Origin of the sequence: Promicromonospora sp. NPDC057488 (assembly GCF_042802395.1) — a bacterium.
Lineage (GTDB): Bacteria > Actinomycetota > Actinomycetes > Actinomycetales > Cellulomonadaceae > Promicromonospora.
In genome coordinates this window covers 1-41,931 of sequence record NZ_JBHVEG010000039.1, presented here as the reverse complement: position 1 = coordinate 41,931, position 41,931 = coordinate 1, and the positions used below count along the sequence as shown (strand labels likewise).

46 protein-coding genes and 1 riboswitch are annotated in these 41,931 nt (G+C 72.8%); of the genes, 15 read left to right on the top strand and 31 right to left on the bottom strand.

What is annotated here, in order from left to right:
- On the top strand, positions 1-1,137 hold a 1,137-nt coding region (locus ACFU5G_RS10845; RefSeq protein ID WP_377243580.1), incomplete at its 5' end, for a tannase/feruloyl esterase family alpha/beta hydrolase.
- Here the strand turns inward: ACFU5G_RS10845 and ACFU5G_RS10840 are convergent.
- The gene (locus ACFU5G_RS10840; protein WP_020014068.1) at positions 1,112-1,426 is read right to left on the bottom strand and encodes a multidrug efflux SMR transporter; all 315 of its coding nucleotides are present in this window, start codon (positions 1,424-1,426) and stop codon (positions 1,112-1,114) included. The two genes, ACFU5G_RS10845 and ACFU5G_RS10840, sit on opposite strands and share 26 nt — an antisense overlap.
- A gap of 12 nt (positions 1,427-1,438) precedes the next feature.
- Positions 1,439-1,502: riboswitch (guanidine-III (ykkC-III) riboswitch) on the bottom strand.
- A 25-nt stretch (positions 1,503-1,527) separates the two neighbouring features.
- Between ACFU5G_RS10840 and ACFU5G_RS10835 the strand changes: the two genes are divergently transcribed.
- A complete protein-coding gene (locus ACFU5G_RS10835; protein ID WP_377243578.1) occupies positions 1,528-2,187 on the top strand; it encodes a DUF1345 domain-containing protein in 660 nt (219 codons plus the stop codon).
- 11 nt (positions 2,188-2,198) lie between these two features.
- Here ACFU5G_RS10835 and ACFU5G_RS10830 read toward each other — a convergent pair whose 3' ends face one another.
- Positions 2,199-2,525, bottom strand: coding sequence for a hypothetical protein (locus tag ACFU5G_RS10830; protein WP_377243577.1), 327 nt, complete (start codon positions 2,523-2,525; stop codon positions 2,199-2,201).
- 259 nt (positions 2,526-2,784) lie between these two features.
- Between ACFU5G_RS10830 and ACFU5G_RS10825 the strand changes: the two genes are divergently transcribed.
- Both ACFU5G_RS10825 and ACFU5G_RS10820 read left to right on the top strand, forming a co-directional pair.
- Positions 2,785-3,162 carry an SHOCT domain-containing protein gene (locus ACFU5G_RS10825; RefSeq protein ID WP_377243575.1) on the top strand — a complete coding sequence of 126 codons (378 nt, stop codon included), beginning with the start codon at positions 2,785-2,787 and terminating at the stop codon, positions 3,160-3,162.
- Between the two features lie 10 nt (positions 3,163-3,172).
- Positions 3,173-4,534 (top strand): hypothetical protein, encoded by a 1,362-nt coding sequence (locus tag ACFU5G_RS10820; RefSeq protein WP_377243573.1) that lies wholly within the window; start codon positions 3,173-3,175, stop codon positions 4,532-4,534.
- Here the strand turns inward: ACFU5G_RS10820 and ACFU5G_RS10815 are convergent.
- The 3 genes from ACFU5G_RS10815 to ACFU5G_RS10805 are packed head-to-tail and all read right to left on the bottom strand — an operon-like array spanning position 4,479 to position 6,769.
- Complete coding sequence (locus ACFU5G_RS10815; protein ID WP_377243588.1) at positions 4,479-5,582, bottom strand: NAD(P)-binding domain-containing protein; 1,104 nt, start codon at positions 5,580-5,582, stop codon at positions 4,479-4,481. The genes ACFU5G_RS10820 and ACFU5G_RS10815 overlap by 56 nt on opposite strands.
- A gap of 45 nt (positions 5,583-5,627) precedes the next feature.
- A complete protein-coding gene (locus ACFU5G_RS10810) occupies positions 5,628-6,173 on the bottom strand; it encodes a TetR family transcriptional regulator (protein WP_142037827.1) in 546 nt (181 codons plus the stop codon).
- A 2-nt stretch (positions 6,174-6,175) separates the two neighbouring features.
- Complete coding sequence (locus ACFU5G_RS10805) at positions 6,176-6,769, bottom strand: sugar O-acetyltransferase (RefSeq protein WP_182618192.1); 594 nt, start codon at positions 6,767-6,769, stop codon at positions 6,176-6,178.
- Positions 6,770-6,827: 58 nt separating this feature from the next.
- Here ACFU5G_RS10805 and ACFU5G_RS10800 point away from each other — a divergent pair, with 58 nt between their 5' ends.
- Entirely contained in the window at positions 6,828-8,048 is a 1,221-nt protein-coding gene (locus ACFU5G_RS10800; protein ID WP_377243569.1) for an MFS transporter, read from the top strand.
- Between the two features lie 148 nt (positions 8,049-8,196).
- Here ACFU5G_RS10800 and ACFU5G_RS10795 read toward each other — a convergent pair whose 3' ends face one another.
- From ACFU5G_RS10795 to ACFU5G_RS10780, 4 genes are read right to left on the bottom strand one after another with little or no spacing between them, the layout of a single operon-like run.
- Positions 8,197-9,525: an ABC transporter substrate-binding protein gene (locus tag ACFU5G_RS10795; RefSeq protein WP_377243566.1), complete on the bottom strand. Its 1,329-nt coding sequence runs from the start codon at positions 9,523-9,525 to the stop codon at positions 8,197-8,199.
- Positions 9,526-9,545: 20 nt separating this feature from the next.
- Positions 9,546-10,427, bottom strand: coding sequence for a carbohydrate ABC transporter permease (locus tag ACFU5G_RS10790; RefSeq protein WP_377243563.1), 882 nt, complete (start codon positions 10,425-10,427; stop codon positions 9,546-9,548).
- A gap of 11 nt (positions 10,428-10,438) precedes the next feature.
- Complete coding sequence (locus ACFU5G_RS10785) at positions 10,439-11,365, bottom strand: carbohydrate ABC transporter permease (protein ID WP_377243560.1); 927 nt, start codon at positions 11,363-11,365, stop codon at positions 10,439-10,441.
- Entirely contained in the window at positions 11,362-14,100 is a 2,739-nt protein-coding gene (locus ACFU5G_RS10780; RefSeq protein WP_377243557.1) for a hypothetical protein, read from the bottom strand. The genes ACFU5G_RS10785 and ACFU5G_RS10780 overlap by 4 nt, the downstream gene beginning before the upstream one ends.
- 89 nt (positions 14,101-14,189) lie before the next feature.
- Between ACFU5G_RS10780 and ACFU5G_RS10775 the strand changes: the two genes are divergently transcribed.
- The gene (locus tag ACFU5G_RS10775) at positions 14,190-15,386 is read left to right on the top strand and encodes an ROK family protein (protein WP_377243554.1); all 1,197 of its coding nucleotides are present in this window, start codon (positions 14,190-14,192) and stop codon (positions 15,384-15,386) included.
- On the opposite strand, the gene ACFU5G_RS10770 is transcribed toward ACFU5G_RS10775, so the two are convergent.
- Positions 15,371-15,754: a CBS domain-containing protein gene (locus ACFU5G_RS10770; protein WP_377243585.1), complete on the bottom strand. Its 384-nt coding sequence runs from the start codon at positions 15,752-15,754 to the stop codon at positions 15,371-15,373. The two genes, ACFU5G_RS10775 and ACFU5G_RS10770, sit on opposite strands and share 16 nt — an antisense overlap.
- A 264-nt stretch (positions 15,755-16,018) precedes the next feature.
- Here ACFU5G_RS10770 and ACFU5G_RS10765 point away from each other — a divergent pair, with 264 nt between their 5' ends.
- Positions 16,019-16,981: a zinc-dependent alcohol dehydrogenase family protein gene (locus ACFU5G_RS10765; RefSeq protein ID WP_377243551.1), complete on the top strand. Its 963-nt coding sequence runs from the start codon at positions 16,019-16,021 to the stop codon at positions 16,979-16,981.
- A gap of 2 nt (positions 16,982-16,983) precedes the next feature.
- Here the strand turns inward: ACFU5G_RS10765 and ACFU5G_RS10760 are convergent, their stop codons facing one another.
- On the bottom strand, positions 16,984-17,571 hold the full coding sequence (locus ACFU5G_RS10760; RefSeq protein ID WP_377243548.1) for a TetR/AcrR family transcriptional regulator: 588 nt from the start codon (positions 17,569-17,571) through the stop codon (positions 16,984-16,986).
- Between the two features lie 87 nt (positions 17,572-17,658).
- Between ACFU5G_RS10760 and ACFU5G_RS10755 the strand changes: the two genes are divergently transcribed.
- Together ACFU5G_RS10755 and ACFU5G_RS10750 are read left to right on the top strand one after the other, a co-directional pair.
- Positions 17,659-18,093, top strand: a complete 435-nt coding sequence (locus tag ACFU5G_RS10755) for a VOC family protein (protein WP_377243545.1) — start codon at positions 17,659-17,661, stop codon at positions 18,091-18,093.
- Between the two features lie 49 nt (positions 18,094-18,142).
- Positions 18,143-18,832, top strand: coding sequence for a type II CAAX prenyl endopeptidase Rce1 family protein (locus ACFU5G_RS10750; RefSeq protein ID WP_377243542.1), 690 nt, complete (start codon positions 18,143-18,145; stop codon positions 18,830-18,832).
- Here the strand turns inward: ACFU5G_RS10750 and ACFU5G_RS10745 are convergent.
- Positions 18,829-19,734: an alpha/beta fold hydrolase gene (locus ACFU5G_RS10745; protein WP_377243539.1), complete on the bottom strand. Its 906-nt coding sequence runs from the start codon at positions 19,732-19,734 to the stop codon at positions 18,829-18,831. The two genes, ACFU5G_RS10750 and ACFU5G_RS10745, sit on opposite strands and share 4 nt — an antisense overlap.
- 24 nt (positions 19,735-19,758) lie before the next feature.
- Positions 19,759-21,468, bottom strand: a complete 1,710-nt coding sequence (locus ACFU5G_RS10740; RefSeq protein ID WP_377243582.1) for a DUF222 domain-containing protein — start codon at positions 21,466-21,468, stop codon at positions 19,759-19,761.
- Between the two features lie 323 nt (positions 21,469-21,791).
- Here ACFU5G_RS10740 and ACFU5G_RS10735 point away from each other — a divergent pair, with 323 nt between their 5' ends.
- The gene (locus ACFU5G_RS10735; protein ID WP_377243536.1) at positions 21,792-22,295 is read left to right on the top strand and encodes a hypothetical protein; all 504 of its coding nucleotides are present in this window, start codon (positions 21,792-21,794) and stop codon (positions 22,293-22,295) included.
- 93 nt (positions 22,296-22,388) lie between these two features.
- Here the strand turns inward: ACFU5G_RS10735 and ACFU5G_RS10730 are convergent, their stop codons facing one another.
- The 13 genes from ACFU5G_RS10730 to ACFU5G_RS10670 form a co-directional block, all read right to left on the bottom strand.
- Complete coding sequence (locus ACFU5G_RS10730) at positions 22,389-22,619, bottom strand: helix-turn-helix domain-containing protein (protein ID WP_377243533.1); 231 nt, start codon at positions 22,617-22,619, stop codon at positions 22,389-22,391.
- Positions 22,619-23,035 carry a DUF2975 domain-containing protein gene (locus ACFU5G_RS10725; protein ID WP_377243530.1) on the bottom strand — a complete coding sequence of 139 codons (417 nt, stop codon included), beginning with the start codon at positions 23,033-23,035 and terminating at the stop codon, positions 22,619-22,621. Before ACFU5G_RS10725 ends, ACFU5G_RS10730 begins: the two co-directional genes overlap by 1 nt.
- 157 nt (positions 23,036-23,192) lie before the next feature.
- Entirely contained in the window at positions 23,193-24,011 is an 819-nt protein-coding gene (locus ACFU5G_RS10720) for an HpcH/HpaI aldolase/citrate lyase family protein (protein ID WP_377243527.1), read from the bottom strand.
- A complete protein-coding gene (locus tag ACFU5G_RS10715) occupies positions 24,008-25,216 on the bottom strand; it encodes a CaiB/BaiF CoA transferase family protein (RefSeq protein ID WP_377243524.1) in 1,209 nt (402 codons plus the stop codon). Before ACFU5G_RS10715 ends, ACFU5G_RS10720 begins: the two co-directional genes overlap by 4 nt.
- A complete protein-coding gene (locus ACFU5G_RS10710) occupies positions 25,213-27,183 on the bottom strand; it encodes a formylglycine-generating enzyme family protein (RefSeq protein ID WP_377243521.1) in 1,971 nt (656 codons plus the stop codon). Before ACFU5G_RS10710 ends, ACFU5G_RS10715 begins: the two co-directional genes overlap by 4 nt.
- Positions 27,180-28,100 carry a ribokinase gene (locus ACFU5G_RS10705; protein ID WP_377243518.1) on the bottom strand — a complete coding sequence of 307 codons (921 nt, stop codon included), beginning with the start codon at positions 28,098-28,100 and terminating at the stop codon, positions 27,180-27,182. The genes ACFU5G_RS10710 and ACFU5G_RS10705 overlap by 4 nt, the downstream gene beginning before the upstream one ends.
- Positions 28,097-29,473 carry an ADP-ribosylglycohydrolase family protein gene (locus tag ACFU5G_RS10700; RefSeq protein ID WP_377243515.1) on the bottom strand — a complete coding sequence of 459 codons (1,377 nt, stop codon included), beginning with the start codon at positions 29,471-29,473 and terminating at the stop codon, positions 28,097-28,099. The genes ACFU5G_RS10705 and ACFU5G_RS10700 overlap by 4 nt, the downstream gene beginning before the upstream one ends.
- A complete protein-coding gene (locus tag ACFU5G_RS10695) occupies positions 29,470-30,639 on the bottom strand; it encodes an ADP-ribosylglycohydrolase family protein (protein ID WP_377243513.1) in 1,170 nt (389 codons plus the stop codon). The genes ACFU5G_RS10700 and ACFU5G_RS10695 overlap by 4 nt, the downstream gene beginning before the upstream one ends.
- Positions 30,640-30,692: 53 nt before the next feature.
- Positions 30,693-31,967, bottom strand: coding sequence for an ABC transporter substrate-binding protein (locus ACFU5G_RS10690; protein WP_377243510.1), 1,275 nt, complete (start codon positions 31,965-31,967; stop codon positions 30,693-30,695).
- A gap of 38 nt (positions 31,968-32,005) precedes the next feature.
- Positions 32,006-32,833: a carbohydrate ABC transporter permease gene (locus tag ACFU5G_RS10685; RefSeq protein ID WP_377243507.1), complete on the bottom strand. Its 828-nt coding sequence runs from the start codon at positions 32,831-32,833 to the stop codon at positions 32,006-32,008.
- Between the two features lie 4 nt (positions 32,834-32,837).
- Positions 32,838-33,791, bottom strand: a complete 954-nt coding sequence (locus ACFU5G_RS10680) for a carbohydrate ABC transporter permease (protein ID WP_377243505.1) — start codon at positions 33,789-33,791, stop codon at positions 32,838-32,840.
- The gene (locus ACFU5G_RS10675; RefSeq protein ID WP_377243502.1) at positions 33,788-34,819 is read right to left on the bottom strand and encodes a LacI family DNA-binding transcriptional regulator; all 1,032 of its coding nucleotides are present in this window, start codon (positions 34,817-34,819) and stop codon (positions 33,788-33,790) included. Before ACFU5G_RS10675 ends, ACFU5G_RS10680 begins: the two co-directional genes overlap by 4 nt.
- 202 nt (positions 34,820-35,021) lie before the next feature.
- A complete protein-coding gene (locus tag ACFU5G_RS10670) occupies positions 35,022-35,690 on the bottom strand; it encodes a CGNR zinc finger domain-containing protein (RefSeq protein ID WP_377243499.1) in 669 nt (222 codons plus the stop codon).
- Positions 35,691-35,823: 133 nt separating this feature from the next.
- On the opposite strand from ACFU5G_RS10670, the gene ACFU5G_RS10665 reads away from it, so the two are divergent.
- Genes ACFU5G_RS10665 through ACFU5G_RS10650 form a run of 4 tightly spaced genes read left to right on the top strand, consistent with a single transcriptional unit; the run spans position 35,824 to position 37,366 of the window.
- Positions 35,824-36,252: a hypothetical protein gene (locus ACFU5G_RS10665; protein ID WP_377243496.1), complete on the top strand. Its 429-nt coding sequence runs from the start codon at positions 35,824-35,826 to the stop codon at positions 36,250-36,252.
- 55 nt (positions 36,253-36,307) lie between these two features.
- Positions 36,308-36,751, top strand: a complete 444-nt coding sequence (locus ACFU5G_RS10660) for a VOC family protein (protein WP_377243494.1) — start codon at positions 36,308-36,310, stop codon at positions 36,749-36,751.
- Positions 36,752-36,756: 5 nt separating this feature from the next.
- Positions 36,757-36,960, top strand: coding sequence for a hypothetical protein (locus ACFU5G_RS10655; RefSeq protein WP_377243492.1), 204 nt, complete (start codon positions 36,757-36,759; stop codon positions 36,958-36,960).
- Positions 36,947-37,366: a hypothetical protein gene (locus ACFU5G_RS10650; protein ID WP_377243490.1), complete on the top strand. Its 420-nt coding sequence runs from the start codon at positions 36,947-36,949 to the stop codon at positions 37,364-37,366. Before ACFU5G_RS10655 ends, ACFU5G_RS10650 begins: the two co-directional genes overlap by 14 nt.
- On the opposite strand, the gene ACFU5G_RS10645 is transcribed toward ACFU5G_RS10650, so the two are convergent.
- From ACFU5G_RS10645 to ACFU5G_RS10625, 5 genes are all read right to left on the bottom strand, one after another.
- A complete protein-coding gene (locus tag ACFU5G_RS10645) occupies positions 37,267-37,956 on the bottom strand; it encodes a cytochrome b/b6 domain-containing protein (RefSeq protein WP_377243489.1) in 690 nt (229 codons plus the stop codon). The two genes, ACFU5G_RS10650 and ACFU5G_RS10645, sit on opposite strands and share 100 nt — an antisense overlap.
- Positions 37,949-38,662, bottom strand: a complete 714-nt coding sequence (locus ACFU5G_RS10640; protein ID WP_377243487.1) for a molybdopterin-dependent oxidoreductase — start codon at positions 38,660-38,662, stop codon at positions 37,949-37,951. Before ACFU5G_RS10640 ends, ACFU5G_RS10645 begins: the two co-directional genes overlap by 8 nt.
- A gap of 65 nt (positions 38,663-38,727) precedes the next feature.
- On the bottom strand, positions 38,728-39,945 hold the full coding sequence (locus ACFU5G_RS10635; protein WP_377243485.1) for an MFS transporter: 1,218 nt from the start codon (positions 39,943-39,945) through the stop codon (positions 38,728-38,730).
- A gap of 11 nt (positions 39,946-39,956) precedes the next feature.
- Positions 39,957-40,706, bottom strand: coding sequence for a class I SAM-dependent methyltransferase (locus ACFU5G_RS10630; protein WP_377243483.1), 750 nt, complete (start codon positions 40,704-40,706; stop codon positions 39,957-39,959).
- A 20-nt stretch (positions 40,707-40,726) separates the two neighbouring features.
- Positions 40,727-41,455 carry an NADPH-dependent F420 reductase gene (locus ACFU5G_RS10625; RefSeq protein WP_377243482.1) on the bottom strand — a complete coding sequence of 243 codons (729 nt, stop codon included), beginning with the start codon at positions 41,453-41,455 and terminating at the stop codon, positions 40,727-40,729.
- Here ACFU5G_RS10625 and ACFU5G_RS10620 point away from each other — a divergent pair.
- Positions 41,454-41,931 (top strand): TetR family transcriptional regulator (locus tag ACFU5G_RS10620; protein WP_377243480.1); only part of this gene is annotated, 478 nt, incomplete at its 3' end. The genes ACFU5G_RS10625 and ACFU5G_RS10620 overlap by 2 nt on opposite strands.

The following is a 41,931-nucleotide window of genomic DNA, read 5'->3' as shown; positions in this document are numbered from 1 at the left end:
CCGGCCGACGTCAGCGGCTGGGCGCTGACGTCGGACGGGCGCGTGAACACGCCTCTCCTGGAGAACTTCGCGTCCCGCTCGGTGCACGACCTCGCGGTGGTCGGCAAGTCCGTGACCAAGGAGTTCTACGGGCACAAGGCCACCTACTCCTACTGGAACGGCTGCTCCACGGGCGGCCGCCAGGGCTACGTCGCCGCGCAGGAGTACCCGCAGGACTTCCAGGGCATCCTGGCCGGCGCGCCCGCGGTGAGCTGGGACCGGTTCGCCGTGGCCACGCTGTGGCCGCAGGTCGTGTTCAACGAGGAGGACGTCGCCCCCGCGCCGTGCGAGATCGAGGCGTTCAACACCGCCGCGGTCGACGCCTGCGACACGATCGACGGCGTGCGGGACGGCATCATCGACGACCCGCGGGACTGCACGTGGGACCCGCGCGAGCTGGTCGGCACCCAGGTGGACTGCGACGGCAAGACGTACACGATCTCGGCCGGCCTCGCGGACGCCGTCCGCAAGATCTGGCAGGGTCCGGTCTCCAGCAGCGGACGTCCGCTCTGGTACGGGCCGAACAAGGGCGCCGCGTTCAACTGGCTCGCCACGCCCGGCCAGCCGTTCGTGGTGGCCGACCAGTGGGTCAAGTACTTCGTCGCGAGGGACCCGCAGCTCGACACCGCCCACCTGACCTACCGGCAGTTCGAGCAGCTCTTCGCCAAGTCGCAGCGTGACTTCCACTCCGTCATCGGCAGCGACGACCCGGACCTGTCCGCGTTCGCCCGCTCCGGCGGCAAGCTGCTGAGCTGGCACGGCCAGGCCGACCAGCTCGTGCCCACCCAGGGCACGGTCGACTACCGCGAGCGCGTCAACAAGGTCATGGGCGGCAACGCCCGGGTCGACTCCTTCTACCGCCTGTTCCTGCCCCCGGGCGTGAACCACTGCGGTATCGGCACCGACCCGCTGAACACCCTGGTGGACTGGGTCGAGAAGGGGAAGGCCCCGGTGACGCTGCCCGCCGTCGTCACCGAGCGGGACGGCCGGACCGCCACCCGTGAGGTCTGCCGCTACCCGCTGGTGACCCGCTACGAGGGCGACCCGGCCGACGGCGCCGCCTACCGCTGCGTCAGTGAGTCAGCTTCAACCCGATAACACAGCCGATCAGGCCCGCGATGAGCAGCACGCGGACCACGGAGACGGGCTCGGCGCCCGTGGCCATCGCCCAGGCGACGGTGGTCGCGGCGCCGATCCCCACCCAGACCGCGTAGGCGGTCCCGACGGGCAGGTCGCGCAGCGCGAAGGCGAGGCCGCCCATGCTCGCGACGAGGGCGACGCCGAAGACGATGCTCGGCACGACGTTGCTGAAGCCCTCCGAGCGGCTCAGGGCGGTGGCCCAGACGGCCTCCAGCAGGCCGGACAGGACAAGGACGATCCACGACATGGTGTGCTCCTCAAGATGCCGTCTTGTCGCACACCGGGTACGGCAACCCTCGTCCGGGAGCCCCTGTGGGCCCTGCCCCGATCTTCGCACACACTGGGGTCATGACGGAGCAGATGACGGGCATGCGGCGGCTCAGCAGCGTGCTGGACGGCCCGCACGCCGTGCGGATCGTCGTGTCCCTGCTGGCCGGCGCCCTGCTGGGCTGGCTGCTGGCCTGGGACTCCACGGCGGCCGCGCTGCTCGGCGGCTGGGCCGGCGCCGGGCTCGTGTTCGTGGCCTGGACGGCGCTGGTGATCGTCCCCATGGACTCCCGCGCCACCAGCGAGCACGCCGTGCGCGAGGAGCCCACCCGCGGCATCGCGCACATCATCGTGCTGCTCGCCGCCGTGGCGAGCCTGGGCGGGATCGTCGTCGTGCTCGTGGGCGGCGTCCGGGCCGACGGCACCGTCACCACGGCCGCCGTCCTCACCTCGGTGGTGGTGTCCTGGGCCTGCGTGCACACGGTGTTCGCGCTGCACTACGCCCGCGCCTACTACACGGCGCCGTCCGGCGGAATCGACTTCCACCAGACGGCGCCGCCCCGGTACACCGACTTCACCTACCTGGCGGTGACCGTCGGGATGAGCTTCGCCGTCTCCGACACCGACCTCGGCTCCTCCGAGATGCGCCGGATCGCGCAGGTGCACGCGCTGCTCGCCTACCTGTTCGGCACGGTGATCGTGGCCCTGCTGATCAACCTCGTGGCCGGGCTCGCGAACTGAGGCGCGGCGACTCAGCCGACCGGCTCGAAGCTGCGCCCGTCGAACCCGGTGAAGCTGTGGATGTCACTGGCCGGGAAGGTCAGCGCCCGGCCGGTGCAGTCGGTGCTCTCGTACACCCGGATGCCCGTCGCGGTCTCGTTGAGCTCCGCGTGCACGACGAACGGCAGGGTCGTGCAGCCCGTCCCGGCGTCGGGGTACGTCACGGTCTGGCCCGTGAACGCGCCCGACCAGAACGTGAGGTCGCCGTCGGCGGCCGAGGCCGTCGTCGGGACGGCGACGGCGAGCAGGCCGGCCGCCGCCAGGGCTGCGGCGGCGAGACGCTTCTTGGCACGGATCATGGTGTTCTCCTTCGAGAAGGTCGGAGTCATGAACGCGACCGCACCCGGCGGTCACTGCGTACTACGGGACAGCCGGGCGAAAAGTTCACCCGAATCGGGTGATTGTTTCTCGCGCCCCCGGGCTTTCGCACCCTCCCGGCCCGACGCCGCCGCTCAGCGCGGGCGCAACCCGATCCTCGCGGTTACTTTGAAAAGACGGATCGGGCATTCCACCGGTGCGTTCCGAACCATCGGATGGCCGTCGAGAACGGGGCGAGTCATGGATTTCTGGGATTTCTTCTGGCTGATGGTCTACAGCTTCTTCTTCGTGGCGTACCTCATGGTGCTGTTCCAGATCATCGCGGACCTCTTCCGCGACCACGAGCTCTCCGGCTGGTGGAAGGCACTGTGGATCATCTTCCTCATCTTCCTCCCGGTCCTCACCGCGCTCGTGTACCTGATCGCCCGCGGCCGGGGCATGGCCGAGCGGCACGCCGAGGGGATGAAGCAGGCACAGCAGGCGACCGAGACCTACATCCGCGAGGTCGCGACCGGACCCTCGCCGGCCGACCAGATCGCCAGCGCGAAGGCGCTCCTCGACGCCGGCACCATCTCGCCGGCGGAGTTCGAGCGGCTGAAGTCCAAGGCGCTCGTCTGAGGTAGGAACCGTGAACGCCGCCGACCCGCCCGCCGACCCGCCCGCCGGGACGGACCCGGCCGCCCGGCTGGCCGCCCTGGAGCGAGAGAACGAAGAGCTCCGGAAGCGACTGGCCGGGGCGGCCGGCGCCGCGCCGGCCGCGGCCGCCCCCGCTTCGGAGCACCACCGGGCGCGCACCGCGACGGCCGTCGTGCTGATCCTCCTGGGCGCCCTCCTGGCCCCCGTCGGCGTGGTCGCCGCCTGGGCCGAGCGCACCCTCACCGACACCGACCGCTACGTCGCCACGGTGGGGCCCCTGGCCCAGGACCCGGTGGTGCAGCAGGCGGTGGCCGGCCGGCTGACCACCGCCGTCATGGACAAGATCGACGTCGGCGCGGTGCTCAAGGACGTGCAGGACGGCCTCAACGAACGCGACATCGCTCCCCGGGCCGCACAGGCGATCACCGCCCTGGAGGGCCCGCTGACCAGCGGCGTCGAGTCCTTCGTCCGCAACGCGGCGGACCGCGTGGTGGAGAGCGACCGGTTCGAGTCCGCCTGGGACCAGGCCAACCGCGTGGCGCACGAACAGCTCGTGGACGTCATGCGGGGCAACGGGGGCGACATCGCCCAGATCAGCCAGAACGGCCAGCTGACCATCCAGCTCGGCGGCCTCGTCGACATCCTCAAGGAGCGCCTCGTGGACCGGGGCCTCACCCTCGCGGGGAACCTGCCGACGATCAACGCCACGTTCACCGTGATGCAGTCCAGCCAGCTCGTCGAGATCCAGAACCGGTATGCCCAGATCGTGGCGCTGGGCACCTGGCTCCCGTGGATCGTACTGGTCCTGCTCGGCGCCGGCGTCGTCGCCGCCGTGCACCACCTGCGGGCCCTCGTCGCGGCGGGCCTCGCGCTCGCCGGCGCGATGCTGCTCCTGGCGATCGGCCTGGCCATCGCACGCGGGCTCTACCTCGACGCGCTCAGCGGCAAGGTCGTGCGCCTGGACGCCGCCGAGATCGTCTTCGACCAGCTCGTCTCCTTCCTGCGCGTCACCCTGCGCACCGTCGGGGTGCTCGGCATCGTGGTGGCGCTCGCCGCCTACCTGGGCGGCTCCAGCGCGTCCGCGCGCGGCCTGCGCGCCGGGATCGGCAAGGGCATGAGCCGCACCCGGGCCTGGGCCGAGGGCCGGGGCGTGTCCACCGGGGCCACGGGCGTGTGGCTCGCCCGCTACCGGGGCGTCGCCCGGGCGGCCGTGATCGCGCTCGCGGTGCTGGTGATCCTGCTCGCCGCCAGCCCGACACCGGCGCTGATCGTCGGGGTCGCCGCGGGAGCCGTGGTGCTCATCCTGCTGATCGAGCTGGTAGCGCGGCCGGGAGCCGCCGAACCACCGCCGTGACGGCCTCGCGGCCCGCCCGGTTGGCGCCGACCGTCGACTGCGACGGCCCGAACCCGATGAGGTGCACCCGGGGCTCGGCGGCCGGCTGGGTGCCCTGCATGGTGATGCCGCCCAGCTCGTTGCGCAGGCCCAGCGGGCCGAGGTGCGCCAGGTCGGCCTTGAACCCGGTGGCCCACAGGATCGCGTCGAGGGGCGTCAGGCTCCCGTCGGCCTCGCGGACGCCGTCGGGCTCGATCGCGGTGAACATGGGCCGCCGCTGAAGGGCGCCGCGCTCCTTGGCGGCCAGCGCGTACGGCGTCCAGACCAGCCCGGTGTAGGAGACGACGCTCCCGGTGGGGCGGCCGGCGTCGACGTCGGCCATGACCTTGACGATGGTCTCGCGGCCGAGCGTCTCGCTGCGGAACTCGTCGTGGAAGACCGGCTCGCGCCGGGTGTACCAGCGGGTGGTCGCCACGCGCGAGATCTCCTCCAGGAGCTGGAGCGCGGAGATCCCGCCGCCGACGACGGCGACGCGCTGCCCCGCGAAGTCCTCGGCCCGCACGTAGTCGCGCGTGTGGAGCTGCCGGCCGCGGAAGGTGTCCTGCCCCGGGTAGCGAGGCAGCACCGGGTTGGTCCAGGTGCCGGTCGCGTTGATGACGGCGCGGGTGGTCCACGACCCGTGGTCGCTGGTCACCACGAGGTCGCCGGCCGGGTCCTCGTCGGCGCGCCGGACGGCGACCACGCGCACCGGGCGCAGGATCGGGAACCCGAACTCCCGCTCGTACCCGGCGAAGTAGCGCGGCACGGCCAGCCGGCTGGGCTCGGCGGCGTCGACCGGGGGCTGGGTCAGGCCCGGGAGGTCGAAGATCCCGTTGACCGTGGCCATCCGCAGGGACTCCCAGCGGTGCTGCCAGGCCCCGCCCGGCGCGGGGTTGGCGTCGAGCAGCACGTAGGTGCGCTCGGCCCCCGGCTCGTCCAGCGCGCTGACGAAGCCGCGGCGCCGCAGGTGGTAGGCCGCCGAGAGGCCGGCCTGCCCGGCCCCGATCACCACGACGGTCGCCCGCCTCATCTCGCTCACACCAGGGACAACAGCCTCCCACGGCGGTTGTTCCGGCTAGGCGGGGGTTGTGATGCGCCGCACGGCCTCGGTGACCGTCCCGGGCCGCGGCGCCTCGGTGTCCAGGGCCCGGTGGATGGTCAGCCCCTCGATCAGGGCGTCCAGCAGCCGCGCCGTGACCGGGTCGAAGTGCCGCTCCAGGGCGGCCCGGGAGCGGGCCATCCACGCGTTGGTCAGCTCGCGGTAGGCGGGCTCGCGGGACGCGAGCGTGTACAGCTCGTGGGTCAGCACGAGGTCGCGCTGGGTGCCGAACACGTCCTGCGTGATGATCGCGACGACGGCGGCCCGCGCGCTCTCCAGGTCGGTCGCCTCGCTCATCCGCTGCTCGAACCCGTCGCTCCCGGCCCGCGCGAACCGGCCGAACGCCTCGCGCAGCAGCTCGTCCATCCCGGCGAAGTGGTAGGTCATGGAGCCGAGCGGCACGTCGGCGGCCGCCGCGACCTTGCGGTGCGAGACACCGGCCACGCCCACCTCGGCGATCAGGTCGAGGCAGACGTCGATGATCCGGCTCCTGCGGTCGGGGTCGTGCCGGCGCCCGGTCACGGTCAGCCCTCGGTGATGTCGCGGACCACGCGGGCGGGGTTGCCCACGGCGACGACGTTCGCGGGCAGGTCGCGGGTGACGACGGCGCCGGCCCCGACCACCGTGTTGTCGCCGATGGTCACACCCGGGCAGACGATGACGCCGCCGCCCAGCCAGACGTTGTCGCCGATCGTGATGGGCAGCGCGGCCTCCAGCTTGTCCCGGCGCGGCGTGGGCTCCACGGGGTGGGTCGGCGTGAGGAGCTGGACGTTCGGGCCGATCTGGCAGTCGGCGCCGATCGTGATCGTCGCGACGTCCAGCGCCATGAGGTTGTAGTTGGCGAACGTGCGCGGGCCGACGTGGATGTTCCCGCCGTAGTCGACGAACAGCGGCGGCTTGAGGAACGCGTCCTCGCCCAGGGTGCCGAGCAGGTCGTCCAGGATCGCGCGGGCGCCGTCGTCGTCGGCCACCACCGCGCGGTGGTAGGCGTCGGCGAGGGCGAGACCGCGCTGGGCGAGCCGGACGCTCTCCGGGTCCTGACCGCCGATGTAGAGGTCGCCGGCAAGCATGCGCTCGTGGTGGGTGCGGGGGTCGCCGGCGAAGTAGTCGTGAGCCATGGGGACAGCGTAGCGGGCGATGTGTACGACCGTACGTAACGCGGGTACGCTCGTGCGCATGTCGCTCTCCCCGGACACCCGTCCGCCGCTCGCCGTCCGGCGCGCCCGCGCCGCCGTCGGCGCGCTGTTCCTGACCAACGGCGCCCTGTACGCCAACCTGGTGCCGCGCCTGCCGGAGATCAAGACCGCGCTCGACCTCGACAACGCGTCCTACGGCCTGGCCATCGCCGCGTTCCCGACCGGCGCGATCGTCTCCGGGCTCGCGGCGGGCTGGATGGTGCGCCGGTTCGGCTCGGGGCGGGTCGCCGTCGTCGGCACCGTGCTGACGGGCCTCGGCACCCTGGCCGCGGGGCTCTCCCCGACGTTCGCCCTGCTCGTGGCCGCCCTGTTCCTGGGCGGCGCGTCCGACTCGATCACCGACGTGGGGCAGAACACCCACGGCCTGCGCGTGCAGCGCCGGTACGGGCGGTCCATCATCAACGGCTTCCACGCCGTGTGGTCCATCGGCGCGGTGCTGGGCGGGTCCATGGCCGCGGGCGCCATCGCGCTCGGCCTGCCGCTGCAGGTGCACCTGGGCATCGCGCTGGCGATCTTCGCCACCGTCGCGATCGTGTCCCTGCGGTTCCTCCTGCCCGGGAAGGACGACGAGACCACCGACGACGCCGCCGCGCCCGTCACCCGGGCGGCCGGGATGCGCGCCCCGCGCCTGAGCGCCCGCACCCTGGCGATCATCACGGCGCTCGTGCTGATCGGCATCGGCGGCGCCCTGGTGGAGGACGCCGGCAGCTCCTGGGCCACGCTCTACCTCTCGGCGGGCCTCGGCGCGCCGGCCGCGCTGGCCGCGACCGCCTACGTGTCGCTGGTCGGCGCCCAGACCGTGGGCCGACTGCTCGGCGACCGGCTCGTGGACCGGTTCGGGCAGCGCACCGTCGCCTGCGCGGGCGGCGTCATCATCGCGCTCGGCATGGGGCTGGCGCTGGCCTGGCCGACCGTGCCCGGCACGATCGCCGGGTTCGCCGCCGCCGGGTTCGGCAGCGCGACCCTCATCCCCGCCGCCATGCACGAGGCCGACGAGCTGCCCGGCCTGCGCCCCGGCACCGGCCTGACCGTGGTGTCCTGGCTGCTGCGGCTCGGGTTCCTGTTCTCCCCGCCGCTGGTCGGCCTGGTCGCCGACTCGGCGGGCCTGCGCACGGGCCTGCTGGTGGTCCCGATCGCGGGCGTGCTGGTGATACTCCTGTCCCCGGTCCTGAAGGGCCGCCACCCGGTCTCCCGGGCCTGACGACGTCTCCCCCGGGCCTGGCCGCCCGCTCCCTTTCGAGGCCTAAGTTTCTTCGCTTTGGGTCGCCCCAGAGCGAAGAAACTTAGGCCTCGAAGGAGAAGAGCATCAGCTGGTCAGCGTCAGCCCGTCGGCGTGAGTCGAGTCAGGGTCAGTCGAACAGCGCGTTGACCTGCTCGTTCGCCTCCGTCAGCGAGCCGACGTCGGCCTTGCCGCCCAGCACCTCGTCCATCGCGGGAGTCATGATCGCGTGCACGTCGGAGGCGTGGTCGGTCACCGGGAAGAGGAACGTGGTGCCGTCCTCGACGTGGGTGGTGAACGGCGAGACGTCGATCCCCTTCTCGGCGAACGCCTCCGTGGCGATCTCGGCCGAGCTGGTGATGGCCGGGAAGACGACGCCGGCCGCACCCACGAGGTCCTGGCAGTCGGTCGAGCCGAGGAACGCGACCCACTTCGCGGCGCCCTCGGGGTTGTCCGTGCCCGCCCAGACGGAGTCGGCCAGGCCGTTGAACATGCTCGCGCGCTGCCCGTTCGGGCCGGTGGGCGTGGGCGCCAGCCCGACGTCGACGCCGTCGTACCCGAAGTACGTGGAGAGCATCCAGTCGCCGCTGATGTTGATGGCGGACTTGCCCGCGCCGAAGTTGTCGTTCACCGAGGCGCCGATCGTGGTCTCCAGCGGCGGCGCGTAGCCCTTCTCGATCAGGGAGTACCACCAGGCGATGGTGTCCTGGAAGCGTGGGTCGTCGTAGTTGTAGTGGGTGCCCCAGGGGTTCTTGTCGGTGTGGGTCCAGCCCGTGGTGGCGGTGTACATGCTCCACTCGGTCTGGCCGTTCTCGTACCCGGCGCCGGGGATGCCCAGGCCGTAGACGGCGACGTTCTCCTTGTCGAAGCCCGGCTCGTCGCCCCGCACCCCGTTGGCGTCGACGGTCAGGCGCGCGATGGTCTCCTCGTAGGTGCCGCCGTCGTCGGGGTTCCAGTCGAGGTCCTGCATGTCCTTCTCCGACAGCCCGGCGTCCTCGACCATCTTCTGGTTGTAGAAGATCGCGACGGTGTCCCAGTCCTTCGGCAGGCCGTAGCGCTTGCCGTCCTGCGCGACCCACAGGTCCGCGAGCCCGGCCGAGTACTGGTCGAGGTCGACGTCGGCGATGTGGTCGTCCAGGGCCAGGAGCTGCCCGTTCGCGACGAACTCGGGGTACTTGGAGACGTGGTCGGTGAACACGTCCGGGCCGGTGCCCGACGAGAACGCGGTGGTCAGCGCCGACCAGTAGTCGTCCCAGCCGCGCTGCGTGATCTTGACCGTCAGGTCGGGGTTGGCCTCGTGGAAGGCGTCCGCGCACTGCTGGTAGGCGGGCTGCTGGTTCGAGTCCCAGAGCCAGTAGTCGATCTGGCCCTCGGCCTCGGCGCCGCCCGAGCCGCCCGCGCAGGCGGTCAGGGACAGGGACGCGAGGGCGACGGCGCCCGCGAGCATCTTTCGCTTCATGGTGTTCCTTTCTGGCCCGGCTACTTGATGCCGGAGAAACCGATGGAGTTGATGACCCGGCGCCCGAAGATCGCGTACAGGATCACGATGGGCAGCGCCGCGACGAGGGAAGCGGCCATGAGCCCGGCCCAGTCAGGCGCGCCCTGCGGCGTCTGCGAGCGGAAGACCCCCAGGGCCACGGTGAGCACCTTGGACTCCTCCGTCTGGCCCACCAGGAGCGGCCAGAAGTAGTCGTTCCAGGTGTTGATGAACGTGAGGATGCCGAGCGTGGTGACCGGCGCCGCCGAGATCGGCAGGATGATCCGGAAGAAGATGCGCCAGGGCTGGGCGCCGTCGATCATCGCCGCCTCGTCGATCTCCTTCGGGATGCCGAGGAAGAACTGCCGCATGAAGAAGATCGCGAACGGCGTCATGAACAGGCTCGGCAGCATGATCCCGGGCAGCGTGTTCAACAGGCCCAGCGACTTGATCGTCAGGAAGTTCGGCAGCGAGGTGAAGATGGGCGGCACCAGGAGCGCCCCGAGGAAGACGGCGAACCAGGCGTCCCGCCCCGGCCAGCTCAGCCGGGCGAACGCGTAGGCCGCCATCGAGGAGAACAGCACCTGGCCCACCGTCACGGCCGTGGCGACCACGAGCGAGTTGCGCAGGTAGAGCCAGAAGCTCAGCGAGGCGCCCGAGCCGCCCTCCGCCATCGCCTCCTCGGGCGTGGCCAGGCCGAACACCCGCTTGAACGGGCCGAGCGTGAAGTCGGCGGGCAGCAGCGAGAAGGACTGGGCGGCGAGCGCCTGGTTGTCCGAGAAGGCGGTGCGCAGCATCCAGTAGAACGGCAGCACGGTGGCCAGCACGAAGAACCACAGCACGACCCAGGCGAGGAGCCGGCCCCAGGTGATCCGTGTACGCATGTGGGCTCCCATCAGGAGAGGTCGGACTCGCCGGCGCGCAGCAGTCGCATCTGCGCGAAGGCGGCCCCGGCGAGGATGAGGAACAGGACCACGGACATGGCGGACGCGTAGCCGAAGTGCCCGCGGGCGAACGCCTGCTCGTAGATGTAGAGCTGGAGCACGCGGGAGGCGTTGCCGGGCCCGCCGGCGGTGGTCACGGCCACCGTGTCGAACACCTGGAAGGCCCCGGTGACGGTGATGACGAGCACGAGCACGAGCACCGGGCGCAGCAGCGGCAGGGTGATGCGCCAGAAGGTGCGCCACTCCCCCGCGCCGTCGACGGCGGCGGCCTCGTAGACGCTGGCCGGGATCATCTGCAGGCCGGCGAACACCAGGAGGGCCGTGTAGCCCAGGTGCCGCCAGGTGTTGACGCCCGCGATGGTGGCGACGGTCCACGCCTCGTCGCCGAAGAAGGCGACCTTGGGCAGCCCGATCGCGTCGATGACGGCGTTGACGATGCCGATGTTGTAGTCGAGCATCCAGAACCACAGCAGGGCCACGACGACGTTGGCGATGAGGTACGGCAGCAGCAGGCTGCCGCGGATCAGCACCGACTTGGTGAGGCGGTGCATGAGCACCGCCAGCCCGACGGCGAGGACGGTCTGGAACCCGATGTTCAGCACGACGTACAGGAACGTGACGCGGACGGCGTTCCAGAAGACGTCGTCCTGGGCCATGTCGATGTAGTTCTGCAGGCCCACGAAGACCGGGCTGCCCAGCACGTTGTACTCGGTGAACGACAGGTAGGCGCCGCGCAGCGTCGGGTAGAGGTAGAAGACCAGGAATCCGAGGGCCGCGGGGGCGATCATCCCGAGGGCGGGCAGGAGCTGGTTGCGGGGCCGTCGGGCGACGGCGGCGGTGGCGGTGGCGGTGGCGGCACGCGTGGCGGTGGCGGTCATCGGCCGGCCTCGATCTGGTAGACCCGCACGTCCTCGCCCGGCACGACGGCGCGGAGCTTGCCGGCGACGCGGCTCTCCTGGCCGGTCCACAGCTCGGTGACGTCGTACCGGCCGCCGCCCAGGCCCAGGTCGCGCAGCGGCAGGTCGGCGGTGCGCGGCGTCGCGCCGTAGTTGAACGCGGCGACGTAGGTGGTCCCGCCGTCGTGCAGCACGAACGTGTCGGCGGCGGTGAAGGCGTCGGGTCCGGCCTGCACCGGGGCGAACGACCGCCCGAGCTCGGCGAGGTGGTTGATGCCGGGGTTCTGCAGCAGGTCGCGTGCCCGCTGCTTGATGACGGGGTGTCCCGTCGCGGTGAGGTCCTCGCTGACCTGGTAGATCCCCGTGATCGCGGCCGAGGTGACGCGCGCCCGGTTCTGCCCCTCGGGCCAGATGCTCGGGTACGGGTCGTCCAGCAGGTAGGCGTTCGCGTTGCCGTCGTACTCGTAGTTGCCGAACTGGACGTGGTCGCCGTCGTTGAAGGCGTAGACCTCGTCGAGCCACCAGCCGTAGGTCAGGGAGTTGAGCAGGTACTCGGTGCTCTTCTGGTAGCGGTCGGGCTGCGTGGGGTGCCAGTTGTTCAGGGCGCCGTGCACGTCGCACGAGATGCGCCGGGCGTGGGCGAACTCGGAGGCGAACAGGGGCGAGATGGCCAGGTCGATGAACATGTCATCGCCGACGACGTCGACCACCTGCGCCATGCCCTGGCGGAAGGCCTGCTGGCCGGTGTGCACGTCGGCGTCGTACCAGTCGTCGGCCTCGACGTAGCCGTGGGTCAGGAAGTCGAGCTTCACGTAGCGGACGCCGAGCTCGCGGAACTTGCCGAGCGCGATCTTGGCGCGGTTCTGCACGCCGGGGTTGGTCGGGTCGAGTGCCCAGGCGCCGTCGATGTTGACGGGGACGCCGTTCACCTTGAGCGCCATCTCGCGGTAGGTCTGGTTCTCGCAGGTGTCGCAGAGCTTGGTGCCGCCGATCCTCTCGTCGAGGCCCTCGCGCCAGAAGTTGGCGAACGGCTGGAAGTACAGCGCCGGCTCCTGCCCGCGCGCCTTGACGTCGGCGACGTACCGCTCGAGCTCGGCCCAGGAGGTGTCCGGGTCCTCGAAGGCGTACTCGGGGGCGAGCATCTTGTCCCAGTAGGAGTCGACGCCCACGTACGCGCCCTTCGTGGACCGGGTGTTCCGGAACCCGGGGGTCTCCTCGGCGAGGAACTGCGAGACCTCGTCCATGACGTCGGCGTCGCCGCCGCGGGCGCCCAGCCCGCCCCAGCTGTTGAAGCCGAAGGGCGTGCCCTCGTCCCAGGTGCGGGACCTCGCGGCCTGCGCGGCGGCCTTGCCGAAGGTCTCCATGCCCTCGCGCCAGTCCGGGTACAGGCCCACGAACATGCGCGGGGAGCGCACCGTGGTGCCGCTGACCTCGGCATGCGGCTTGAGCTCGCGGTTGAACTGGTACTTGTTCATCCCGTCGCCGTAGTCGTAGCTCCAGTCGGTCAGGCCGGCGGCGGCCTGCAGCCGGTCGAGCCCGCCGCGGTTGTTGCCGTCGGCCACGACGCCCGACTTCCAGGTATCGCGGTCCAGGGAGCCGACGACGAGGCCGCGGCGCGAGGTGTCGTCGATGAACGCGGTGACCTCGAAGCTGCGCCGGGCGGGCGTGACGTCCTTGATCGCCGGGGTCTCGTAGCGGACCCAGTGGTCGTTGTCGAAGGGCACGAGCACCATGCGGTTGTCGCCCTTGCGCCCCAGGTCCACCGAGCCGCGGCGGTCGGTCATGACCGGCACCATCATCGAGGTGGCGACCGGGCCGTCGGTGCCCGTCACGTCGAGCCGCACCGAGAACGAGCGGTCGCCGTCGAACGCGAACTCCTGGCGCAGCGTGGGCAGCCCGGGCTTCGCGCAGGTGACGGTCGTGCGGCCGGTGAGCCGGCAGGCGCCGTCGTACTGCTTGGTGGTGACGAACTCGTCGCCCAGGCGCGCGCCGCTGTAGAAGCCGGTCACGGCCTCGCGGCCGCCCCAGCGGGCGTCGGCGGTGCCGCCGGCCAGCGAGTAGTCGATGACGACGTCGCCGCCGCGGAGCACCGTGCGCTTGCCGCCGGGGCGCGCCGGGGTCGGGTCCACGGGGACGGGATCGGCCGCGTCCGGGTCGGTGAGCGCCCAGTCCTTGGCGGTCGCGCCGGCGACGTCGACCCGGTCCAGGTCGGGGCCGAGCGCGCCGGCGGGGGCGCTGAGCGTCAGGCTGTTCTCGCCCGCGTGCAGCCGCAGGTCCACGGTGGTGGTGCCGACACGGTCCCAGCCGCCGGTCGAGGCGACCGGCACGGTGACGGCCGCGCCGCCGTCGGGCGTGATCGTGAGGGCGCGCGAGTCGTCACCGCTCAGGTAGTGCAGCGTCACCTCGTAGGTGCCGCCCTCGGGCGCGATCACGCCGGGGACCGTGACCGTGGCGGACGGATCGATGCTGCCGACCTTGCCCTCGCCCGAGCAGGCGGAGCAGCCGCTGCGGCTCGCGCCGTCGAGGACCACCTGGGTGGCCTCGGCCTCGATCGAGGCCGAGCCGGGGGCTGGGCCGGTGCCGGGGGCGGCGGCCGTGGCGGCGTCGGCGGCCGCGGGTACCACCCCCGCCGCGGCCACTACGGCGAGCGCCAGGCCGGTCGCGAGCCACGAACGGGTGGCGCGCCGCTTCTGGTCGGGTTCGGGCTGGACTGACATGGAGGCTCCTCCGGCGTCGTTGCTGGGTGCGGACACTCAAGCGTCTTTTTTTGTTGCTGTCAATTAAGTGGCGCCGATAGAGTCGTGACATGTCCGCGAGAACTGCCGCACCCGCGCTCAGCCCGGCGGGGACGCGTGTCTTCCAGCAGCTGGTCCGGAGCGGGGACGCGTCGCGCACCGCCCTGGCCCGCGACACCGGCCTGACGCCGGGCGCGATCACGCGCGCGGTGCGCCCGCTGCTGGAGGCGGGGCTCCTGCTGGAGACGGGCGACCGGGCGTCCACCGACGGCGCCCTGGGACGGCCCGCGACGATGGTGACCGTGCAGGCGGGGGCGCACCAGGTGATCGGTGTGAAGATCACCGCCGACCAGCTCTTCGGCGTCGTCTGCGACCTGCGGTGCCGGGTGCTGGACGAGGTCACCGTGCCGGTGGCCGACCACGCGCCGGACGCGATCGTCGGGCAGATCGTGGACCTGGTCGACGGCCTGCGGGCGGGCCGGCCCGAGGTGGGCAGCGTGGGCCTGGCCGTGTCGGGCGACGTCGACGCCGCCTCGGGGCACGTGGCCTACTCACCGTTCCTGGCCTGGCACGACGTGCCGCTCGGCGCGGAGGTCGCCCGGCGCACAGGGCTCGCGACGACCGTCGAGAACGACGTGCGCGCCCTCCTGACCGGCGAGCGCTGGTACGGCGTGGGCCGCGGCATCTCGTCGCTGGCGCTCGTCACGGTCGGCACCGGCATCGGCTGCGCGCTGCTGGTCAACGGGCAGGTCGTGCACGGCAGCTTCGGCGTGGCCGGCGAGGTGGGGCACGTGCTCGTGGACCCCGAGGGGCCGCTGTGCCACTGCGGCAACCGGGGCTGCGTCGAGGCCATCGCGGGGTCGGCCGGCATCCTGGAGCGCATGGCCCAGGCCGGCTTCGAGGGGCTCGGCATCGGCGACGTCGCCGACCTGGCGCGCTCCGGGCAGCCCGACGCCGTGCGGGTGCTCGCCGAGGCCGGCCGGGCCGTGGGCACGGGTATCGCGACGATCGCCAACCTGCTCGGGGCGCAGCACATCGTCATCACGGGCGAGGCGATCGGGAGCAGCCCGGGGGCCGGCTCCGGCTCCGGCGGCGAGCAGGACTACGACGTCATGGACCCGCACGTCCGGAGCGCGTTCGAGCAGCGGGCGTTCGGGTCAGCCGCGCGGTCCGAGATCGAGCTGCGACCGCTGCGATTCGTCGACTGGGCCCGCGGTGCGGCGGCGTGCGCCGTCGAGGACTTCGTGACGCACTACGGCAGGTCCTGAGACCTGGTCGCGGCCGGCGTGTGGTTGGCCTCCCCGTCGAGGTCGCCGATCGAGACGATCCCGACGGCGACCTCGCCGTCCACCACGGGGATCCGCAGGACGTCGGCGGCCCGCATCACGCCCGCGGCTGCCTCCACGGGCACGTCGGGCCCTATCGTCACGAGGTCCTCGCTGGCCACCTCGCCGACCATCGCCTCGAGGCCGAGCCCCTCGGCCAGCCCCCGGACCACGAGGTCCCGGTCGGTGACGATGCCGATCACCGTGGACCCGGCGCGGACCACGAGCGCGCTCACGTCCTGGAGTGCCATCGCCCGGGCCGCAGCCTGGAATGTCTCGGACATACCGATTGTCGTCGGCGCCGGTGTCATGACATCGGCGACTGTCTGGACCATGTCGCTCTTCCTTCCTCAGGGCCGGCATCGCGCCGACAACTCCTAAGTTGCCTCGCGGTCCTGCCACTCGCATCCGATCCGCGCGCGGACCGGGTGAACGTTTTCGCGGGCCGCGTCCGAGCAGGTCAGGACGCCGCATCTGAGGCAATCGCCCGGGCGGATCTCTCACTTTCCCGAAGCGGACGCAGGCGTCCGTTAGCGTCCCCGGCGAAGCACCGGAACAACGCACGGAGACGAATGATGCGCGCAGTGACGATCCAGGAGTTCGGCGACCCGAGCGGGATGGTGGTGTCGGACCTCCCCGTGCCGGTCCCGGAACCCGGGCAGGTGGTCATCGAGACCGAGGCGATCGGCGTGGGTGGGGTCGACGCCGTCATCCGGCGCGGCACGCTCGACGGCTGGGGCTTCACCACCGGGCTGGTGCCCGGCAGCGAGGTGGCCGGCACCGTGACGGCGGTCGGCGCGGGCGTCGACGGGTCCTGGGTGGGCTGCCGGGTCTGGGCGTTCACCGGCACGGGCGGCGGTTACGTCGAGCACGCGGTCGCCCGGGTGGACGACGTCGTCGCGCTCCCCGACGACCTCTCGGCGACCGACGCCGTCACGCTCGGCAGCTCGGGGCCGGTGGCGCACTTCGCACTCGCCCACGCCCACCTCGCGCCCGGCGAGTCCGTGCTGGTGCGCGGCGCGGCGGGCAGCATCGGCATCGCGGCGGTGGAGCTCGCGGTGCGGGGCGGGGCGAGCGCGGTGGCGGTGACGACGTCGTCCGCGGAACGGGGCGATCGCCTCCGCGGGCTGGGCGCGACCCACGTGCTCGACCGGTCCGGAGCCGGCGACCCGGAGGCGCCGGCGGCCTACGACGTGATCGTCGACATCGTGGGCGGGGCCGGCACCCCGGAGTTCATCGACCGGCTCGCGCCGAACGGGCGGATGATCGTGGTCGGGGCGATCGCCGGGATGCCGCCGGCGGACTTTGGTGGGCGGCTCCTCGGTGCGTTCCAGCAGTCGCGCACTTTCGGGACGCTGAGCCTCGACTCGGTGCCCGCTCCCGCCCTGGCCGCCGTCCGGGCCGAGCAGTTCGCGGCCGCGGCGCGCGGTGAGCTGCACGCGGTGGTGCACGACGTGCTGCCACTGGACCAGGCGGCGGAGGCGCACCGGCAGATGGACGCGGGGACGGTGTTCGGGCGGATCGTGCTGGTGCCGTGAGGTCAGGGCTGCTGGGCCTTGATGCCCAGCAGCAGGCCGTCGAGCGCCCGCTCCGTCTGCGCGAGCGCCTGCGGGCCTGGTGACCTGGCCAGCCACAGGGCCGCCTCGTTCATGGCGCCGGAGAGCAGGCGGGTCAGGGGTTCGACGGGCTGGTCCTCGATGACCCCGGCCTCGACGAGGCCGGTCAGCGCCTCGGCGAGGTGGCGGGCGGACGAGTCCTCGTCCATGGCGCGCCACTCGTCCCAGCCCAGCACGGCCGGGGCGTCCAGCAGGACGATCCTGCGGACCGTCGGGTCGTGGCCGGCGGCGAGGAAGGCGTGGCAGCCGGCGCGGAGCTGGTCCCACGGGTCGGAGTGCTCCTCGGCGGCCGCGGCGACCCGCTCCCCCAGCTCGTGCTGCACCTCCGCGACGACGGCGCGGAAGAGCCCGGCCTTGCTCTCGAAGTGGTGGTAGGCGGCCCCCTTGGTCACGCCCACCGCCTGTGCGACGTCGGCGAGGACGACGTCGTGGTAGCCGTCGGAGGCGAACCGCCTGCGGCCTTCTGTCAGAAGCGCCTGCCTGGTGGCTGCCCGCTGTTCCGCTCTGGTCATCCGCTGCCCCTCTCGTTCGCATACCCTGAGCATGTTATTTTCACATACCCAGGGTATGCCAACCCGGAGAGCCGAAGGAGACACGACATGACCACGCTCGGAAGTTTCTATCCGGTGATCGCGACGCGCGACGTCGCCGCCGCGCGCGACTTCTGGACCCGGCACCTCGGGTTCGAGGTCACCTTCGAGGCCGACTGGTACGTGAGCCTCCACCGGCCGGACGCCCCGCACTACGAGCTCGCCCTGCTGGACCACACCCACCCGACCCTCCCGGAGGGACATCGCGCCCCGATCCAGGGCGGGCTCCTGCTCAACTTCGAGGTCGACGACGTCGACGCGGAGTACCGGCGGCTCGTCGGCGAGGCGGGGCTGCCGGAGCTGCTCGGCCTGCGCACGGAGGTGTTCGGGCAACGGCACTTCATCGTGGGCGGGCCGGACGGGGTGCTGATCGACGTGATCACCGTGGTGCCGGCCGATGCGGAGTACGCGGGGCAGTATGCCGAGGGGCATGTGCCGGGGTAGCCGCGCGCCGCCTTGACCGTGCCCCCGGGGCACGGTCTGAACTGGTGCGATGGACACCAGAATCAGGACCGACCAGCCCGGCTGGCTCGAGATCGTGGTGGGCATCGCCGCGATGGCCGTGGTCGGCTTCGCGCTCCCGGCCCTGCTCAGCGACCAGATCGACCTGACGGGGGCGGGCGGGGGCGCGTTCCTGGCCTGCCTGTCCGGCATCGCGGGGATGGCCGGGTTCGGGGTCGCGGTCCTGGTGCGACGCCGACCCGTGGAGTCGTTCGGCGTCCGCGCGACCACCGCCCGCTGGCTGTGGCTGGGCGTCGCGGGCGGTGTGGTCGCGCTGCTCGCCAAGGGTGTGCTGGTGCCGCTGTTCGTGTGGCTGACCGACGCCCCGACGGACACCCAGGCCGGCTACGCCGCCGGAGCGAGCGGCGGGATCTGGTTCCTGGTGGTGACCGCGGTCGGGCTCGTGGTGCTCACCCCGATCGGCGAGGAGCTGCTCTTCCGCGGCGTGGTGACCACCGGCCTGCTCCGGTACGGGCCGGTGATCGCGACGGTCGGCAGCGCCGTGATCTTCGCGTTGCTGCACGGCATCAACGTGGTGCTCCCGGCCGCGCTCGTCGTCGGGATCATCACCGCGGAGCTCCGCCGGCGCAGCGACTCGGTGTGGCCGGGCGTGGTGGTGCACGCGTTCAACAACTCGATCACGGTGATCGCGTACGCGGTGGCGCCGGAGATCGCCGGCTAGGGCTGCGCGGGTGCTCGCGCGGCCAGGTCACGCACCTGCCGCACGACGTCGGGCCACACCTCCGGCGGCAGCGTGTGCCCGGCCCCCGCGTAGGTGTGCAGGACCGCACCCGGCACCTGCCGGGCGATGTCCCTGCTGGCGGCGGCCTTGATGAGCGGATCGCTCCCACCCGCGAGCACCAGGGTGGGGACCTGAACCGTGGACAGCGGCGGCAGCCGGAACGTCCGGGCGGTCGCGGTCTGCCGCTGCGCGGAACGCGGGTCACGCGGACTGCGATCGTGGCTGATCGTCGCGGCCGCACGTGCCCACTGCTCCGGAAACGGATGGCTCGGCGACGAGAGCGCGCGGTAGAGGGCGACCAGGAACTCGACCGGCCCCTCCCGGGACGCCGTGCGGCCCAGCCCGGCCAGCCGTACGAACGTACCCAGGCGCAGGTAGGTCAGCGTACGGACCGGGCCTGCGGTGACGGGCAGCCCCATGGCGCTGACCAGGGAACGCACCCGTGACGGACGCGCGAGCGCCAGCGCCTGCGCGAGGCCCGCGCCCATGGAACAGCCGAGGACGTGCGCCGAGGGCCACCCGACCGCGCCGAGGACGGCCTCGATGTCGTCGAGCATGTCATCACCCGTGTAGACCGGTACGGTCCCGCCGAGCAGGGCCCGGAACGGATGCTGCCGGGTAGGCGACTCGAAGTGTGAGGACAGGCCGGTGTCACGGTTGTCGAACCGCACCACGGCAAACCCTGCCTCGACGAGCTGGTGGCAGAAGGCGTCCGCCCACCAGACCATCTGGAAGTCCAGACCCATGATGAGCAGCAGTGGCTCACCGGAGGTGAGGTCGCCGAACGACTCGTAGGCGAGCAACACCTCACCGTTGCGGGCGTAGCGCGTGGTCGCGGCCATCCCCCAGGGTACCGACGACGTGCGTCACACGGGGTGCGTCCAGGTGAGGTCGGGCCGGCGTGGACGTGTCGATGCTCGACCGAGGGGACGACGGCCCGTGCGTGGTTGGCGGGGTGGTGGGCTGGGGCGGTAGGGGATCGCACCGTGGGCAGGGGTGGTCTGGCAGCCGATCGAGTAGCAGCTGCGTGGGGTGCGGCCTGGTGCCGGGCCGGTCACGCCGACCGCCGGGGTCCAGGGTGGGGTGGTCGCACGGTCAGCGGTCGAGGTCTGGGCGGGTCCGGGCTCGCCGGTCGTGGAGACGTCCCTGGGCTCGTCGGCCGCTGAACCGTCTCTGGGTGCACTGGAGTGCTGGCGGGGGTACGTGCCGCTGACCGCTGTCAGGTCTCGTCGTGGTCCGGCGTCATGGTCTCGTGGTGTGGCGCCGGTGCTGTTCGGTGTCGCGTCCTGGGTCCGGGTTGGTGTCGCGGCCCGGGCTCTGACTGGCGTCGGGGGTGTGGGTGCGACCGAGACGTACGTGTGCCCGGTTGGCGTGATGGTCTCGACCGCGTGAAGTCCGTTGAATTGAGTGGTCTTCTGCGACCAGCCCGGTGCCTGCTTGGCGTGATTGCACCTCGCGCACAAGCCCTGACCGTTGTCGAGACTGGTCGGGCCGCCCTCGGCGTACGGAGTGACGTGGTCCGTGTGCCGGACGGGCGCGTCGCACCAGATTGTGGCGCAGATGCCCTGCCCGCGTGCGCGCAGCAGGCTCGACAGGCCCGGTGGGTGGAACCGGGACGTGGACGTCGTGGCCAGCAGCCGACCGTGCGGGTTCACGTAGATACTGCGCAACCAGGCCGCGTCGGTGTCGATCGCGTGCGCAGCGAGGTTGCGGGCCACCGGTGCCGGGACGACACCCGCACCCGCCGGTGCGCCCTCGGCCACCACACCGGGCTGGTTGCCGCCGGCGAGGAGGGTGTCGTCGGAGACCAGGAGGTTGATCGTGACCGGCACATCGTTCGCCCGGCCGGGCTCGCGGGCGGTGACGCGTTCGATCAGGGTGTCGGCCATGATCTGACCCACCGCACGCTCATCACCTGTGGCCTTGGTGGTCTCGGCGTGGGCCTTGAGCTGGGCGTAGGCCTGGACTCCCTGCGCCATGGGCACGAGCGCGGTCAGGTAGACCATCAGGTCCGGGGCTGGACGGATCGAGACCCGCCGCTCCGTGACGGCCTTCGCGTTGCGCTTCACGCACGCGTGCACGTCCAGCTGTGCGGCCAGTTCCTTGATCCGGGCGATCAGGCGACTGGTGCCCATCTTCGCGAGTTCGGCCAGGCGCGTGGGTCCGCAGATCTCCTCGTCGATCAGGGCACGGTGCTCCAACGAGAGGTGCGAGGTTTCCCGGACCAGGAGGGTGGCCCGCCACTGCGACAGCACCCCGGACTGCAGGGCGGCGAAGGTGTGGGGCATCTGCGTCACCCACACCCGGGACGTCGACACGAACCCAGCCCCCGCATGAGGGCTCACCCGCAACGCAGCACCGACCTGGTTCGACACACCCCGTCCACGCCGCTCGGCACGAATGCTCTGCCGCGCTTCCACAGCGCGGGTCGCTTCGTCCAACGCGACCGTGAGGCGGGCCTGGGTCGCGGTGATCGCGTTCTTGACGGCTTCGAGCTCACCGAGCAGGTCCACCCACTCGGCTTGCACCGCCCCGGGCACAGCGGCAGGAGTGTCAGTGGCACCGGGCAAGATCATGCCCGCCAGCACCTGGCGCACCGCACGCACATCCGCGACATCGACCACCCCGCTCCCAGGCAGCACCAACCCGGCAGGCTCTCTGCCCGCCGTCATCAGCACCTCACTCGTTCGCGTCATGCCATCAACATATGGCACACACGTTCGCACCGCTCGCCGAACCGGCCCGATCTGCCCACAGCAGAACCGCACGCGTCCAGTACACCAGCCACGCCGAAGATCCCGGCACCATCGATCGACCACACCCCATGGAGGACAGACACTTGGGCTTCAGCGGCTTTCTCGTCGTCGCACGCAGCGACGGCCCACTGGAACAGGTCCCGATGCTCGCTTCCGTCGTGGGCCCGCATGCGCCCGAGGCGGCGGTGGACGCCGCATGGCTGACGACCACGGGCTGGCAGGCAGTGGAGGTCACGACCGGCCGGTGGTTCCCGGACCAGCCAGAGCCTCTCTCCGAGCTGGTGCGCTGGACCGGTTCGCCGGTCAGCGTCGCACGCGTGGTGGACAGCGACTGCGCGATCGTCACCGGGCTCGCACCGGGTGGTAGGCCGTGGCGCACCGCCCTGCACATCGACTCGGTCGCCGACTACGCGGAGTACGAGCCCGAGGCGCTGTTGCTCCCCGAGGGGATGGACCCCGAGGAATACGGGGCCCGACACCGGGCACACGTCCCGCACGCGGCAAGAGACCTCGTGGCGTGGGCCGTCGCCGCCGGATTTCCCGCAGCGGACCCGACGGTGATCGAGGAGCTGCTCCTGACGGAGTCGGTGTTCGTCGAGGAGACCTGGCACGACGTCCTGGCCGAGCTCGGCTTCCCGACGCCGTAGGCCCCCGGACCGCTAGGCGCCTGAGCCCAAGCCGCCCGCAGCAGAACACGTCACCCCCGCGGCCGGTCAGACCAACGCCCGACGCGCACGACCTCACCCTCCAGGCGCCGCCTCGTCACCCTCCGGGACATAGCGGATCAGGTCGCCCGGCTGGCAATCGAGCACGGCACACAGCGCATCCAGCGTGGTGAACCGAACAGCCTTGGCCCGCCCGTTCTTCAGGACCGCGAGGTTCGCCGGGGTGATACCGATCCGCTCCGCAAGCTCCCCCACCGACATCTTGCGACGCGCGAGCATAACGTCGATGTCCACGACGATCGGCATCAGACGACCTCGTCGAGCTCGGCCTGGAGCACCGCCGCCTCGCCCTTCCAACCGACGGCCTTGGCGAGCAGACCGCGCAGGACGACCACCAGGAGCCCGACCCCACCGGCCAGCACCGCGCAGCCAAGGAGGGCGAGCGCGATCCCCGGCTGCATCCCGGTGTCCAGCGTGCTTCCCGTCAGCCAGGCGAAGAGACCGATCGCGAGCAGGCACGCGGCGAAGGCCGCCCAGATGATGACGTCGACCCACCGGAAGGCCGCGGGCGAGAACACCGCGTCGCGACGGACCAGCGTCAGGAGCCGCCAGACGCAGAGCAGGACCACCTGGGCCGGAACCAGCCCGATGATCGAGACCACCAGGGCCGGCGAACGCAGGTGGGCAGCCTCCGGGTACTGGTACGCGAGTCTCGCGGACACTTCCGGGAGGACGGCGAACTGAGCTACCCCGATTCCGAGGAGCAGTAGCACGATCACCAGGCGCAGCAGCCTTGTTGCCAGCGGATTCATGGGCCTCCTATCGAATAACGATAGAAATCTATCGCTTCGCGGAGCCCCTGCCAAGCGCAGCCTGGGCCTAGGCCGACCCCAGCTCCACCACCCACCGCGCCCGCTCCACCATCGCCACGTCGAGAAACGTCCCGTCCGCCAGCGCCACTGCCCCCACCCCGTCGACAGCGGCCGCACCGACCCGCTCCAGCACCTCCCGGGCCGCAGCGACCTCGGCGGCCGAGGGCAGGAACGCAGCCCGGATCACATCGAGCTGCCCGGGATGGATCGCCGTCCGCCCCGAGAAACCCAGCCGGCGCCCCACCCGGCACGACGCCGCCAGCCCGTCCAGGTCCCGCACGTTCGTGTAGGCCGACATCACCGGCGCCACCAGACCCGCCGCCCGCGCCGCGACCACGATGCGGCTCCGGGCCCAGAGCAGCCCGTCCTCGTCGTCGACCCGCAGGTCGGAGCGCAGGTCCGCCTCCCCCAGGCCGATCGACGCGACCTGCGGCGACGCCGTCGCGAGCTCGAAGGCCCGCTCGACGCCGAGCGCCGACTCGACCAGCAGGTGCAGCGCCCGGCCCGGCAGGGCCTCCGCGAGCTCCTGCACCTCAGCGACCGACTCCACCTTGGGCACCCGGACGCCCACCGAAGAGGGCAGCGAACCAACGAGCCCGACATCCTCGGCATGCCACGGCGTGCTCCGATGGTTGATCCGCACCTGCACCGGGCGCGAGACACCAGCAGCAAGAGCAAGCCCCGCGTTCTCCCGCGCCTCCCCCTTGCGCGACGGCGCGACGGCGTCCTCCAGGTCGACCAGCACCGCGTCCGCGGCCGAGGCCAGCGCCTTGGCCACCCGGTCGGGACGGTCGGCCGGCACGTACAGCAGGGTCAGCGGCGTCATACCGCCCCCGCCTCCCGCAGCTCCGCCACGCGCGCCGCCGAGAACCCCAGCTCCCCCAGCACCTCGTCGGTGTCCGCGCCGTGCGGCCGGCCCGTGAACCCGATGACGCCGTCGTTCTCCGAGAGCCGGAACAGCGGGCCCTGCATCAGCATCGGACCGAGCTCGGGGTCCTCGATCTCGTGGATCGTCCCGAGCGCCTGGAACTGCGGGTCGGCCACGATGTCCCGCGCGTCGTACACGGGGGCCACCGCCGCCTGGGCCTCCTCGAACGCTGCTACTACTTCCTCTCGCGTCCGAAGCGAGATCCAGCCGCCGACCGCCTCGTCGAGCTCGTCCGCGTGCCGCGCCCGGTCCACGCCCCGCGCGAACCACGGCTCGTCCACGAGCTCCGGCCGCCCCACCAGGCGCATCACGCGCTCGGCGATCGACTGGGCCGACGTCGACACGGCCACCCAGTGCCCGTCGCTGGTGCGGTAGGTGTTGCGCGGCGCGTTGTTGCTCGACCGGTTGCCGGTCCGCGCCTGCACGGTACCGAGCTGGTCCCAGCGCGTGATCTGCGGCCCGAGCATCGCCAGGATCGGCTCCACGATCGCGGTGTCCACCACCTGTCCGCGCCCGGTCCGCTCGCGCGCCGAGAGCGCCGTCATGATCGCGAACGCCGTGGCGAGCGACGCGACGCCGTCCGCGAGGCCGAACGGGGGCAGCGTGGGTGGGCCGTCGGCCTCGCCGGTCATCGCCGCGAACCCGCTCATCGCCTCGGCGAGCGTGCCGAACCCCGGCCGCGTGCGGTACGGGCCCGTCTGCCCGAACCCGGAGACCCGTGCCAGCACGAGCCCTGGGTTGCGCGCCGACAGCTCCTCGTAGCCCAGCCCCCAGCGCTCCAGCGTGCCGGGCCGGAAGTTCTCGATGACGACGTCGGACCGCTCGGCCAGCGCCAGGAACACCTCCCGCCCGCCGTCCGAACCCAGGTTCGCGGTGACGGTGCGCTTGTTGCGGCCCAGCGTCTTCCACCAGAGGTTGACGCCGTCCTTGGCCGCCCCGTGCGTGCGCGACGGGTCGGGCTTCGTGGGGTGCTCGACCTTGACGACGGAAGCGCCCAGGTCGCCCAGGTGCATCGCCGCCATCGGCCCGGCGAACAGCGTGGACGCGTCGACGACGCGTAGTCCGGCCAGGGCGCCGACGGCGGGGTCGCGCGACACGCTCATGCCGACACCTCCCACGCACAACGGAACCCCACGGTGGCGGCCCGCGCGAGCCCGAGACCCGGGAGCAGGAGCTTCACCGAGTAGTCCGGCGCGTGCCGCCCGCCCTCCACGTACCAGTCCGAGTCCGGGGCCCGGTAGTCGCTGCCGCCCTTGAGCATGACGAACCGGGTGCGGCCGTCGCTGTGCTCGCTCTCGGTCCAGCTCCAGACGGCGGCCCCCGGTCGCGCGACGCCGAAAAGATCAGGCGCGGCCTCCCCCGCGAGCTGCCACTCGTCCTCCGTGGGCAGCCGCCCGCCGCGCCACGCGCAGTAGGCGCGGGCGTCGTCGAGGTCCACGAAGGTGACCGGCTCGTCCTCGGTGCCCGCGGCCGGGCGGCCCTCGGACCAGTGCGCCAGGAACCGGTGCCCCTGCGCCGGCGCGTAGCCGGTCGCGTCCAGGAACGCCGCGAACTGCGCGTTCGTCACCTCGGAGTCCCCGACCGCGACCGGCGTCGCCAGGATGCCGTCCCGCTGCAGCGTGCGCGCGTCGTGCAGGCGCGGCGGCAGCGGCTTCCACTCGTCCACGTACGGCGCGCCCTGGTACATCCCGGTCTCGCGGGCGCGGTAGCGCACCGTGAGCACGTAGTCGCCCGCGGGGACGACGACGGCGTCCGCCTCGGGGGTGCCCGACGGCGGGGCCGACGCCGCTGGCGCCACCCGTCGCGCGATCCGGTGCGGGAACCTGGCGTCGGCGTCGTGCGGCAGGTCCCGCAGCGCGTCGCGGAGACCCGGCAGCCAGGCGGGCTCCTCGGCGTCGGGCTCGACGTCGAGGAGCGCGGCGATCCCGCGGGCCGGCACGACGGCTTCCGTCCCGTCGTCCAGCACCTCCCCCGCGTAGTCGGCCTCGCCCCGGTTCACCAGCGTCCACAGCGTCACGCCGTCCAGCGACCAGCTCGACGCGTACACCCCGGCCGCCTCGGCCTCCGGGGCCAGGGGCGCCAGCGGCGTCCACTCGCCGTCGACCAGCAGGTCGCCGGCGGCCCGCTGGACCGTCACCATGCGGCGCACGGTCGCGGCGTCGCGCCGCGACCAGCCGACCCAGACACCGAACACGACCTCCCACACCATGACGCCGACGCCGTTCAGCCACGCGGACTGCAGCTCCTCGGAGTGGTCGCGGTGCCAGCGCCGCACGTGGTGCTGCATGTGCCGGCGCTCGTACCAGTGCGCGCGCAGCACACCCGGCACCGGGGAGTCGGCGAAGAACTGCGCCCACGACGAGGAGTGGTCCTCGATGCGCTCGACCGGCAGCTTGGACTCGCCCTCCAGCACGATCCCGGGCCGGGCGGCCTCCAGGCGCGCGACCAGCTCCGGCTCGGCCTTCTTCAGGGTGTCCAGGAAGACGCCGTCCGCCCCGAGCTCGCGCACCACGGCGGCGAGCTCGGTCAGGTCGTCCTCGCCGCGGCGGGTGCCGACGTCCCACGGGTTGTAGTCGACGAACACGTGCAGGCCGGCGTCGTGGAACGTCGCCACGAGCGCGGCCAGCCCCGGCACGTCCCGGTAGAAGTCCCACTGGTTGCGGTCGTCCAGTCCGATGACGGGGTAGGCATGCCACAGCACGACGGCGTCGAGCCCGCCGAACCGCTCCTCGGCGTCGGCGAGGAACACCTCCGGGGTGAAGCGGCCCTCCTCGAACGAGTAGAGCAGCTCGTCCCACAGCCAGACCTGCGCCACGGTGCTGCACCGCGCGGCCCACGCAGCCTCGGGCCGCGCGTAGGCGGCGCCGGCGTAGGCGTGCCGCTCCCGGGCGTCCGCGCGCCAGGCGCGCAGCGTCTCGCGCCAGGCCGGGCGGTCGGCCGGATCCGCGGGCCCGGAGAAGATCTTGGCCTGGTCCAGCGCCTCGCTCGCCTCCGGGGTCAGGGGGCCGACGGCGACCTCCGTCGGCCGGTCGATCGGCCGCGGGACCAGCGGGTCGAAGGTGTAGCTCATGATGCCTTTCCGAGTGTTTCTGCCAGCGCGACGACGTCGGCGGCGTCCGGCACGGCGTCCTGCGCGCCCGGGCGCGTGACGGCGAGGGCCCCGGCGGCGCCGGCGAGCCGGGCGGCCCGCGCCAGGCCCGCCAGGCCGGAGCCGGCCAGCGCCGCCGCCAGGACGCCGCAGTACGTGTCACCTGCGCCGGTTGTGTCAACTGCCGCGACCTCGGCGGCCGGGACGCGGATCGCTTCGTCGCCGCGACGAGCCACGAGGCTGCCCTGGGCGCCCAGGGTGATGACCACCGCGGGGACACGCTCCAGCAGGGCGGCTGCGAGCGCCTCGGGCGACGCGGCGCCGACCCCGGCCAGGTCCGCGGCCTCGTGCTCGTTGACCACGAGCACGTCGACCTGCTCCCAGAGCGCCCCGGGCAGGTCGCGCGACGGCGCCGCGTTGAGCACGAACAGCGCGCCGTCCCGGCGTTCCCGGGCCGCGGCGATCACGGTGTCGAGCGGGATCTCGAGCTGCGCCAGCACGACGTCGGCCGCGGCGATCCGCCGAGCCTGCGCCGCGCCGACCCGCACGTGCGAGTTGGCGCCGGGCGCCACGACGATCGCGTTCTCGCCGTCGGGCGACACGGTGATCAGCGCCGTCCCGGTCGGGGCGTCGACGCGGTCGAGGGTGTCGGTGCGCACGCCCGCCCCGCCGAGCGAGGCGAGGAGCAGCTCGGCCGACTCGTCCCGGCCCAGCGCCCCGACGAACGTGGTGTCCGCTCCCCCGGCGCGCGCCGCGGCGACCGCCTGGTTGGCGCCCTTTCCGCCCGGCGTGCGGCGCAGGTCGCCGCCCAGGATGGTCTCGCCGCCGGCGGGGTGCCTCGGCACGTCGACCACCAGGTCGACGTTGGCCGAGCCGACCACGACCACGGTCCCGCTCATGCGGCACCCCCGGCCGGCTCGGCCAGCGCGACGGTCCGCCGCGCCAGGTCCGCGATGCGCTGCTCGCCGCCCGGCAGGGACGTCGCGATGCGCCCGTCCAGGGGCACGGTCCAGCGCTCGCCCATCCCTTCGGGATCGAGCGCCCCGACGACGCCGCCCACGGTCGCCCCCGCGGAGTCCGTGTCCCAGCCCGCCGTGACGGCGATCGAGACGCTGGGCCCGAACTCGCCCCGGCCCGCGGTCAGCGCGAACGCGATCACGGCGGCGTTGTTGAGGGTGTGCACCCAGTGCAGGTGCCCGTACTCGGCGTGGATGCGGTCCAGGCCGGCCCGGATCTGCGCCTCGCTGCCGTCGTTGTCGCGGCCGAGGGAACGGCCCAGGGCCACGGCGGCGGCGAGACCGCTCCCGGGCGGGACGACGGCGTCCGCGGCGTCGAGCGTCTCTTCGACGTCGGCCGCGACTACCGCCGCGGAGGCCAGACCCGCGGCCCAAATGGCCCCGAAGATCCCGTCGCCCGTGTGGCTGAGCCTTGCGTCGGCCCAGGCCAGCCGGGCCGCGCCCCGCACGTCGCCGGGCGAGACCCAGCCGAGCAGGTCGGTGCGGATCAGGGCACCGATCCACTCGCGGAACGGATTGTGGTGCGTGGCCGTCTCGGGCACGGGCCGCCCGTCCAGGATGTTCCGGTAGGCCGCGCGCTCGGCGGTGAAGGTGCGCCCGGCGGGCAGGTTGTCCAACCAGAGCTGCGCGACGTCGTCCGTGGTGAACCCGCGCCCGTGCTTCTCCAGCAGAGCGAGGGCCAGGATCGGGTAGTTGAGGTCGTCGTCCTCGGGCATGCCCGAGATGTTTTCCTCCAGCGACGTCGGAGCCGACCGGCGGTTCCACGGCCAGCGGGCCGCGACGTCGTCGGGCAGGCCGACGGCGGTGAACCAGTTGTCCAGCGGCCAGCGGCCCGTGGACCGGAGGATCTCCTCGATGCCGGCGCGCGGGATCTTCTCGACCGGCTTGCCGAGCAGGCAGCCGGCGGCGCGGCCGGTCCAGGCGCCGTGGACCCGGGTGGCGTAGGCGGCGTCTCCGCCGGGCTCGGCCGGACGGTGCGGCAAGGACGGGGCAGGTGAGAGCAGAGCCTCGACCTCGTCCCAGGAGTCCGGACCCGACGCCGCCGGCCTTGCATCCAGCTCGTCCAGCAGGTCGCGCGCCAGAGCGCGCAGGGCCGGCGGCGCCGGGACGGGACCCGCCCCGCTCACCGCAGGCGTCGGGTCGCCGCCCGCCGCGACCCAGCGGTCGCGGACGTCGGCGACGTCCTTGCCCTCGGCCGCCGACTGCACGAGCTCGTGCGCCAGCAGGTCCTCGGGCTGGGCCCAGGTCAGCCTCACGCCGGCTCACCCGCCCCGACGGCGTCCAGCTCCGTGAGCCGGGCCAGCGCCCGCTCGCGGTCTGCCCGCAGGATGTCGCCCGCCGCGTCCGCCATGAGGCGGCCCGTCTCGCGGACGTCCATCTTGCTGGCGGTCTCGATCTCGTCGAGCCAGTCGGTGGGCACCACGCCGCTGCCGCCGAGGCCCGCGGCGACGGCGCCCGCCATGACGGCGATCGAGTCGGCGTCGCGCCCGTAGTTCACGGCGGCCAGCACGGAGCCGCGGAAGTCGCCGCGGTGCCCGAGCAGCAGCCCGAGGGCGACCGGCAGCTCCTCGATCGACTTGGTCCGCGAGGGGCGGCGGGCGTCCATCGACATCTGCCGGTACTCCGGGCCGACCGAGTCGTACGGGGCGACGACCTCCCGCACGAGGCGGGCGAGCTTGCGCTCCTCGTCGTCGCTCGCGGGCGCCTCCGGCCAGCCTTCGAGGGCGTCCACGACGGCGCGGAGCGCGTCCGCCGTCCCGTCGTGGGCAACGTCCAGCGCGGCGGCCACGACGTCGTCCAGCGTGGCGCCCGGGGCGACCGAGGCCGCGACCATCGCCGCGAAGACCCCGGCCGCCTCGCGGCCGTAGCTGGACTGGTGCGCACCCGTGAGGTCGATCGCCTCGGCGTAGGCGGCGCGGGGGTCGCCCGCGTTCACCAGCCCCACGGGCGCGGCGTACATCGCTGCGCCGCAGTTGACGACGTTGCCGACGCCCGCCTCGCGCGGGTCCACGTGCCCGTAGTGCAGCCGGGCCACGAGCCACTTCTCGGCGAGGAACACCCGCTGGAGCAGCAGCGCCGTCGACTCGAGCTCGGGGATCCACCGGGGCTCCCCGATCATCAGCGGCACCAGGTCCTCCGCCATGGCGTACGCGTCCAGGTGCGCGCGCCGCTTGGCGTAGACCTCCACGAGCGCCCTGGTCATGAGGGTGTCGTCCGTGATGTGCCCGTCCCCCTTGTGGTACGGGGCGATGGGGCGGGCGTCGCGCCAGTTGGGGTACCAGGGCCCGACGATGCCGCGCACGCGGCCCCCGTGCCGCTCCTCGATCTGCTCCGGCGTCCACCCCTCGGTCGCCCCACCGAGGGCGTCCCCCACTGCGGCACCGGTGATCACGGCCACCGACCGGTCCTCTAACCAGCTCACGGTATCTCCCTCGTCGTTCCTACGTCGCGTGCGTCAGTCGTCGCCCGCGTCGGTCACTGCGTGATCTCGTCCCAGCCGCTCGTGAGCTGGTCGGCGAGCTCTGCCTCGTCGGTCTCCTGCGCGAGGTAGCGCTGGTAGGCCGGCGTCGCCACCGTGTCCTTCCACTGCGCGTACGAGTCGGCGAACAGGTACGGCGCGGCGGTGAAGTTCTGGCCCGAGGCCAGGATCGTGCTCCACCCGTTCTCGTCGCCGAGCTTGGCCGTCATGGCCTCCTGGGCCGACGTCGTCGCCGGGATCAGGGCGTCCGCCTCGTTCAGCGCGGCCAGGTGGTCCGTCTGCGTGAAGAACTCGATGAACTCGGCCGACTCCTCGACGTGCTCGGAGTCGATGTTGACCGACAGGGTCTGCGGGTTGGCCGCCTGCTGCGGGCCCTCGGGGCCGGCCAGCGGGGGCAGCGCCACCCAGTCGAAGTCCTCGGGTGCGTCCTTGGCGATGTTCGCGGCCTGGTACGAGCCCTGCACGGTCATCGCGGTCTGCCCGGCGTAGAACGACGCGATGGCCTCGGACCCGGACTGGGTCAGGGTCACCGGCAGGATCGTCTTGTCGTCGTAGGCCATGGCGTGCACCAGCTCGGGCAGGGCCATCTCGCCGTCGCCGACGGTCAGGTCGGCGTCCTCGCCGGTGCCCGTGATGTAGGTGCCGCCGAACCCGGGGGCCAGCGACATGAACGCCGCCGTCGGGCTGGACAGGCCCCAGCCGAGGCCGTAGACGTCGCCCTTCGTGGTGGCCTGCGCGATCTCGCGCAGCTCGTCCCACGTCATGGTGTCGCCGGTCGGGACCTCGAACCCGGCGTCCTCCAGCAGCGTGCGGTTGGCGAAGACCACGTAGGACTGCAGCTCGGTCGGGTAGGCGACGACCTGGTCGTCGACCGTGACCGAGTCGAGGATGCCCTGCGGGATGTCCGCGCGCCGCTCGTCCGACATGAGGTCGGTCAGGTCGGCGAGGTAGCCGTCCCGGGCGAACGAGACGATGCTCGCGGCCTCGTAGTGGATGACGTCGGGCGCGGCGCCGCCGTTGAACTGGGTGATCAGCTTGTCGTAGACGCCGTCCCAGCCGGCCGGGACGATCTCGACCTGGACGTCGGGGTTGGCCTCGTTCCAGTCCTCGACGATCGACTCGGTCGCGGCGATGGCGGCCGGCTGGTCGGAGAGCGCCTGGAACTTCAGCGTGACCGGGCCGTCGTCACCGGCGTCGGCGCTGCCGCAGGCGGCGAGCAGGAGGGTGCTGGTCGTGAGGCATGCGGCGATGAACACTCCACGAGACTTCATGGGTCGGCCTTTCGGGTTGGTGGTGCGGGTACGGACGGTCATCCCTTGACCGCCCCGGCCATGAGGCCGCCGGTGAGCTTCTTCTGCATGATCGAGAAGAAGACGATGCTGGGGATCGCGGCGAGCACGGAGCCCGCCGCCAGGGGGCCGAGCGCGACCTTGCCCTCGCCGCCGATGAAGGTCGACAGCGTGATGGGCAGGGTGTAGTTCTCGGGTGACTGGAGCAGCACGAGCGCGAAGAAGAACTCGTTCCAGGAGGAGACGAAGCTGAACATCGCGGTGGCGACGACGCCTGGCGCGAGCAGCGGGACGACGATCCGGCGCAGCACCGTCAGGCGGCTGGCGCCGTCCATCGACCCGGCCTCCTCCAGCTCCACCGGGATCGCGGCGACGTAGCCCTGCAGCATCCACAGCGCGAACGGCAGGGTGTACGTGGTGTGCACGAGCGTGAGGCCGACCAGGCTGTCCGTCAGGCCGATGGTCCGCAGGATGAGGAACAGCGGCAGGATCACCAGGATCACGGGGAACACCTGGCTCACCAGGATCCAGCCGACGCCGGCGGCGCGGATCGCGCCCTTGAGCCGGGCCAGCACGTAGGACGCCGGCAGCGCGATGAGGATGACGAGCGCGGTGGACGCGAGCGCGACGATCGCGCTGTTGGCCGCCGACTGCACGAGCCCCTGCCGGGCCAGCGCCTCGGAGTAGTTCTCCCAGTGCCACTCCTGCGGCAGGAGGTTCACGACCAGCGAGTTCAGCTCGCCGGACGACTTCACCGACGCCGAGATCAGCCACAACAGCGGGAAGCCGAGGAAGAGGATGTAACAGGCCAGCGCCACGTACTGGGCGGGGCGGACGAGAACGCGCATCGGCTCAGCCCTTCTTCTCGGCGCGGTCGTCACGGAACTGCGACCGCAGGTAGAGCGCGAGGAGGACGACGACCACGACGACGAGCACCACGCCCATCGCGGCGGCGTACCCGATGTTCCGGTTCTTGAACGCCTCGAGGTAGGTGAACAGCATCGGCAGCATGGTGCGGCCGCCGGGCCCGCCCTCGGTCAGCACGTAGACCAGGGAGAACGAGTTGAAGTTCCAGATGAAGTTGAGCGACGTGATCGACGTGACGATCGGCCGCAGGCTGGGCAGCGTGACCGCCCAGAACCGGCGCCAGGCGTTGGCCCCGTCCATCGCGGCGGCCTCGTGCAGCTCGTCCGGGATCTGCTGCAGCCCCGCGAGCAGCGTCACCGTGGTCTGGGGCATGCCCACCCAGACGCCGACGACGATCACGGCGGGCAGCGCGGTCGAGAAGTCGGCGAGCCAGTTGATGTCGTCCGGCAGGCCCACCGAGCCCAGGAACGCGTTGAGCGGACCCGCGTTGGGCGAGTAGATCATCTTCCACATGATCGCCACGACGACGGGCGGCATCGCCCAGGGGATCAGGGCCAGCACCCGGGTGAGCCCCTGGAGCCGCAGCCCGGAGTTCAGGAGCAGCGCCAGGCCGAGCGCGGCGACGAGCTGGAGCAGCGTCACGGAGACCGCCCACACCATGCCGATGCGGAACGACTCCCAGAAGAACGAGTTGCCGGCCAGCCGCACGAAGTTGTCGACGCCGACGAACTGGTAGTCGGGGCGGCGCACCAGCTCCGCGTCGGTGAACGCGAGCAGCACGCCCATGAGCAGCGGCGCGACGGACAGCACCAGGATCGGCAGCAGCGACGGCATGACCAGCGCGGCGGCCTCGCGGCGCCGGGCCCGTTCGATGCCCCGCGGGGCTCGGTTGCGCCGGGGCCGCGGCGGCGACGGCCGGGGCGAGGCGAGGACGGTCATCGTGCGCTCATCTCCTTGGCGGTGGACTCGCGCACGAACAGGCGCGGTCCGATGGCGATCTGCTGGGCGGGCTCGGCGACGTCGTCGACCCGGTCCAGGACGAGCCGGGCGGCGGCGGTGCCACGCTCGGCCGACCCGAGCGAGACGCTCGTCAGGCTGGGCTGGAAGACGCGGCCGATCTCGGTGTCGTCCATACCGGTGACAGCGAGGTTGCCGGGTACCGAGAGCCCCAGCTCCCGGGCGGCGCGGATGACGCCGATGGCGAGCAGGTCGTTGGCGGCCACGACGGCGTCGAACGGCCCCGCCGCGGGGGTGCGGGACAGCAGCCGGCGGGCGGCGGCGAGCCCGGCGGCGACGGTGAAGTCGTCCGCCCGCTCGGTCTCGGCGTGGTCGCCCGCGAAGTCCGGGCCGCTCGTGGCGGCGTCGAACCCGCGCTGGCGGGCGGCGCCCGGGGTGGTGTCGAGCGGGCCGTTGACGAAGCCGATGCGGCGGCGGCCGATCTCCACGAGGTGGGCGACCGCCTGGCCGAGGCCCGCGGCCGAGTCGGTGGAGACCGAGTCGATCCCCTGCTGCTCCAGCGAGCGGCCGATGACGACGACGGGCACGGGGGCCTGCCGGATCGCCTCGACGAGCGCGTCGTCGGTGCGCAGGGGGCTGACGATGAGGCCGTCCACGAAGCCGCTGCCGAGGCTGCGGACCAGGTCGACCGTGGAGCCGACGGTGTGCCCCGTGGACATGACAACCACCCGGTACCCGTGCGGCGCGAGCACCTCGTGGATGGCGGTGAGCATCTCGACGTAGACCGGGTTGCCGATGTCGGCGACGGCGAAGGCGACCTGGAACGTGCGCTTCATGCGCAGCGACCGGCCGATCGCGTCCGGGCTGTAGCCCAGCTCGGCGGCGGCCGCGCGGACGCGGTCCACCATCTTGCTGCTCGCGCCCGTGCCGTGCAGCGCGCGCGAGGTCGACGCGAGCGACACCCCGGCGCGCTCGGCCACCTGCATCAGGGTGGCGCGTGATGACGACACTGTCACTCCACTTCTTCGTGAGGTCCTGCCCGATTTGGAAACGTTTCCAGTTTCCGGCGTGGCGATCGCTGGAAACGTTTCCGGCGATGGGCGTCAGTGTTGCACCGGGGCGGCGGAGACGTCAAGCAGCGGCCGGGGCGGGGGCGTGGTGCCGGGTGCACGCCGGGGCCGAGGGGCCGCCCGCGGAGTCACGCGGGCGAGGTCAGGCGTGCGCCGGCGTCGGGGTCGACGTGCGGTGGCGGGAGCGGTAGGCCGAGACCTTGACCCGGTTGCCGCAGGTGCGCATGGCGCACCACTCACGCCGGTGGCCCCGCGAGCGGTCGAGGTAGACCTGGGTGCACTCGGGGCGGCCGCACTCGCGCAGCAGGGCGGCGTCGGGACCGCCCAGGATCTCGACGGCCTCGCGGGCGACGGCAGCCAGGCCCTGCGCGGCGGTGCCGGTGCGGAGGGTGGTCGCGGAGCCGACGCCGACCCCGAGCTGCAGCACCACGGGCGGTTCCGCGGCGTACCGGTTCAGGACGGCAAGCGCAGCATCGAGCGCGGCCGGGTCGGCGGGGAGCGCCTCGCCGCCGTCGGCCGGACCGGCCTGCCCGGCCAGGTCCGCGGCCGCGGCGGCGGAAGCGGCCGCGAGCGCAGCGCGCCCGCCCAGCCGCTCCTCGACGAGCAGGTAGAGCGACTCGCGCAGCTCCACCGCGGCGGCCAGGTCGGCGGCGTCGGCGTGGGGGGCGGCGTCGAGCATGCCCGACTCGACGAACCAGTCGTCGAGGAGCTCGGGCGTGGCGAGCTTCTCGGCCGGCACGGGATTGCGGCGGGCGCGCAGGGTGCCGAGGAAGTCGAGCGCGAGCGTCCCGCAGGGGAAGGCGTGGTTCACGTAACCATTCTGAACGGTGACCCGGTGACGCACAAGTCCCCGTAACCAGTTTGACGGGTTACGGAACCTGTGCCACAGTTCTGCTCATCGCAGTAACCGTTCAAACCGGTTACCCAATCTGAGGAGCATGACCATGACCGCCGTCCGCTTTCACCTCGACTCGACGCTCTCCCCCGAGGCCGCACTGCGTGTGCTGACCGACTTCAGCCCGACCCGGGCCGAGGCCTGGCCCACGATCGACGCCGACCACCTGACGGTCCACGAGCAGGGCGAGACCTGGGCCGAGGTGACCGAGGGCACCGCCGCCGCCTGGGAGCGCGCCCGCTACGAGTGGGACGCCGAGCGCGGCCGCGTGGACATCACCACACTGGACTCGAAGGTGTTCGGGCCCGGCGGCGGCTGGGTCTTCCAGGTCACCCCCGACGACGGCGGCAGCCGGATCGACGTCGAGCTGACCCGTCAGCCCCAGACCCTCCAGCGCAAGCTGCTCGCGGCGCTGCTCCCCCTCGTCGGCCCCTCCTCCCTGCGCAAGTCCTTCGCGGGCCCGCTGCAGGCCCGGTAGTCCCCCGACCCCCGACCACACCCCACCGAAGAACCCCCAGAAACCGGAGAGAATCATGGAACTCAAGCTCGAGGTCGTCGTCCTGCCCGTCGCGGACGTGGACCGTGCCAAGGCCTTCTACGGACAGCTCGGCTGGCGGCAGGACGCCGACTTCTCCACCGAGCGCGGCCTGCGGGTCGTGCAGCTGACCCCGCCCGGGTCCGCCGCCTCGATCATCTTCGGCGAGCACCTGACCGACGCCGCGCCGGGCTCCGTGCGGGGCCTGCACCTGATCGTGTCGGACCTCGCCGCGGCCCGGGCCGAGCTCGTGGAGCACGGCGCCGACGTCAGCGAGATCTGGCACGACCAGGACGGCGTCTTCCACTGGGCCGGCACCGAGAACCGCGTGCCCGGCGCGCACCCGGAGCACGACAGCTACGCGTCGTTCGCGTCGTTCGCCGACCCGGACGGCAACGAGTGGGTGCTCCAGCAGATCGTCGACCGTCTCCCGGGCCGGTGACGGACATGACGAACGCACCCGACCCGGCGTCGAACGAGATCCTGCTGGACCTGCTCAAGCAGGCGGCCACCGCGCACGGGGTCCACGAGGAGCAGGAGCTGGGCGGCGTGTACGACGAGGCCTGGCCCGAGTGGTACGCCGAGCACATGACGCGCGCCCTCGCCGAGCGGGGCTACCGGATCGTGGGGGCCGACGATGAGCCGGTCTGACCGGCTCGCGCTGGGTCGCGCCGAGCAGATGCTCGGCGCGGCCCCGCCGGCCGTCGTCGAGCAGGTGCACACGGAGGCCTTCGAGCGGCTGACGGCGGCCGAGCGGGAGACCGCGTTCGACCGGCTCACCGCCGCCACGAGCGGCGGCGACAGGCCCGCCGACGCGTCCCCGGCCGCCCTGGGCCGCGCCGCCGCACGGGCCGAGGCCCGGCAGCGCGGCGGGCTCGCCCAGGTGCTCGGCACCGACGCGCCGGGAGCGGCCCTGAGCAGCGCCGTCAGTGCCGCGATCCTCGGCGTCGTCGCCACCTACGCGGCGTCGTCCGCGGCCTGGGAGGCGTGGAGCGCCGAGGGCGACGACGAGCCGCCGTCGTACGGGGGCGGCGGGATCGGCGACTTCGGCTTCTGATCGAGCCAGAGGCCGTGCTCCCGCGCGGCCCACGACCGCCGGACGGACCCGGTGCGCATACCGCGCCGGGCCTCCGGGTCGGCGAGCGCCTTGAGCACGTGGCCGGCGACGACGACGGCGAGCGCGTAGGCGCCGACGTCGTGGACGAGCACGACGCCGGCGCGCGGGACGAACCCGAGCGCGAACTTGAACCACAGCAGCAGCCCGGTGCCGAGCATGACCAGGACGGCGCCCGCGAGCCACGAGGCCCAGAGCTTCTGGCCGGCGTTGAACTTCCCCGCGAACCGGCCGCGGTGCGGCTCGGACGAGCGGAGGCTCGCCAGCCAGCGCCGGTCCTGCGGGGTGAACCGGTCGAGGCGCCGCAGGTCGGCCCGGAACGGGCCGGACCACAGGCCGAGCAGCGCCGGCACGGGCAGCAGGAGCCCGGACCACTCGTGGACGGTCTCGACGAGGAGCCTCCGGCCCACGAGCTGCGCGACGGGCGCCACGTAGAGCGCGACCGCGGTGAGCAGGCAGACCAGGAACAGCAGCCCCGTCGCCCGGTGGACGGCCCGCTCGGCGGGGCTGAACCGGAGCACGCGCTCAGGCACCGACCGGCTCCTCGCCGGGCAGCCAGCCGTCCACGGGGTAGCCGTAGTCCTCCCAGTAACCCTGCTGGACCTGGCTGGTGACCTCGATGCCGGAGAGCCACTTCGCCGACTTGTAGAAGTACATGGGCGCGACGAAGAGCCGCACCGGGCCGCCGCTGTCGTGCGGGACGGGCTCGTCGAACATCCGCAGCGCGACCACGACGTCCGACCGGCGCGCCTGGTCCAGCGTGAGGCTCTCCGAGTAGGCGCCGTCGAAGCAGGTGAACCGGACGGCGGCGCCCTCGTCCCGCACCCCGGCGGCGTCCAGCAGGTCCCGCAGCAGGACGCCGGTGAACGGCACGTCGTCGACCTGCCAGCCGTCCGTGCAGACGGCGTCGTGCACCACCGTGTGCTGGGGCAGCGCCGCGAGCTGGTCGAGCGTGTACGTCGCGGGCCGGTCCACCAGCCCGCCGACGGTGAGCCGGTAGGTCGTCGCGTCCTGGCGCGGCACGGAGCCGACGACACTGAAGTAGCGGAAGCCGCGGTCGTCCGGCACCGCCGCGGGTGCGACCCGGGACAGGGCCGCACGCACCTCGCCGAGCCCGCTGCGCACCGCGGGACCCGCGGCCACGCCCGCGGCGCCCAGGCCGAGCATCGCCAGTACGATCCGGCGCCCCACGGGACGCCCCGCGGGCCCGGCGGCGTCGGGCATTCCTTTGTCGATCATGCCGCCACTCTCACCCGGCCGGGGTCGCGGCGGACCAGGGTGCTCCCCTGGTCGGCACCCTGGTGCTACTGGGCGGCGCGCCGCCCGGCGGTCCGCGCGCTCAGGAACGCCACCGCCGCGACGACGACGCACAGCGCGGCCGTGGTCAGCAGGCCCACGGTGAAGCTCGTGCCGGCCGCGATGAAGCCGACCACGAGCGAGCCGAGCCCGGTGCCCGTGTCGAACCCGATGTTCCAGACGGCGCTGGCGACGCTGCGCTCCCGGTCGGGCACGGCGGCGAACGCGGTGACCAGCGTGAGGTTCTGCAGGCTGCCGTAGGAGACGCCCACGAGTGTCATGCCCACCACGAGCCAGGCCGCACCGGGCCCGGAGCCGGTGATCGACCAGCCGCACAGCACGAGGGCGGCCGCGCAGAGCAGCAGGAGCGGCGGCACGAACCGGCTGGGCCCGTACCGGTCGGCCAGACCACCGACGAGCCAGCGGGACAGCGCGGCGGCGACCGTGAGCCCGAGCAGCCCGGCCATGGCGACCAGGGCGCCGTACCCGAGCTGCGGCGCGAACGTGAGCAGCGCGCCCCCGGGCGTGGTCACGGCGAGCAGCACCAGGGAGGGCAGCACCAGCGGCAGCAGCATCCGCACCCGGCCGGCCGGTGCGCCGTCGTGCAGGTGCGGGGCGGCGTCGTCCGCGTGGCCGGCGGTGAGCAGGTCGAGCCGGCGGCCGAGGGCCGCCGCGAAGGGCACGGCGAGCGCGGGCAGCGCGCCGGCGGCGAACACGACCCGGAAGTCGACGGACTCGGCGACCCAGGCGGCGCTCGGGGTGAGGAACACCTGCGGGGCCGCGACCGCGAGGCCGTAGACGCCGATCGCCCGGCCGCGCCGGGAGGCGCCGACGAGCTCGGCGATCGCCGTCGCGCCGCAGACCGTGACGACGGCGAACCCGGCACCCCGCACAGCCGATGCGGCGAGGATCCAGCCGAGCTGGTCGGTGAGCACGAGCGCCAGGGACGGCAGGCCGAGCAGGAGCACGCCCGCGACGAGCGTGCTGCGCCAGCCCAGCCGGCGCAGGGCCCAGGGCACGGTGGTCTGGAAGGCGACGGTGGCCGCCATGAGCACGGCGTTCACGAGTCCCGCGCCGGCCTCGTCGGCGCCGCCGTGGGTGGCCCAGAGGGGCGCCGTCGGCAGCAGGAGCGCGTAGCCCGCGAAGCCGAACAGCGACATCCACACCAGCGCCCGGATCCCGGGGACGCGCAGGATGGGCTGGTCGGGATCGGTCGGGAGGCTCACGTGGCCTCACCCTACCGACGCCGGGCGACCGCCCAGCGGAACGCGTTCAGCAGGCGGTAGCCGCCGTCCGGACGGCGGAACGGCGCGGCCGCCTCGACGACGACGGGCGCGAGGTCGGCGACCGTCGCGTCGCCCTCGCCGAACAGGATGCCGCGCACGAGGTCGTTCGCGTCCCTGGCGGTCCACGGGACCGGTGTGGTCCCGCCGTCCAGGACCTCCCAGCCGGCGTCGGCCAGCAGGCCGGCCAGCCCGCCCGGCAGGCGCAGCGGGCCGTCCTCGGGCGGGTCCTCGTCGTCGGCCTCCGCGAGCGCGACGTTGATGCCGTCCAGGTCGTTGCGGCTCCGCTCGGCCCAGCCCGCCAGTCCGACGACGCCGCCCGGCACCAGCACCCGGGCGATCTCGGCCAGCGCGTCGTCCAGGTCATCGGCGAACTGCACCGCGTTCACGGCGAGCACGGCGTCGAAGGCGGCGTCGTCGAACGGGAGGTGCTCGACGTCGCCGCGGCGCACGTCCGCGCCGGCGGCGCGGGCCCGCGCGAGCTCGACCATCCGGGCCGCCGGGTCGACGCCGCCGGCCCGGGCGCCCTGGTCCTGGAGGTGCTCGAGCAGCTCGCCGCTGCCGCAGCCGACGTCGAGCACCCGGCTGCCCGGCCCGATCCCGGCCGCGTCGAGGAGCGGCTCCCAGACCGGGCGGGCGAAGGTGCCCCAGTGGCGGCCCCAGTCGTCGGCGACGGCGGACCAGGGGTCGTCGGGGGTGGGCATGCGGCGAGACTAGCCCCCGGTCAGAGGACCCGCTGCGCCTTGGCCATGTTCGCCTTGAGCTCCTCGGCGTTCTGGCGGGAGACGTACGCGGGGCGGTCGCGCTCGAAGCGCCAGGACTCGCTGAGGGGGCCGGCGCTGACGGTGTCGAAGCCCGCCTCGTCGTAGAACCGCGTCACCAGCTCGACGGCCTCGGGGTAGTCGCTCGCTGTGGCGAGGGCACGGCGGTTCTCGGTGCCCGCGGGGGTGCCGTCGGTGGTGATGGTCTGCGCCGTGATCTGGTTGAACGCCTTGACGACCTTCGAGGTCGGCAGGTGCTCCTGGAGCAGGCCGGCGGTGGTCGCCTCGCCGCGGTCGAGGGCCTCGATGTGGCCGTCGCGCTCCCAGTAGTAGTTGTTCGTGTCGAGCACGACCTTGCCGGCCAGCGGCTCCACCGGGAGGTCGCGGTAGGCCTTCAGCGGCACCGACACGACGGCGACGTCGGCCGCGGCGGCTGCCTCCTCGGCGGTCGCCGCGCGGGCCTTGGGTCCGAGCTCCGCGACCAGGTCGGCGAGGGTCTCGGGACCGCGCGAGTTGGCGATCACGACCTCGTTGCCCTGCGCGATCGCCACACGGGCGACCTGGCTGCCGATGTTCCCTGCTCCGATGATGCCGAAGGTAGTCATACGGGCGGCAACCCTCGCGGAGGGCGCCGCATTCCACCCGCTCCCGCCCGGGGATTTCCTGGCGGCCGTTCGTACGATGGCCCCCATGGTGAACGGCGACACGGCAGACCGGGCGCGGTCGTACCGGAAGGCCCCGGAGCGGCGCGCGCAGATCCTCGCGAGCGCCATCGCCGTCTTCGCGGAGCGCGGCGTGGGCGCGTCCCTGCGGGCGATCGGCGAGGCGATCGGCGTCTCGCACGCGGCGCTGCGCTACTACTTCGCGCACCGCGACGAGCTGCTGGTGGAGGTGTACCGGGCGCACGAGGCCCGGAACGCGGAGCCGTCCCCGACCGAGGAGGTCTCGGCCGTCGCCCTCATGGAGCGCAGCGCCGAGCGGAATCGCTCCATCCCCGGCCTGGTCGAGCTGTACGCGACGCTCACGACCGACGCGCTGCAGGCGGAGCAGCACCCGGAGACCCGCGAGTTCGTGCACGGCCGGTTCCGGCGGGTCCGCGCCGACCTGGCCGAGCGGGTGCGCGCCGGCCAGGCCGCCGGCGCGGTCGCCGCAGACATCGACCCGGACG

Coding starts and splice junctions, on each gene's coding strand:
- ACFU5G_RS10780 (WP_377243557.1), bottom strand. CDS start 14,100: ATGTCAGTCCAGCCCGAACCCGACCAGAAGCGGCGCGCCACCCGTTCG.
- ACFU5G_RS10640 (WP_377243487.1), bottom strand. CDS start 38,662: ATGATCGACAAAGGAATGCCCGACGCCGCCGGGCCCGCGGGGCGTCCC.
- ACFU5G_RS10770 (WP_377243585.1), bottom strand. CDS start 15,754: ATGACACCGGCGCCGACGACAATCGGTATGTCCGAGACATTCCAGGCT.
- ACFU5G_RS10680 (WP_377243505.1), bottom strand. CDS start 33,791: ATGACCGTCCTCGCCTCGCCCCGGCCGTCGCCGCCGCGGCCCCGGCGC.
- ACFU5G_RS10785 (WP_377243560.1), bottom strand. CDS start 11,365: ATGACCGCCACCGCCACGCGTGCCGCCACCGCCACCGCCACCGCCGCC.
- ACFU5G_RS10760 (WP_377243548.1), bottom strand. CDS start 17,571: ATGACCAGAGCGGAACAGCGGGCAGCCACCAGGCAGGCGCTTCTGACA.
- ACFU5G_RS10745 (WP_377243539.1), bottom strand. CDS start 19,734: ATGGCCGCGACCACGCGCTACGCCCGCAACGGTGAGGTGTTGCTCGCC.
- ACFU5G_RS10690 (WP_377243510.1), bottom strand. CDS start 31,967: ATGAAGTCTCGTGGAGTGTTCATCGCCGCATGCCTCACGACCAGCACC.
- ACFU5G_RS10755 (WP_377243545.1), top strand. CDS start 17,659: ATGACCACGCTCGGAAGTTTCTATCCGGTGATCGCGACGCGCGACGTC.
- ACFU5G_RS10655 (WP_377243492.1), top strand. CDS start 36,757: ATGACGAACGCACCCGACCCGGCGTCGAACGAGATCCTGCTGGACCTG.
- ACFU5G_RS10685 (WP_377243507.1), bottom strand. CDS start 32,833: ATGCGCGTTCTCGTCCGCCCCGCCCAGTACGTGGCGCTGGCCTGTTAC.
- ACFU5G_RS10665 (WP_377243496.1), top strand. CDS start 35,824: ATGACCGCCGTCCGCTTTCACCTCGACTCGACGCTCTCCCCCGAGGCC.
- ACFU5G_RS10660 (WP_377243494.1), top strand. CDS start 36,308: ATGGAACTCAAGCTCGAGGTCGTCGTCCTGCCCGTCGCGGACGTGGAC.
- ACFU5G_RS10840 (WP_020014068.1), bottom strand. CDS start 1,426: ATGTCGTGGATCGTCCTTGTCCTGTCCGGCCTGCTGGAGGCCGTCTGG.
- ACFU5G_RS10625 (WP_377243482.1), bottom strand. CDS start 41,455: ATGGGGGCCATCGTACGAACGGCCGCCAGGAAATCCCCGGGCGGGAGC.
- ACFU5G_RS10710 (WP_377243521.1), bottom strand. CDS start 27,183: ATGAGCTACACCTTCGACCCGCTGGTCCCGCGGCCGATCGACCGGCCG.
- ACFU5G_RS10720 (WP_377243527.1), bottom strand. CDS start 24,011: ATGACGCCGCTGACCCTGCTGTACGTGCCGGCCGACCGTCCCGACCGG.
- ACFU5G_RS10800 (WP_377243569.1), top strand. CDS start 6,828: ATGTCGCTCTCCCCGGACACCCGTCCGCCGCTCGCCGTCCGGCGCGCC.
- ACFU5G_RS10805 (WP_182618192.1), bottom strand. CDS start 6,769: ATGGCTCACGACTACTTCGCCGGCGACCCCCGCACCCACCACGAGCGC.
- ACFU5G_RS10740 (WP_377243582.1), bottom strand. CDS start 21,468: ATGATCTTGCCCGGTGCCACTGACACTCCTGCCGCTGTGCCCGGGGCG.
- ACFU5G_RS10790 (WP_377243563.1), bottom strand. CDS start 10,427: ATGCGTACACGGATCACCTGGGGCCGGCTCCTCGCCTGGGTCGTGCTG.
- ACFU5G_RS10825 (WP_377243575.1), top strand. CDS start 2,785: ATGGATTTCTGGGATTTCTTCTGGCTGATGGTCTACAGCTTCTTCTTC.
- ACFU5G_RS10835 (WP_377243578.1), top strand. CDS start 1,528: ATGACGGAGCAGATGACGGGCATGCGGCGGCTCAGCAGCGTGCTGGAC.
- ACFU5G_RS10630 (WP_377243483.1), bottom strand. CDS start 40,706: ATGCCCACCCCCGACGACCCCTGGTCCGCCGTCGCCGACGACTGGGGC.
- ACFU5G_RS10715 (WP_377243524.1), bottom strand. CDS start 25,216: ATGAGCGTGTCGCGCGACCCCGCCGTCGGCGCCCTGGCCGGACTACGC.
- ACFU5G_RS10830 (WP_377243577.1), bottom strand. CDS start 2,525: ATGATCCGTGCCAAGAAGCGTCTCGCCGCCGCAGCCCTGGCGGCGGCC.
- ACFU5G_RS10705 (WP_377243518.1), bottom strand. CDS start 28,100: ATGAGCGGGACCGTGGTCGTGGTCGGCTCGGCCAACGTCGACCTGGTG.
- ACFU5G_RS10795 (WP_377243566.1), bottom strand. CDS start 9,525: ATGAAGCGAAAGATGCTCGCGGGCGCCGTCGCCCTCGCGTCCCTGTCC.
- ACFU5G_RS10775 (WP_377243554.1), top strand. CDS start 14,190: ATGTCCGCGAGAACTGCCGCACCCGCGCTCAGCCCGGCGGGGACGCGT.
- ACFU5G_RS10650 (WP_377243490.1), top strand. CDS start 36,947: ATGAGCCGGTCTGACCGGCTCGCGCTGGGTCGCGCCGAGCAGATGCTC.
- ACFU5G_RS10815 (WP_377243588.1), bottom strand. CDS start 5,582: ATGAGGCGGGCGACCGTCGTGGTGATCGGGGCCGGGCAGGCCGGCCTC.
- ACFU5G_RS10765 (WP_377243551.1), top strand. CDS start 16,019: ATGCGCGCAGTGACGATCCAGGAGTTCGGCGACCCGAGCGGGATGGTG.
- ACFU5G_RS10735 (WP_377243536.1), top strand. CDS start 21,792: ATGCTCGCTTCCGTCGTGGGCCCGCATGCGCCCGAGGCGGCGGTGGAC.
- ACFU5G_RS10750 (WP_377243542.1), top strand. CDS start 18,143: ATGGACACCAGAATCAGGACCGACCAGCCCGGCTGGCTCGAGATCGTG.
- ACFU5G_RS10730 (WP_377243533.1), bottom strand. CDS start 22,619: ATGCCGATCGTCGTGGACATCGACGTTATGCTCGCGCGTCGCAAGATG.